Annotated in this window: 51 protein-coding genes and 1 other RNA gene (2 of these 52 only partly in view); 26 read left to right on the top strand and 26 right to left on the bottom strand. The window is 51.5% G+C overall.

What is annotated here, in order from left to right:
• The 3 genes in view from xdhA to xdhC are tightly spaced (at most 10 nt apart) and all read left to right on the top strand, a layout consistent with a single transcriptional unit that may run on beyond the window.
• Positions 1-2136: the 3' portion of a xanthine dehydrogenase molybdenum-binding subunit XdhA gene (xdhA, locus tag ACJHW7_RS17515; protein WP_021557175.1), read on the top strand. It extends 162 nt beyond the left edge of the window; 2136 of the gene's 2298 nt are visible here — the last part of the coding sequence; its start codon lies beyond the left edge, outside the window; its stop codon occupies positions 2134-2136.
• Between the two features lie 10 nt (positions 2137-2146).
• The gene (gene xdhB / locus ACJHW7_RS17510) at positions 2147-3025 is read left to right on the top strand and encodes a xanthine dehydrogenase FAD-binding subunit XdhB (protein ID WP_000459172.1); all 879 of its coding nucleotides are present in this window, start codon (positions 2147-2149) and stop codon (positions 3023-3025) included.
• Positions 3022-3501, top strand: coding sequence for a xanthine dehydrogenase iron sulfur-binding subunit XdhC (xdhC, locus tag ACJHW7_RS17505; RefSeq protein ID WP_001016605.1), 480 nt, complete (start codon positions 3022-3024; stop codon positions 3499-3501). The genes xdhB and xdhC overlap by 4 nt, the downstream gene beginning before the upstream one ends.
• 39 nt (positions 3502-3540) lie before the next feature.
• Here the strand turns inward: xdhC and ACJHW7_RS17500 are convergent, their stop codons facing one another.
• A complete protein-coding gene (locus ACJHW7_RS17500) occupies positions 3541-5319 on the bottom strand; it encodes a sigma-54 interaction domain-containing protein (RefSeq protein ID WP_000417792.1) in 1779 nt (592 codons plus the stop codon).
• 478 nt (positions 5320-5797) lie between these two features.
• Here ACJHW7_RS17500 and ygeW point away from each other — a divergent pair, with 478 nt between their 5' ends.
• The 5 genes from ygeW to arcC are packed head-to-tail and all read left to right on the top strand — an operon-like array spanning position 5798 to position 11926.
• Positions 5798-6985 carry a knotted carbamoyltransferase YgeW gene (gene ygeW / locus ACJHW7_RS17495; protein ID WP_000859787.1) on the top strand — a complete coding sequence of 396 codons (1188 nt, stop codon included), beginning with the start codon at positions 5798-5800 and terminating at the stop codon, positions 6983-6985.
• Between the two features lie 57 nt (positions 6986-7042).
• Positions 7043-8239 (top strand): diaminopropionate ammonia-lyase, encoded by a 1197-nt coding sequence (dpaL, locus tag ACJHW7_RS17490; RefSeq protein ID WP_000110493.1) that lies wholly within the window; start codon positions 7043-7045, stop codon positions 8237-8239.
• 57 nt (positions 8240-8296) lie between these two features.
• Complete coding sequence (locus ACJHW7_RS17485; RefSeq protein ID WP_001107125.1) at positions 8297-9508, top strand: YgeY family selenium metabolism-linked hydrolase; 1212 nt, start codon at positions 8297-8299, stop codon at positions 9506-9508.
• Positions 9509-9560: 52 nt separating this feature from the next.
• Positions 9561-10946, top strand: coding sequence for a D-phenylhydantoinase (gene hyuA, locus ACJHW7_RS17480; protein WP_021557176.1), 1386 nt, complete (start codon positions 9561-9563; stop codon positions 10944-10946).
• Between the two features lie 47 nt (positions 10947-10993).
• Positions 10994-11926 carry a carbamate kinase gene (gene arcC / locus ACJHW7_RS17475; RefSeq protein WP_000037995.1) on the top strand — a complete coding sequence of 311 codons (933 nt, stop codon included), beginning with the start codon at positions 10994-10996 and terminating at the stop codon, positions 11924-11926.
• A gap of 220 nt (positions 11927-12146) precedes the next feature.
• Here the strand turns inward: arcC and yqeB are convergent, their stop codons facing one another.
• On the bottom strand, positions 12147-13772 hold the full coding sequence (yqeB, locus tag ACJHW7_RS17470; protein WP_001020381.1) for a selenium-dependent molybdenum cofactor biosynthesis protein YqeB: 1626 nt from the start codon (positions 13770-13772) through the stop codon (positions 12147-12149).
• A gap of 47 nt (positions 13773-13819) precedes the next feature.
• A complete protein-coding gene (gene yqeC, locus ACJHW7_RS17465) occupies positions 13820-14590 on the bottom strand; it encodes a selenium cofactor biosynthesis protein YqeC (protein ID WP_001307989.1) in 771 nt (256 codons plus the stop codon).
• Positions 14591-14692: 102 nt separating this feature from the next.
• Between yqeC and mocA the strand changes: the two genes are divergently transcribed.
• The 8 genes from mocA (at position 14693) to ghxQ (ending at position 28021) form a co-directional block, all read left to right on the top strand.
• Entirely contained in the window at positions 14693-15271 is a 579-nt protein-coding gene (mocA, locus tag ACJHW7_RS17460; RefSeq protein ID WP_001272850.1) for a molybdenum cofactor cytidylyltransferase, read from the top strand.
• A 321-nt stretch (positions 15272-15592) separates the two neighbouring features.
• Positions 15593-18691 (top strand): putative selenate reductase subunit YgfK, encoded by a 3099-nt coding sequence (gene ygfK, locus ACJHW7_RS17455; protein ID WP_021557177.1) that lies wholly within the window; start codon positions 15593-15595, stop codon positions 18689-18691.
• 2 nt (positions 18692-18693) lie between these two features.
• Positions 18694-20022 (top strand): putative aminohydrolase SsnA, encoded by a 1329-nt coding sequence (ssnA, locus tag ACJHW7_RS17450; protein ID WP_021557178.1) that lies wholly within the window; start codon positions 18694-18696, stop codon positions 20020-20022.
• 50 nt (positions 20023-20072) lie between these two features.
• Positions 20073-20852, top strand: coding sequence for a molybdopterin-dependent oxidoreductase FAD-binding subunit (ygfM, locus tag ACJHW7_RS17445; protein ID WP_000572462.1), 780 nt, complete (start codon positions 20073-20075; stop codon positions 20850-20852).
• Positions 20849-23719: a molybdopterin-dependent oxidoreductase Mo/Fe-S-binding subunit gene (locus ACJHW7_RS17440; RefSeq protein WP_001625874.1), complete on the top strand. Its 2871-nt coding sequence runs from the start codon at positions 20849-20851 to the stop codon at positions 23717-23719. Before ygfM ends, ACJHW7_RS17440 begins: the two co-directional genes overlap by 4 nt.
• 164 nt (positions 23720-23883) lie before the next feature.
• The gene (gene xanQ / locus ACJHW7_RS17435) at positions 23884-25284 is read left to right on the top strand and encodes a xanthine/proton symporter XanQ (RefSeq protein WP_021557179.1); all 1401 of its coding nucleotides are present in this window, start codon (positions 23884-23886) and stop codon (positions 25282-25284) included.
• Positions 25285-25301: 17 nt separating this feature from the next.
• A complete protein-coding gene (gene guaD, locus ACJHW7_RS17430) occupies positions 25302-26618 on the top strand; it encodes a guanine deaminase (RefSeq protein WP_001299798.1) in 1317 nt (438 codons plus the stop codon).
• Positions 26619-26653: 35 nt separating this feature from the next.
• A complete protein-coding gene (gene ghxQ, locus ACJHW7_RS17425) occupies positions 26654-28021 on the top strand; it encodes a guanine/hypoxanthine transporter GhxQ (RefSeq protein WP_000012163.1) in 1368 nt (455 codons plus the stop codon).
• A 35-nt stretch (positions 28022-28056) separates the two neighbouring features.
• Here the strand turns inward: ghxQ and ACJHW7_RS17420 are convergent, their stop codons facing one another.
• Together ACJHW7_RS17420 and ygfT are read right to left on the bottom strand one after the other, a co-directional pair.
• The gene (locus tag ACJHW7_RS17420) at positions 28057-28545 is read right to left on the bottom strand and encodes a 4Fe-4S dicluster domain-containing protein (RefSeq protein WP_021557180.1); all 489 of its coding nucleotides are present in this window, start codon (positions 28543-28545) and stop codon (positions 28057-28059) included.
• Entirely contained in the window at positions 28545-30464 is a 1920-nt protein-coding gene (ygfT, locus tag ACJHW7_RS17415; RefSeq protein ID WP_021557181.1) for a formate-dependent uric acid utilization protein YgfT, read from the bottom strand. The genes ACJHW7_RS17420 and ygfT overlap by 1 nt, the downstream gene beginning before the upstream one ends.
• A 435-nt stretch (positions 30465-30899) precedes the next feature.
• Between ygfT and uacT the strand changes: the two genes are divergently transcribed.
• On the top strand, positions 30900-32348 hold the full coding sequence (uacT, locus tag ACJHW7_RS17410) for a urate/proton symporter UacT (RefSeq protein ID WP_001295374.1): 1449 nt from the start codon (positions 30900-30902) through the stop codon (positions 32346-32348).
• A gap of 1 nt (position 32349) precedes the next feature.
• Positions 32350-32475 carry a protein YqfG gene (gene yqfG / locus ACJHW7_RS17405; protein WP_001010156.1) on the top strand — a complete coding sequence of 42 codons (126 nt, stop codon included), beginning with the start codon at positions 32350-32352 and terminating at the stop codon, positions 32473-32475.
• Here yqfG and ACJHW7_RS17400 read toward each other — a convergent pair.
• Positions 32472-32543 (bottom strand): protein YqfH, encoded by a 72-nt coding sequence (locus ACJHW7_RS17400; protein WP_120795390.1) that lies wholly within the window; start codon positions 32541-32543, stop codon positions 32472-32474. The two genes, yqfG and ACJHW7_RS17400, sit on opposite strands and share 4 nt — an antisense overlap.
• A 54-nt stretch (positions 32544-32597) precedes the next feature.
• Here ACJHW7_RS17400 and idi point away from each other — a divergent pair, with 54 nt between their 5' ends.
• Complete coding sequence (gene idi, locus ACJHW7_RS17395) at positions 32598-33146, top strand: isopentenyl-diphosphate Delta-isomerase (RefSeq protein ID WP_001192818.1); 549 nt, start codon at positions 32598-32600, stop codon at positions 33144-33146.
• A gap of 42 nt (positions 33147-33188) precedes the next feature.
• Here idi and lysS read toward each other — a convergent pair whose 3' ends face one another.
• The 5 genes from lysS to xerD all read right to left on the bottom strand — a co-directional run bounded on the left by lysS (position 33189) and on the right by xerD (position 39275).
• Positions 33189-34706: a lysine--tRNA ligase gene (gene lysS / locus ACJHW7_RS17390; protein WP_000003071.1), complete on the bottom strand. Its 1518-nt coding sequence runs from the start codon at positions 34704-34706 to the stop codon at positions 33189-33191.
• 9 nt (positions 34707-34715) lie between these two features.
• Positions 34716-35814, bottom strand: a protein-coding gene (gene prfB, locus ACJHW7_RS17385) for a peptide chain release factor 2 (RefSeq protein ID WP_001701073.1) whose coding sequence is annotated in 2 segments (ribosomal slippage) — positions 34716-35738 and positions 35740-35814 — 1098 coding nt in all. Because the reading frame shifts where the segments join, the coding sequence is not laid out codon by codon here.
• A gap of 90 nt (positions 35815-35904) precedes the next feature.
• Positions 35905-37638: a single-stranded-DNA-specific exonuclease RecJ gene (gene recJ, locus ACJHW7_RS17380; RefSeq protein WP_000813200.1), complete on the bottom strand. Its 1734-nt coding sequence runs from the start codon at positions 37636-37638 to the stop codon at positions 35905-35907.
• A gap of 5 nt (positions 37639-37643) precedes the next feature.
• Entirely contained in the window at positions 37644-38354 is a 711-nt protein-coding gene (dsbC, locus tag ACJHW7_RS17375; RefSeq protein ID WP_000715213.1) for a bifunctional protein-disulfide isomerase/oxidoreductase DsbC, read from the bottom strand.
• A gap of 24 nt (positions 38355-38378) precedes the next feature.
• A complete protein-coding gene (xerD, locus tag ACJHW7_RS17370) occupies positions 38379-39275 on the bottom strand; it encodes a site-specific tyrosine recombinase XerD (protein WP_000806638.1) in 897 nt (298 codons plus the stop codon).
• Between the two features lie 111 nt (positions 39276-39386).
• Between xerD and fldB the strand changes: the two genes are divergently transcribed.
• Entirely contained in the window at positions 39387-39908 is a 522-nt protein-coding gene (gene fldB / locus ACJHW7_RS17365; RefSeq protein ID WP_001055874.1) for a flavodoxin FldB, read from the top strand.
• A 39-nt stretch (positions 39909-39947) separates the two neighbouring features.
• On the opposite strand, the gene ACJHW7_RS17360 is transcribed toward fldB, so the two are convergent.
• Both ACJHW7_RS17360 and sdhE read right to left on the bottom strand, forming a co-directional pair.
• Positions 39948-40355, bottom strand: coding sequence for a protein YgfX (locus tag ACJHW7_RS17360; protein WP_000244777.1), 408 nt, complete (start codon positions 40353-40355; stop codon positions 39948-39950).
• On the bottom strand, positions 40336-40602 hold the full coding sequence (gene sdhE / locus ACJHW7_RS17355; protein ID WP_000354046.1) for an FAD assembly factor SdhE: 267 nt from the start codon (positions 40600-40602) through the stop codon (positions 40336-40338). Before sdhE ends, ACJHW7_RS17360 begins: the two co-directional genes overlap by 20 nt.
• A 242-nt stretch (positions 40603-40844) precedes the next feature.
• On the opposite strand from sdhE, the gene ygfZ reads away from it, so the two are divergent.
• A complete protein-coding gene (ygfZ, locus tag ACJHW7_RS17350) occupies positions 40845-41825 on the top strand; it encodes a tRNA-modifying protein YgfZ (RefSeq protein ID WP_001625883.1) in 981 nt (326 codons plus the stop codon).
• 76 nt (positions 41826-41901) lie between these two features.
• On the opposite strand, the gene trhA is transcribed toward ygfZ, so the two are convergent.
• Both trhA and yqfB read right to left on the bottom strand, forming a co-directional pair.
• On the bottom strand, positions 41902-42561 hold the full coding sequence (gene trhA / locus ACJHW7_RS17345; protein ID WP_000250274.1) for a PAQR family membrane homeostasis protein TrhA: 660 nt from the start codon (positions 42559-42561) through the stop codon (positions 41902-41904).
• 163 nt (positions 42562-42724) lie between these two features.
• Positions 42725-43036 (bottom strand): N(4)-acetylcytidine aminohydrolase, encoded by a 312-nt coding sequence (gene yqfB / locus ACJHW7_RS17340; protein WP_001182957.1) that lies wholly within the window; start codon positions 43034-43036, stop codon positions 42725-42727.
• A 44-nt stretch (positions 43037-43080) separates the two neighbouring features.
• On the opposite strand from yqfB, the gene bglA reads away from it, so the two are divergent.
• Positions 43081-44514, top strand: coding sequence for a 6-phospho-beta-glucosidase BglA (gene bglA, locus ACJHW7_RS17335; protein WP_139251631.1), 1434 nt, complete (start codon positions 43081-43083; stop codon positions 44512-44514).
• 165 nt (positions 44515-44679) lie between these two features.
• Here the strand turns inward: bglA and gcvP are convergent, their stop codons facing one another.
• The 3 genes from gcvP to gcvT all read right to left on the bottom strand — a co-directional run bounded on the left by gcvP (position 44680) and on the right by gcvT (position 49178).
• The gene (gene gcvP / locus ACJHW7_RS17330) at positions 44680-47553 is read right to left on the bottom strand and encodes an aminomethyl-transferring glycine dehydrogenase (protein WP_000195016.1); all 2874 of its coding nucleotides are present in this window, start codon (positions 47551-47553) and stop codon (positions 44680-44682) included.
• A gap of 117 nt (positions 47554-47670) precedes the next feature.
• Entirely contained in the window at positions 47671-48060 is a 390-nt protein-coding gene (gcvH, locus tag ACJHW7_RS17325) for a glycine cleavage system protein GcvH (protein WP_001307993.1), read from the bottom strand.
• A gap of 23 nt (positions 48061-48083) precedes the next feature.
• Positions 48084-49178 (bottom strand): glycine cleavage system aminomethyltransferase GcvT, encoded by a 1095-nt coding sequence (gene gcvT / locus ACJHW7_RS17320; protein WP_000068709.1) that lies wholly within the window; start codon positions 49176-49178, stop codon positions 48084-48086.
• Between the two features lie 290 nt (positions 49179-49468).
• Between gcvT and ACJHW7_RS17315 the strand changes: the two genes are divergently transcribed.
• Positions 49469-49552 carry a hypothetical protein gene (locus ACJHW7_RS17315; RefSeq protein ID WP_122985416.1) on the top strand — a complete coding sequence of 28 codons (84 nt, stop codon included), beginning with the start codon at positions 49469-49471 and terminating at the stop codon, positions 49550-49552.
• 73 nt (positions 49553-49625) lie between these two features.
• Here ACJHW7_RS17315 and ubiI read toward each other — a convergent pair whose 3' ends face one another.
• Genes ubiI through ygfB form a run of 4 tightly spaced genes read right to left on the bottom strand, consistent with a single transcriptional unit; the run spans position 49626 to position 53955 of the window.
• Positions 49626-50828 (bottom strand): FAD-dependent 2-octaprenylphenol hydroxylase, encoded by a 1203-nt coding sequence (gene ubiI, locus ACJHW7_RS17310; protein WP_021557184.1) that lies wholly within the window; start codon positions 50826-50828, stop codon positions 49626-49628.
• A 22-nt stretch (positions 50829-50850) separates the two neighbouring features.
• The gene (gene ubiH / locus ACJHW7_RS17305; protein WP_021557185.1) at positions 50851-52029 is read right to left on the bottom strand and encodes a 2-octaprenyl-6-methoxyphenyl hydroxylase; all 1179 of its coding nucleotides are present in this window, start codon (positions 52027-52029) and stop codon (positions 50851-50853) included.
• On the bottom strand, positions 52026-53351 hold the full coding sequence (gene pepP / locus ACJHW7_RS17300) for a Xaa-Pro aminopeptidase (RefSeq protein ID WP_001290104.1): 1326 nt from the start codon (positions 53349-53351) through the stop codon (positions 52026-52028). Before pepP ends, ubiH begins: the two co-directional genes overlap by 4 nt.
• A 25-nt stretch (positions 53352-53376) precedes the next feature.
• Positions 53377-53955: a UPF0149 family protein YgfB gene (ygfB, locus tag ACJHW7_RS17295; protein ID WP_001295378.1), complete on the bottom strand. Its 579-nt coding sequence runs from the start codon at positions 53953-53955 to the stop codon at positions 53377-53379.
• A 167-nt stretch (positions 53956-54122) separates the two neighbouring features.
• Here ygfB and zapA point away from each other — a divergent pair, with 167 nt between their 5' ends.
• From zapA to ACJHW7_RS17280, 3 genes are all read left to right on the top strand, one after another.
• Positions 54123-54452 (top strand): cell division protein ZapA, encoded by a 330-nt coding sequence (gene zapA / locus ACJHW7_RS17290; protein WP_001276008.1) that lies wholly within the window; start codon positions 54123-54125, stop codon positions 54450-54452.
• Between the two features lie 41 nt (positions 54453-54493).
• A non-coding RNA gene (gene ssrS, locus ACJHW7_RS17285) (6S RNA) lies at positions 54494-54677 on the top strand.
• Positions 54678-54697: 20 nt separating this feature from the next.
• Positions 54698-55300, top strand: a complete 603-nt coding sequence (locus ACJHW7_RS17280; protein WP_000192751.1) for a 5-formyltetrahydrofolate cyclo-ligase — start codon at positions 54698-54700, stop codon at positions 55298-55300.
• A 100-nt stretch (positions 55301-55400) separates the two neighbouring features.
• Here the strand turns inward: ACJHW7_RS17280 and ibsC (ACJHW7_RS17275) are convergent, their stop codons facing one another.
• The 4 genes from ibsC (ACJHW7_RS17275) to rpiA form a co-directional block, all read right to left on the bottom strand.
• Complete coding sequence (ibsC, locus tag ACJHW7_RS17275) at positions 55401-55460, bottom strand: type I toxin-antitoxin system toxin IbsC (protein ID WP_010723220.1); 60 nt, start codon at positions 55458-55460, stop codon at positions 55401-55403.
• Positions 55461-55792: 332 nt separating this feature from the next.
• On the bottom strand, positions 55793-55852 hold the full coding sequence (gene ibsC / locus ACJHW7_RS17270; protein ID WP_071525914.1) for a type I toxin-antitoxin system toxin IbsC: 60 nt from the start codon (positions 55850-55852) through the stop codon (positions 55793-55795).
• A gap of 228 nt (positions 55853-56080) precedes the next feature.
• Positions 56081-57313, bottom strand: a complete 1233-nt coding sequence (serA, locus tag ACJHW7_RS17265; protein ID WP_001151604.1) for a phosphoglycerate dehydrogenase — start codon at positions 57311-57313, stop codon at positions 56081-56083.
• Between the two features lie 255 nt (positions 57314-57568).
• Positions 57569-57671: the final stretch of a ribose-5-phosphate isomerase RpiA gene (gene rpiA, locus ACJHW7_RS17260; RefSeq protein WP_000189743.1), read on the bottom strand. The gene runs 557 nt beyond the window's last position; the window shows 103 of its 660 coding nt (coding positions 558-660); the start codon falls outside the window, past its right edge — the gene reads right to left on this strand; its stop codon occupies positions 57569-57571.

Raw genomic sequence — 57671 nt, 5'->3', positions numbered from 1 at the left:
ATTAATGATGAACAAGCCAGAAGTTTACCAGGCGTACTGGCGATTTTTACCTGGGAAGATGTGCCTGATATCCCATTCGCTACAGCTGGGCATGCATGGACACTTGACGAAAACAAGCGCGATACCGCCGATCGCGCACTGCTAACTCGCCATGTTCGTCATCATGGTGACGCCGTTGCCATCGTCGTGGCCCGCGATGAACTCACGGCAGAAAAAGCGGCGCAATTGGTCAGCATTGAGTGGCAAGAATTACCCGTTATCACCACGCCAGAAGCGGCGCTGGCAGAGGACGCTGCACCAATCCATAACGGCGGCAATTTACTGAAACAAAGCACGATGTCGACGGGCAATGTCCAACAAACAATCGATGCCGCCGACTACCAGGTACAGGGGCACTATCAGACTCCCGTTATTCAACATTGTCACATGGAAAGCGTAACATCGCTGGCGTGGATGGAGGATGACTCGCGAATTACCATCGTTTCCAGCACCCAGATCCCGCACATTGTTCGCCGCGTGGTTGGTCAGGCGCTGGATATTCCCTGGTCATGCGTACGAGTCATCAAACCATTTGTCGGTGGCGGTTTTGGTAATAAACAGGATGTACTGGAAGAGCCAATGGCGGCATTCCTGACCAGCAAGCTTGGCGGCATTCCGGTGAAAGTTTCCCTTAGCCGTGAAGAGTGTTTCCTCGCAACCCGTACCCGCCACGCTTTTACTATTGACGGGCAAATGGGCGTGAACCGCGACGGAACATTGAAAGGTTATAGTCTGGATGTTCTGTCTAACACCGGCGCTTATGCATCTCACGGGCACTCCATCGCTTCTGCGGGGGGGAATAAAGTCGCTTACCTTTATCCTCGTTGTGCCTACGCTTACAGTTCAAAGACCTGCTATACCAACCTCCCCTCGGCTGGTGCGATGCGTGGTTATGGCGCGCCACAAGTCGTATTTGCCGTTGAGTCTATGCTTGATGACGCCGCGACAGCGTTAGGTATTGATCCTGTTGAAATTCGTTTACGCAACGCCGCCCGCGAAGGAGATGCTAATCCGCTCACGGGCAAACGTATTTACAGCGCAGGGTTGCCGGAGTGTCTTGAAAAAGGCCGGAAAATCTTTGAATGGGAAAAACGCCGTGCAGAATGCCAGAACCAGCAAGGCAATTTACGCCGCGGCGTTGGCGTCGCCTGTTTTAGCTACACCTCTAATACCTGGCCTGTCGGCGTAGAAATAGCAGGCGCGCGCCTTCTGATGAATCAGGATGGAACCATCAACGTGCAAAGCGGCGCGACGGAAATCGGTCAGGGTGCCGACACCGTCTTCTCGCAAATGGTGGCAGAAACCGTGGGGGTTCCGGTCAGCGACGTTCGCGTTATTTCAACACAAGATACCGACGTTACGCCATTCGATCCCGGCGCATTTGCCTCACGTCAGAGCTATGTTGCTGCGCCTGCGCTGCGCAGTGCGGCACTGTTATTAAAAGAGAAAATCATCGCTCACGCCGCAGTCATGCTACATCAGTCAGAGATGAATCTGACCCTGATAAAAGGCCATATCGTGCTGGTTGAACGACCGGAAGAGCCGTTAATGTCGTTAAAAGATTTGGCGATGGACGCTTTCTACCACCCTGAACGCGGCGGGCAGCTCTCTGCTGAAAGCTCCATCAAAACCACCACTAACCCACCGGCGTTCGGCTGTACCTTTGTTGATCTGACGGTCGATATTGCGCTGTGCAAAGTCACCATCAACCGCATCCTCAACGTTCATGATTCGGGGCATATTCTAAATCCGCTGCTGGCAGAAGGTCAGGTACACGGCGGAATGGGAATGGGCATTGGCTGGGCGCTATTTGAAGAGATGATCATCGATGCGAAAAGCGGCGTGGTCCGTAACCCCAATCTGCTGGATTACAAAATGCCGACCATGCCGGATCTGCCACAACTGGAAAGCGCGTTCGTCGAAATCAATGAGCCGCAATCCGCATACGGACATAAGTCACTGGGTGAGCCACCAATAATTCCTGTTGCCGCAGCTATTCGTAACGCGGTGAAGATGGCTACCGGTGTTGCAATCAATACACTGCCGCTGACGCCAAAACGGTTATATGAAGAGTTTCATCTGGCAGGATTGATTTGAGGATAACATCATGTTTGATTTTGCTTCTTACCATCGCGCAGCAACCCTTGCCGATGCCATCAACCTGCTGGCTGACAACCCGCAGGCCAAACTGCTCGCCGGTGGCACTGACGTACTGATTCAGCTCCACCATCACAATGACCGTTATCGCCATATTGTTGATATTCATAATCTGGCGGAGCTGCGGGGAATTACGCTGGCGGAAGATGGCTCGCTACGTATCGGCTCTGCAACGACATTTACCCAGCTAATAGAAGATCCTATAACTCAACGTCATCTCCCGGCGTTATGTGCTGCGGCCTCGTCCATTGCTGGACCGCAGATCCGTAACGTCGCTACCTACGGTGGAAATATTTGCAACGGTGCCACCAGCGCAGATTCTGCCACGCCAACGCTCATTTATGACGCGAAACTGGAGATCCACTCCCCACGCAGTGTTCGTTTCGTCCCGATTAATGGCTTTCACACCGGGCCGGGCAAAGTGTCTCTTGAGCATGACGAAATCCTTGTCGCCTTTCATTTTCCGCCCCAGCCGAAAGAACACGTGGGCAGCGCGCATTTTAAATATGCCATGCGCGACGCAATGGATATTTCAACGATTGGCTGTGCCGCACATTGCCGACTGGATAACGGCAATTTCAGCGAATTACGCCTGGCATTTGGTGTTGCCGCGCCAACGCCGATTCGCTGCCAACATGCCGAACATACTGCACAAAATGCGCCATTAAACCTGCAAACGCTGGAAGCTATCAGCGAATCTGTCCTGCAAGATGTCGCCCCGCGTTCTTCATGGCGGGCCAGTAAAGAGTTTCGTCTGCATCTCATCCAGACGATGACCAAAAAAGTGATTAGCGAAGCCGTCGCCGCGGCGGGGGGAAAATTGCAATGAATCACAGCGAAACAATTACCATCGAATGCACCATTAACGGGATGCCTTTTCAGCTTCATGCCGCACCAGGCACGCCGCTCTCGGAATTACTCCGCGAACAAGGACTGCTAAGTGTCAAACAAGGGTGCTGCGTGGGTGAATGTGGTGCCTGTACGGTGCTGGTCGACGGCACAGCAATAGACAGTTGCTTATACCTTGCCGCCTGGGCTGAAGGAAAAGAGATCCGCACGCTGGAAGGTGAAGCGAAAGGCGGAAAACTTTCTCATGTTCAGCAGGCTTATGCGAAATCCGGCGCAGTGCAGTGCGGGTTTTGTACGCCTGGCCTGATTATGGCTACCACGGCAATGCTGGCGAAACCACGCGAGAAGCCATTAACCATTACGGAAATTCGTCGCGGACTGGCGGGAAATCTTTGTCGCTGCACGGGGTATCAGATGATTGTAAATACAGTTCTGGATTGCGAGAAAACGAAGTAAAAGGATATCCGGCCTGAATTCAGGCCGGATTCACTGAGGTTATGTGTTTAACAACTCATATTTCTTAATCTTGCGATAGAGCGTAGCAATGCCGATGCCCAGTTCATCAGCAACTTGCTTCTTGCTGTTATGACGTGAAAGCGCCTCGCGGATCATTTGCTTTTCCATCTCCTCCAGCGCCGTGCCGCCCGCATCATCGAGTGACAGGTGTGCCTCAGTGACCTCTGTTACATCACTTTGCTCCGTTGTGCCATTATTCAGCAGATTTGGCGGCAAGAGCGTGCTGTCGATAACTTCACCTGAAGGAACAACGTTAACCAGATATTCCATCAAATTGCTTAACTCGCGCAGGTTTCCGGGCCAACGATGCTTACGCAATATTTCGACGACATCGGGAGCAATGCCAGGATAAACCGATCCCAGACGACGGGTATGCAGATGTAAAAAGTAATGCACCAGTAGTTCAATATCTTCCTGACGTTCACGCAGCGGTGGCAGAGTTATCGGGATAACATTAAGTCGGTAGAAGAGATCTTCGCGGAATTTACCTTCGGCAATGAACTGGGCCAAATTCTGGTTAGTTGCAGAAATGATGCGAATGTCGACTTGTATTGGGCTACTGGCACCAATCGGCAGAATTTCACGTGCCTCAATAGCGCGCAGTAATTTAGCCTGCAACATTAATGGCATATCACCTATTTCATCGAGAAACAGCGTGCCCGTATTCGCCGCCTGAATCAACCCTGTTTTACCGTTGGCAGAAGCGCCAGTAAATGCGCCTTTAACATAACCGAACAGTTCGCTCTCCAGAAGCTGCTCCGGAATCGCGGCACAGTTGATAGCAATAAAGGGTTTATTCCGTCTTCCGCTCAACTTATGGATTGCACGGGCGACAACTTCTTTACCCGTGCCGCTTTCACCAACCACCATAACGCTGGATGGGCTGGGTGCAATACGGCTAATGAGTCGTTTTAATTGCCGCATAACACGGCACTCGCCAACCAATTGTTCAATATGCGGTTCATCAGGTGCATTTGCTACAGAAAAACTGGTATGCGATTGGTGAAACGCCATTAAAAATAATTGTCGGCCCTGAATGTTATGCAATTGACCAATGATTAATTCACTTTTATCGTCCCACGAAACAATATGCTGCATATGTCCATGGGTAAAATTACTCTCAAATGTTAATGGTCTGAAACGGATAGGTTTCCCAATAATATTATTTTGCACAACACCAAGTGTTTTTAAGGCAGTCTGATTAACAAACTGAACCCGATTTTCGTCATCTACAACTAATACGCCCTGATCCATATTATCGATCATGGTCGCGAATATTTTACTGATGTTATCTCCTGGCCCCTGATCCTCCAGAAGTTTCGAAACAAAAATGGTGGATATATGACGAACATAATCAGAAAATTCGCGTAAATTATCACTGATATGCTCTTGTTGCTCGTGGGTAACGGCAATCAAACTTATCACCCCAACACAACGATCCTGTAAAATGACAGGCGTACCCAGAAATGCTTTTTCGCGGCAATTTTCTTTACTATCGCAACCTTCGCAAAGGGGATCGAAGCGAGACTGTGTCACAACTTTTTCAGTTTTCGTTTCCAGGACGTGGCGGAGCAGGCGTGAGTTGCCGCTCAACTGGCGACCAAGAAACTTCCCATACGCGCCAGTTCCGGCGACGCGACACAAGTTTTCATCAACGATCTCAACCTCAAGCTGCAAAACGCTGGCAAGCATTCTGGCAAAACGCTGAATTGTCGGTTGAATTTGCATCAATACTGACTGCGTAGTAGCAAGCTCCATAGCTTTACCTTCCAGACTTACTTAAAAGTCGATCATTGAAGACGTTGATGGTTCACAGATCATGATGATATTAACTCAGGCGAAATTGGCTTTGATAAAAACATAAGATTTTTATCACTTTCTAATAAAATTATGGAAGAGATATCACATTTCTATATCAATATGAGAATTACGGCGGTGAGTTTATCAAACTGAAGAGAGATCGCCTGTCCCTTTATCTTATTTCTGATACTTAGCAGCAAATAAATAACGCGATAAAAAAAGCCAAACGTTTTCGTATTTTACAAACAACCGGAAGCTGGCATCAATTTGTGATCAACCCCACACATTATCCGTCAAATTAGTCTTTTGCAGCCCCGTGGATAATTCTGGCACACTTATTGTTAGTCCCAGGTATAGCTGTGAAAACACCAATCACTTTGGCAAGTCACAGTGAAATAAACCACTTTGCCTGTCATTCCACTACCGGGACTTTATGATGAAAACTGTTAATGAGCTGATTAAGGATATCAATTCGCTGACTTCTCACCTTCACGAGAAAGATTTTTTGTTAACGTGGGAACAGACGCCAGATGAACTGAAACAAGTACTGGACGTTGCCGCAGCATTAAAAGCACTGCGTGCTGAAAACATCTCAACCAAAGTCTTTAATAGTGGATTAGGTATTTCCGTATTCCGCGACAACTCCACCCGTACCCGCTTCTCTTATGCTTCCGCGCTTAACCTGCTCGGCCTTGCACAGCAAGATCTCGACGAAGGCAAATCACAAATCGCTCACGGCGAAACCGTGCGTGAAACCGCCAATATGATCTCCTTCTGCGCCGACGCTATTGGTATTCGCGACGATATGTATCTGGGCGCAGGCAACGCCTATATGCGTGAAGTTGGCGCTGCACTTGATGACGGTTACAAGCAGGGTGTGCTGCCGCAACGTCCGGCTTTAGTGAACCTGCAATGCGATATTGACCACCCGACTCAGTCAATGGCTGACCTGGCATGGTTACGTGAACACTTTGGTTCACTGGAAAACCTGAAAGGTAAAAAAATCGCCATGACCTGGGCCTACTCCCCAAGCTATGGCAAACCGCTCTCTGTACCACAAGGCATCATCGGTCTGATGACTCGCTTCGGTATGGATGTCACCCTGGCCCATCCGGAAGGCTACGACCTGATCCCGGATGTCGTTGAAGTCGCTAAAAACAATGCTAAAGCCTCCGGCGGTAGCTTCCGTCAGGTCACCAGCATGGAAGAAGCCTTCAAAGACGCAGACATCGTTTATCCGAAGTCATGGGCACCTTACAAAGTGATGGAAGAGCGTACTGAATTGCTGCGTGCGAACGATCACGAAGGCTTAAAAGCACTGGAAAAACAGTGTCTGGCACAGAACGCGCAACACAAAGACTGGCATTGTACTGAAGAGATGATGGAACTGACCCGTGATGGCGAAGCCCTGTACATGCACTGCCTGCCAGCTGATATCAGCGGCGTATCCTGTAAAGAAGGTGAAGTGACTGAAGGCGTATTCGAAAAATACCGTATCGCTACCTACAAAGAAGCCAGCTGGAAGCCTTATATCATCGCCGCGATGATCCTGTCCCGTAAATACGCCAAACCAGGTGCACTGCTCGAGCAACTGCTGAAAGAAGCGCAAGAACGCGTGAAATAACCCCTCGGGCCGATCAGCTGGTCGGCCCTCTATTTCCAGAGGCCAAAAGGATAGGATATGTCCGTTTTCTCATTGAAGATTGATATCGCCGATAACAAATTTTTCAACGGCGAAACATCACCGCTCTTTTCGCAAAGCCAGGCCAAACTGGCGCGCCAGTTCCACCAGAAAATAGCTGGTTATCGCCCAACACCGCTTTGTGCGCTGGACGATCTCGCAAACCTTTTTGGTGTGAAGAAAATTCTTGTCAAAGACGAATCAAAACGATTCGGTCTGAACGCCTTCAAAATGCTCGGCGGTGCGTACGCTATCGCTCAATTATTGTGTGAAAAATATCATCTTGATATCGAAACGCTGTCATTTGAGCACCTGAAAAATGCCATCGGCGAAAAAATGACTTTCGCGACCACCACCGACGGCAACCACGGGCGCGGTGTGGCGTGGGCAGCGCAGCAACTCGGACAGAATGCGGTGATTTACATGCCGAAAGGTTCTGCTCAGGAACGCGTTGACGCCATTCTGAACCTCGGTGCCGAGTGCATCGTCACGGATATGAACTATGACGATACCGTTCGCCTGACCATGCAACACGCGCAGCAGCACGGCTGGGAAGTGGTACAGGACACGGCATGGGAAGGTTACACCAAAATCCCAACCTGGATCATGCAAGGCTACGCAACCCTGGCAGATGAAGCCGTCGAGCAAATGCGTGAAATGGGCGTAACCCCGACGCACGTTCTGCTGCAAGCCGGTGTCGGAGCAATGGCCGGTGGTGTGCTGGGTTATCTGGTCGACGTCTATAGCCCGCAAAATCTGCACAGCATTATTGTTGAACCTGACAAAGCTGACTGTATTTATCGCTCCGGCGTCAAAGGCGACATCGTCAACGTTGGCGGTGATATGGCCACCATCATGGCGGGCCTGGCCTGTGGCGAACCTAACCCGCTGGGCTGGGAAATCCTACGTAACTGCGCCACCCAATTCATCTCCTGCCAGGACAGCGTTGCCGCATTAGGTATGCGCGTGCTGGGTAATCCGTACGGCAACGACCCGCGCATTATCTCCGGTGAATCCGGCGCTGTCGGTTTGGGCGTTCTCGCGGCGGTTCATTATCACCCGCAACGTCAAAGCCTGATGGAAAAACTGGCGCTGAACAAAGATGCCGTGGTGCTGGTTATCAGCACCGAAGGCGACACCGACGTGAAGCACTACCGCGAAGTTGTCTGGGAAGGCAAACACGCTGTAGCACCTTAATCACCCTATTGGAACTGCTCCCTGCAAAACGGGGAGTAAAAAATCTGGAGAAAAATAATGGCTAAGAATATTCCATTCAAACTGATTCTTGAAAAAGCAAAAGATTACCAGGCGGATATGACTCGCTTCCTGCGCGACATGGTTGCTATTCCCAGTGAAAGCTGCGACGAGAAACGCGTAGTACATCGTATTAAAGAAGAGATGGAAAAAGTCGGCTTCGATAAAGTTGAAATCGACCCGATGGGCAACGTTCTCGGTTATATCGGCCACGGCCCGCGTCTGGTGGCAATGGACGCTCATATCGATACCGTCGGCATTGGCAACATCAAAAACTGGGACTTCGATCCGTACGAAGGCATGGAAACTGATGAGCTGATCGGTGGTCGCGGTACTTCCGACCAGGAAGGCGGCATGGCATCTATGGTTTATGCCGGTAAAATCATTAAAGACCTCGGTCTGGAAGATGAATATACCCTGCTGGTTACCGGTACTGTGCAGGAAGAAGACTGCGACGGTCTGTGCTGGCAGTACATTATTGAACAATCCGGCATTCGCCCGGAATTTGTGGTCAGTACCGAACCAACCGACTGCCAGGTATACCGTGGTCAGCGCGGTCGTATGGAAATTCGTATTGATGTTCAGGGTGTTAGCTGCCACGGTTCTGCGCCAGAACGCGGTGACAACGCCATTTTCAAAATGGGTCCGATTCTTGGCGAATTACAAGAACTCTCCCAACGTCTGGGTTATGACGAATTCCTCGGCAAAGGCACCCTCACCGTTTCTGAAATCTTCTTCACATCCCCAAGCCGTTGCGCTGTAGCAGATAGCTGCGCCGTCTCTATTGACCGCCGTCTGACCTGGGGCGAAACCTGGGAAGGCGCGCTGGACGAAATCCGCGCCCTGCCTGCAGTACAGAAAGCTAACGCGGTTGTTTCTATGTACAACTACGACCGTCCGTCCTGGACTGGCCTGGTTTACCCAACCGAATGCTACTTCCCGACCTGGAAAGTGGAAGAAGATCACTTCACCGTTAAAGCACTGGTGAATGCCTACGAAGGGCTGTTTGGCAAAGCGCCGGTTGTTGATAAGTGGACCTTCTCAACTAACGGCGTATCTATCATGGGCCGTCACGGCATTCCGGTGATCGGCTTTGGCCCGGGTAAAGAACCTGAAGCGCATGCACCTAACGAAAAAACCTGGAAATCTCACCTGGTGACCTGTGCCGCGATGTACGCTGCAATCCCGTTAAGCTGGCTGGCAACCGAATAATTACTCTTCACTTATTCCCCTCCGGTTCGCCGGAGGGTTTTTGGAGTTTGCTATGCGCGTATTGATCAAAAACGGCACTGTCGTTAACGCAGATGGACAAGCCAAACAGGATTTGCTGATTGAAAGCGGGATTGTTCGCCAGTTGGGCAACAATATTTCGCCGCAGCTCCCGTATGAAGAAATTGATGCCACTGGCTGTTACGTTTTCCCTGGCGGCGTGGATGTCCATACGCATTTCAATATTGATGTCGGCATCGCGCGCAGTTGTGATGATTTTTTTACCGGTACCCGCGCAGCTGCGTGTGGCGGTACAACAACCATTATTGACCATATGGGATTTGGCCCAAACGGCTGTCGGTTACGCCATCAACTGGAGGTTTATCGTGGCTATGCCGCCCATAAGGCGGTCATCGACTACAGCTTTCATGGTGTGATCCAGCACATTAATCACGCCATCCTCGACGAAATCCCTATGATGGTCGAGGAAGGGTTGAGCAGTTTTAAACTCTATTTAACCTATCAATACAAACTCAACGATGACGAGGTTTTGCAGGCATTACGCCGTCTGCATGAATCCGGCGCGCTGACCACCGTGCACCCGGAAAATGATGCGGCTATCGCCAGCAAGCGGGCGGAGTTTATCGCCGCAGGGTTAACCGCGCCGCGCTATCACGCCTTGAGTCGCCCTCTGGAATGCGAAGCGGAAGCCATCGCCCGCATGATTAACCTGGCACAAATTGCCGGTAACGCCCCGCTCTATATCGTGCACCTGTCTAACGGCTTAGGTCTGGATTATCTGCGGCTTGCCCGTGCGAATCACCAGCCAGTCTGGGTTGAAACCTGCCCACAATATCTCCTGTTGGACGAACGCAGTTACGATACAGAAGATGGCATAAAGTTCATTCTTAGCCCACCGCTGCGTAACGTACGCGAGCAGGACAAACTGTGGTGTGGCATCAGCGATGGTGCGATTGACGTGGTGGCAACCGATCACTGCACCTTCTCGATGGCTCAACGCCTGCAAATTTCTAAAGGCGATTTCAGTCGCTGCCCAAATGGCTTACCCGGTGTGGAAAACCGCATGCAGTTACTGTTTTCCAGTGGCGTGATGACGGGACGTATAACACCGGAACGCTTTGTTGAATTAACCAGCGCAATGCCCGCCAGGCTGTTTGGCCTGTGGCCGCAAAAAGGATTATTAGCGCACGGTTCCGACGGCGACGTGGTGATTATCGACCCACGTCAGAGCCAACAAATTCAGCATCGCCATCTCCACGACAACGCCGACTACTCGCCATGGGAGGGTTTTACCTGTCAGGGCGCGATTGTCAGAACCTTATCCCGTGGTGAAACGATTTTCTGTGACGGCACCTTTACAGGCAAAGCCGGGCGAGGTCGTTTCCTGCGACGCAAACCGTTTGTCCCTCCCGTGCTCTAACCACTGCCAGGGATCTATACACAATCAAGAATGATGAGTGAGGAAAAATGAGTAAGAAAATTGTTCTCGCCCTGGGCGGGAATGCGCTGGGCGATGATCTGGCCGGGCAAATGAAAGCGGTAAAAATTACTTCTCAGGCAATTGTTGATTTAATTGCCCAGGGACATGAGGTCATCGTCACTCACGGTAACGGGCCACAGGTGGGCATGATTAACCAGGCCTTTGAAGCTGCCGCAAAAACTGAAGCACACTCGCCAATGCTGCCGATGTCTGTCTGTGTTGCCTTAAGCCAGGGTTATATTGGTTACGATCTACAAAACGCATTAAGAGAAGAACTGCTTTCTCGTGGCATTAATAAACCTGTAGCAACGCTGGTTACCCAGGTCGAAGTCGATGCTAACGACCCGGCATTCCTCAACCCGACCAAGCCGATCGGTTCGTTCTTTACCGAGCAAGAAGCAGAGCAACTGACAAAACAGGGTTACACTCTGAAAGAAGATGCTGGTCGCGGCTATCGCCGTGTTGTTGCCTCGCCAAAACCGGTTGATATCATTGAAAAAGAAACGGTCAAAGCGTTGGTAGAAGCAGGCCAGGTAGTGATTACCGTTGGCGGTGGTGGTATCCCTGTTATTCGTGAAGGTAACCACCTGCGTGGTGCCAGTGCGGTTATCGATAAAGACTGGGCCAGCGCCCGTTTAGCAGAAATGATTGATGCCGATATGCTGATCATTCTGACTGCGGTAGAAAAAGTGGCCATTAACTTCGGTAAAGAGAATGAACAGTGGCTCGATCGCCTGTCATTAAGTGATGCTGAACGCTTTATCGAAGAAGGTCATTTTGCGAAAGGTTCTATGCTGCCTAAAGTGGAAGCTGCCGCCTCGTTTGCTCGCTCTCGTGCAGGTCGTGAAGCACTAATTACCGTATTGAGCAAAGCGAAAGAAGGGATTGAAGGCAAAACAGGAACGGTGATTTGTCAGTAATTTAAAGGCCGGGTGGGTAATACCATCCGGCCAAAGATTGTCAAGTAAGTGCGCTTTGTTGATGCCGGATGCGGCGCGAGCGCCTTATCCGCCCTACAAAACATCGCAAATTCAATAGATTGCAATGCACTTGTAGGCCTGATAAGCGTAGCGCATCAGGCAATTTGGCGTTTGTCATCAGTCTCAGGCCGGGTGGGTAATACCATCCGGCCATTTTCATTTAAGCCACTTCCAGCACTTCTTTTGTCGCTTTCACGCCCTGATGCATCAACATCATTAACGCTTCAAGTACGCCGCCGCCAATCGCCCGGGCTTTATCAGAAACGCTGGTGAAATCAGCCGTTTCACCACGAGGATCGATATCACCAATTTTAAAACCACCGACCACTGCCAGTCCGTCGTTCAACAAGCCACGCACCATCCCCGTCAACGGTGCTTTAATTTCATGCTCACCAATCCAGGCAATCACATCGCCCTCTTTCACCAGATCGCCTAATTTCACGTTGGATCGCATAATGCCTGCAGCAGGAGCACGGATCACCCGTCGGGTGGTATGCCCCATAATATTGCCAGGAACACCGGTATTCTCCTGCGCACAACCAGAGTAAATCACCTGACCGAGCCAGTGCCCGCGATTTGTTTCAATTACCGCATGACAATCCTTCCCAGCAGTAAAGCCCGGCCCAAGCGCGATTGTTACTGGTGCCATATCTGCCCGCGTTCCCAAATTCTGTTTCGCCAGAATAGCGTCCACCACGCAAAGCGGTTTCAGTTCATCAAGCAATGAACAGGCGGGATCTACCATCACAGGGATGAATCCGCGTTCGGTAAGTTTCATCGCTTCCGCAGAGCTGGTTGCCAGGCGAGCAGTGACGCCTTCGACCGTCATTTCGCCATCGAACACGGCCTGGGCAAACGCCACGGTACAACGAATCACTGTCGGTTTTTCCACTTCCAGCATGATCACTTTAAAACCCGCATGATACAGACGTAGCGCCACACCACTGGCGATATCTCCCGCCCCGCGAATCACCACCAGCTGGTGTCCGGAAGGATGAGAAGGTTTCATCATCAGCCCACCCGGCGCGTTATTTTTCACCTGTAATATTTCTGCCAGCACGCTGATGGCGATCTCCTGCGGCGTTTCCGCACCTATGTTGTAACCAACGGGCGCATGTAAACGGGCAATATGTTCTTCAGCCACGCCTTTCTCACGCAATTGACGCAGGAAAAGCTGAACCTTGCGACGACTTGCCAGCAACCCCAACCATGCAATGGGCTGTTCAATGAGTTTGTCGAGGGCTTCACGATCCTGATTATTCGTGGCAATCAGGACAAAATTATCAGGGCGAATATCCAGTGCTTCCACTGCCGCACCAAACGACTCAGCATGGAGAAGCGTGGTTGATGGTGGGAATAGTTCAGGATTGAGGCTTTCGCGATAAATATCGGCAACGGCAATATCAAATCCTAATAGCGCCGCACTCTGGGCTATCGCCCGGTTGACATGCCCCGCGCCAATCAACACCAGACGTGGACGCATACCATGGACGCTGATAAATACTGACATTGCACCTCCACAATCTGACCCGACAGCATCCGCACCGTTACGAGCCATACGTCCATGGAATAATCGCGGCTTACGTTCCTGCAATGCCTGAAGCGACTCTTCAATCACCTTCCGCTCAACCATTCCGCCACCAATTGTACCGACGATAGAACCATCGGCGCGCACTAACATTTGTGCAGAATGGCGGGGAGTCGAGCCTCGGCTATCAACAATTTGCGCCATCGCAAACGGACAATTTTGCTCTTCGAGTTTTGCAGCCTCTGTGAAAATATTCATACCAACCTCAATGGATATCCTTTCAGTAACCCGGAATACCCGGGCCGCTAATTCACAAATCTGCGCGCGATTGCAGGATGTTCTTGTATATCGCCCAGCCAGATTGCCTCTACGTCATGTTGTTGCAGCGGTTGAAGGAGCTCGCTTTGTGCAATCGCATTCTCACATTGAGAAAAACGGTTAATGAACCAGACTCGCCGACAACCTTGCGGTACGTTTTTAAACGCCCCCTGAGGGTGGCGAACCAGCGCAACGAGATCGCTCAGTTGCAAGGTTGCATCAGGTGTTAACCCGGTAATATCAGCAAACTGCGACCAGCGATGGACATTTTCTGTGCTCACTTTCGCGCCCAAAGTATGTCCTCCCATCACAGCAATCACGCAGCAACTGCTTTTGGGTATGCAAGGTTCGTGCTCATCAGGCGCTTTTAACGGCATTCCACGCGAGCCATCTGCTTCAATGAGAATTACGTCACACTCTGGTCGTTGCACCAGTGCATCAATCGCTTCTGGCGTAAATCCCTGCACTTTTCCCTGGTTCGCTTTCCAGCTGTGAAAACAAAATGAAATGGGGGATGTAAGAGACGCATGAGGAAGCATGGCGGGATCACGACAGAAAACCACGGGCCAGTGTGACTTTGGCATAAACATATGTGTCGTCGTAGTGATTAACACACGCCTGCCGCGAGTCTGGAGCAGTTCTGCCAGCCAAAAAAGCAAGCTGGTTTTCCCCCCAGCACCAACAACAGAAATCACAGTGGGACGTTTCTGCGCACCTAAATCAATGAATAATGCCGATGGGTCAACTATACTTTTCACGAGTCTTTATGACCTCTCTGGGATAAATTACCCCCAACTTAATCCATCAGGAAGTAACGCAATTATCAGGCGTCATTAGCCCCTATAAATAATGGAGCCACTATGTCAGCCATCGACTGTATAATTACCGCTGCCGGATTATCATCAAGAATGGGGCAATGGAAAATGATGTTACCCTGGCAACAGGGAACAATTCTTGATACAAGTATCAAAAATGCGTTGCAGTTTTGTAGCCGAATTATTTTAGTCACCGGCTATCGTGGTAATGAACTGCACGAACGTTATGCGAACCAGAGTAATATCACTATTATTCACAACCCAGATTATGCCCAGGGTTTACTAACATCAGTCAAGGCCGCAGTACCCGCAGTGCAAACAGAACATTGTTTTCTCACCCACGGTGACATGCCAACCCTCACCATTGATATTTTTAGAAAAATCTGGTCGTTACGAAATGATGGCGCAATACTGCCACTCCATAATGGCATCCCCGGCCATCCGATTTTAGTGTCAAAACCATGCTTGATGCAGGCATTCCAGCGACCCAATGTCACCAATATGCGTCAGGCACTCCTTATGGGAGATCATTATTCCGTCGAAATAGAAAATGCAGAAATAATTTTAGATATTGATACTCCGGACGACTTTATTACAGCGAAGAAAAGGTATACTGAAATTTAGAAAACGTAGTTAAACGATTGCGTTCAAATATTTAACCCCTCCAGCACTCTTTATCATAATGATAAGGAATCACTGATTTTGAGAAAAGAGAAAAAGTGATAAATGGGCTGGCAATAATAATTTTCAGGAGTGATTTTAATTCTCATTTGGCACCTGTGAGTTCATTCACAAAAAGCCCTTAAGTTTCGAGCCGCCTCACATTTTTTTATATTTCCCGCCAAACCTGGCAAGAGTGGTGCGATTGTTGCTCTATCCCCCTAAACCACCGGATTTCTCAACACCGGTCACTCAATGATATCTGTATAAGCTAAGGAGAGGGTTATGGGGGATATTATGCGTCCCATTCCGTTTGAGGAACTTTTGACGCGCATATTTGATGAATACCAACAACAACGCTCAATCTTTGGTATTCCCGAGCAACAGTTTTACTCACCCGTAAAAGGTAAAACTGTTAGCGTCTTCGGTGAAACCTGTGCCACTCCCGTCGGCCCTGCCGCTGGCCCGCACACGCAGCTCGCGCAAAATATTGTCACTTCCTGGCTGACTGGCGGACGCTTCATCGAACTAAAAACCGTCCAAATTCTTGACCGCCTGGAGCTGGAAAAGCCTTGTATCGATGCCGAAGACGAGTGTTTTAACACCGAATGGTCTACCGAATTTACCCTGCTTAAAGCCTGGGATGAATACCTCAAAGCCTGGTTTGCCCTGCACCTTCTCGAAGCGATGTTCCAGCCTTCTGATTCCGGTAAATCGTTCATCTTTAATATGAGCGTCGGTTACAACCTTGAAGGTATTAAGCAACCGCCGATGCAACAGTTCATCGACAATATGATGGACGCATCTGACCATCCGAAATTCGCGCAATATCGCGATACGCTGAATAAATTACTCCAGGATGACGCATTTTTAGCCCGCCACGGATTGCAGGAAAAACGCGAAAGCTTGCAAGCTTTACCCGCTCGCATCCCCACCAGTATGGTGCAGGGCGTCACCCTCTCCACCATGCACGGCTGTCCTCCGCATGAAATCGAAGCCATTTGCCGCTACATGCTGGAAGAAAAAGGGCTCAACACCTTTGTCAAACTTAACCCGACCTTACTCGGGTACGCGCGTGTTCGTGAGATCCTCGATGTCTGCGGTTTCGGTTACATAGGCTTAAAAGAAGAGTCATTTGATCACGACCTCAAGCTGACGCAAGCGCTGGAAATGCTGGAACGCCTGATGGCACTGGCAAAAGAAAAATCACTCGGCTTTGGCGTAAAACTGACTAACACTCTCGGCACCATCAACAATAAAGGCGCACTGCCCGGTGAAGAGATGTATATGTCAGGCCGTGCACTGTTCCCGCTCTCCATCAATGTTGCAGCAGTTCTCTCTCGCGCCTTTGACGGCAAACTGCCCATTTCTTATTCCGGTGGTGCCAGTCAGCTGACTATCCGCGATATTTTTGATACTGGTATTCGCCCTATCACGATGGCAACCGATCTGCTGAAACCTGGCGGCTATCTGCGCTTAAGTGCCTGCATGCGCGAGCTGGAAGGCTCCGACGCCTGGGGACTTGACCATGTTGACGTCGAACGACTGAACAGACTGGCAGCAGACGCGTTAACCATGGAATACACCCAGAAACACTGGAAGCCAGAAGAGCGTATTGAAGTGGCAGAAGACCTGCCGCTGACCGACTGCTACGTTGCCCCCTGTGTTACTGCCTGCGCTATCAAGCAAGATATTCCGGAATACATCCGTCTGCTTGGCGAACACCGCTATGCCGACGCGCTGGAACTCATCTACCAACGCAACGCCCTACCTGCCATTACCGGTCATATTTGCGATCACCAGTGCCAATACAACTGTACCCGCCTGGATTACGACAGTGCGCTGAATATCCGCGAACTGAAAAAAGTCGCGCTGGAAAAAGGTTGGGATGAATATAAGCAACGCTGGCACAAACCAGCCGGTTCTGGTTCACGCCATCCGGTTGCCGTGATTGGTGCAGGTCCGGCGGGTCTGGCTGCAGGTTACTTCCTTGCCAGAGCGGGCCATCCGGTTACGCTGTTTGAACGCGAAGCCAATGCGGGCGGCGTAGTGAAAAATATCATTCCTCAGTTCCGTATTCCTGCAGAGTTAATTCAGCACGATATCGATTTTGTTGCCGATCACGGCGTGAAATTTGAGTATGGCTGCTCACCCGATTTAACCGTTGAACAGTTAAAAAATCAGGGCTTCCACTATGTTCTGATTGCCACCGGCACTGATAAAAATAGCGGTGTGAAACTGGCGGGCGACAACCAAAATGTCTGGAAATCACTCCCCTTCCTGCGTGAATACAACAAGGGTACAGCGCTCAAGCTGGGCAAACATGTGGTCGTTGTCGGGGCGGGTAACACCGCAATGGACTGCGCTCGTGCGGCGTTACGCGTTCCAGGCGTAGAAAAAGCAACGATCGTTTACCGTCGTTCACTGCAAGAGATGCCCGCATGGCGCGAAGAGTATGAAGAAGCGTTGCACGACGGCGTGGAGTTCCGTTTCCTGAACAATCCGGAACGTTTCGATGCTGATGGCACCTTAACCTTGCGCGTTATGTCGCTTGGCGAACCGGATGAGAAAGGTCGTCGTCGTCCGGTTGAAACCAACGAAACAGTAACACTGCTTGTAGACAGCCTGATCACCGCCATTGGTGAACAGCAGGATACTGAAGCCCTGAATGCGATGGGCGTGCCGCTGGACAAAAACGGCTGGCCAGACGTCGACCATAATGGCGAAACTCGTCTGACTGACGTCTTTATGATCGGCGACGTACAGCGCGGACCATCCTCCATTGTCGCTGCTGTCGGAACCGCGCGTCGGGCGACCGATGCCATCCTTAGTCGGGAAAATATCCGTTCCCACCAGAACGATAAATACTGGAACAACGTCAATCCAGCGGAAATCTATCAACGTAAAGGCGATATCTCTATCACGCTGGTGAACAGTGACGATCGTGACGCGTTTGTCGCCCAGGAAGCCGCTCGCTGCCTCGAATGTAACTACGTTTGCAGCAAGTGTGTGGATGTCTGCCCGAACCGCGCCAACGTCTCCATTGCGGTCCCAGGCTTCCAGAACCGTTTCCAGACGCTGCACCTCGACGCTTACTGTAACGAATGCGGCAACTGCGCTCAGTTCTGTCCGTGGAACGGTAAACCGTACAAAGACAAAATCACCGTCTTCAGCCTGGCGCAAGACTTTGATAACAGCAGCAACCCAGGCTTCCTTGTGGAAGATTGCCGGGTACGAGTACGTCTGAATAACCAAAGCTGGGTGTTAAACATCGACAGCAAAGGTCAGTTTAACAACGTACCACCGGAGCTGAACGATATGTGCCGCATCATCAGCCATGTCCACCAGCATCATCATTATCTGCTGGGCCGCGTGGAGGTGTAATCATGTTGATTCTGAAGAATGTCACTGCGGTACAGCTACACCCGGCAAAAGTGCAGGAAGGCGTTGATATCGCCATCGAAAACGATGTGATTGTCGCTATCGGCGATGCCCTGACGCAACGCTACCCCGACGCCAGCTTCAAAGAGATGCATGGCCGGATTGTGATGCCAGGGATTGTCTGCTCGCACAACCATTTTTACTCGGGGCTTTCCCGCGGAATTATGGCAAACATCGCCCCTTGCCCGGATTTCATCTCAACGCTGAAAAATCTCTGGTGGCGGCTCGATCGCGCCCTTGATGAAGAGTCGCTCTATTACAGCGGACTGATTTGTTCCCTGGAAGCGATTAAGAGCGGATGTACATCGGTTATCGATCACCATGCCTCTCCGGCGTATATCGGCGGGTCGCTCTCCACATTGCGCGACGCATTTTTAAAAGTTGGCCTGCGCGCGATGACCTGTTTTGAAACTACTGACCGTAACAACGGCATCAAAGAGTTGCAGGAAGGTGTAGAAGAAAACATCCGCTTCGCCCGTCAGATTGATGAGGCGAAGAAAGCAGCAACCGAGCCGTATCTGGTGGAAGCACATATCGGTGCTCACGCGCCGTTTACCGTGCCAGATGCCGGTCTGGAGATGCTGCGTGAAGCCGTGAAAGCCACAGGCCGTGGTTTGCATATTCACGCTGCGGAAGACCTTTACGACGTTTCCTACAGTCACCACTGGTACGGCAAAGACCTGCTGGCACGACTGGCGCAATTCGATCTCATCGACAGCAAAACACTGGTCGCTCATGGGCTGTACTTGTCGAAAGATGACATCACCCTACTCAATCAGCGCGATGCGTTCCTGGTGCATAACGCCCGTTCAAACATGAACAACCATGTCGGCTACAACCATCACCTTAGCGACATCCGCAATCTGGCGTTGGGAACGGACGGCATTGGTTCGGACATGTTTGAAGAGATGAAATTTGCCTTCTTTAAACATCGCGATGCGGGTGGTCCGCTGTGGCCTGACAGTTTTGCCAAAGCCCTGACTAACGGTAACGAACTGATGAGCCGCAACTTTGGCGCGAAATTTGGGCTTCTGGAAGCCGGTTACAAAGCTGATTTAACCATTTGCGATTACAACTCGCCGACGCCGCTGCTGGCAGACAATATCGCCGGGCATATCGCTTTCGGTATGGGCTCAGGCAGCGTTCACAGCGTGATGGTCAATGGTGTGATGGTCTATGAAGACCGTCAGTTTAACTTCGATTGCGATTCCATTTATGCACAAGCCAGAAAAGCCGCTGCCAGTATGTGGCGTCGGATGGATGCGCTGGCATAAATGACAGATGCCCTCTTCCCGCAGGGAAGAGGGTTAAATAAGGAAAGAAGATGATTGAACAATTTTTCAGGCCCGACTCTGTCGAACAGGCGCTGGAACTGAAGCGCCGCTACCAGGATGAAGCCGTCTGGTTCGCCGGGGGCAGCAAACTCAATGCTACACCAACCCGTACCGATAAAAAGATTGCCATTTCCTTACAGGATCTGGAGCTAGACTGGGTTGACTGGGATAACGGTGCACTGCGGATTGGCGCAATGTCTCGCTTGCAGCCACTGCGTGATGCGCGATTTATTCCTGCAGCGCTGCGTGAAGCCCTCGGTTTTGTTTACTCACGCCATGTTCGTAATCAGTCGACCATTGGTGGTGAAATCGCCGCCCGCCAGGAAGAGTCGGTGCTGCTTCCCGTCCTGCTGGCACTGGATGCTGAACTGGTTTTTGGCAACGGCGAAACGCTGTCAATCGAGGACTACCTGGCCTGCCCATGCGATCGCCTGCTAACCGAAATTATCATTAAAGATCCGTATCGCACCTGTGCGACCCGGAAAATTAGCCGTTCTCAGGCAGGTTTAACCGTCGTGACGGCAGCCGTTGCAATGACAGACCACGACGGTATGCGAATTGCGCTGGATGGCGTCGCCAGTAAAGCACTGCGTCTGCACGATGTCGAAAAACAAAATCTGGAAGGCAATGCACTTGAACAGGCTGTCGCCAACGCCATTTTCCCGCAGGAAGATTTGCGGGGCAGCGTGGCCTATAAACGCTATATCACGGGAGTTCTGGTAGCCGACCTGTATGCCGACTGCCAACAGGCTGGGGAGGAAGCCGTATGATCATCCACTTTACTTTAAATGGCGCGCCTCAGGAGCTAACCGTTAATCCAGGCGAAAACGTGCAAAAGCTGTTGTTTAACATGGGAATGCACTCTGTACGCAACAGTGATGATGGCTTCGGGTTTGCCGGTTCTGACGCAATTATCTTTAACGGTAATATCGTTAACGCGTCCTTGCTTATTGCCGCACAGTTAGAGAAGGCAGATATTCGTACCGCAGAATCTCTGGGCAAATGGAACGAGTTAAGTCTGGTTCAACAGGCAATGGTTGATGTTGGCGTGGTGCAGTCTGGTTATAACGATCCAGCTGCGGCTCTGATTATCACCGATCTTCTCGATCGCATCGCCGCACCTACCCGCGAAGAGATCGACGACTCGCTCTCAGGTCTGTTTAGCCGCGATGCTGGCTGGCAGCAATACTATCAGGTCATTGAACTGGCGGTTGCACGTAAAAATAATCCGCAGGCCACCATTGATATCGCTCCGACTTTCCGTGACGACCTTGAAGTCATTGGTAAGCATTATCCTAAAACTGATGCCGCAAAAATGGTGCAGGCGAAGCCCTGCTATGTTGAAGACCGCGTAACGGCTGACGCCTGCGTCATTAAAATGTTACGTAGCCCACACGCTCACGCACTGATTACTCATCTGGATGTCAGCAAAGCTGAAGCCTTACCGGGCGTCGTTCACGTTATTACTCACCTGAATTGCCCGGATATCTACTATACCCCGGGTGGTCAGAGCGCACCGGAACCGTCACCGCTTGACCGCCGTATGTTCGGCAAGAAAATGCGTCACGTCGGCGATCGTGTTGCTGCAGTCGTCGCTGAAAGTGAAGAAATTGCGCTCGAAGCACTGAAGCTCATCGACGTTGAATATGAAGTGCTTAAGCCGGTAATGTCGATCGACGAAGCAATGGCGGAAGATGCGCCTGTCGTGCACGATGAACCGGTGGTGTATGTTGCTGGTGCGCCAGATACTCTGGAAGACGATAACAGCCATGCAGCCCAGCGCGGCGAGCATATGATCATTAACTTCCCGATCGGTTCTCGCCCCCGCAAAAATATCGCCGCCAGTATTCATGGTCATATTGGCGATATGGACAAAGGCTTTGCCGATGCCGATGTGATCATTGAGCGAACCTATAACTCAACGCAGGCGCAGCAGTGCCCGACTGAAACACATATCTGCTTTACCCGCATGGATGGCGATCGTCTGGTTATCCACGCCTCCACCCAGGTACCATGGCACTTACGCCGCCAGGTCGCGCGCCTCGTGGGCATGAAACAGCATAAAGTTCATGTCATTAAAGAGCGAGTTGGCGGCGGTTTTGGTTCCAAACAGGACATCCTGCTGGAAGAAGTGTGCGCATGGGCAACCTGCGTGACCGGGCGTCCGGTACTGTTCCGCTACACCCGTGAAGAAGAGTTTATTGCTAACACCTCTCGTCACGTCGCGAAAGTCACCGTCAAACTGGGAGCGAAAAAAGATGGTCGCCTGACGGCAGTGAAGATGGATTTCCGCGCCAACACTGGCCCTTACGGCAACCACTCACTCACCGTACCGTGTAACGGACCGGCGCTGTCGCTGCCCTTATATCCGTGCGATAACGTCGATTTCCAGGTCACCACCTACTACAGCAACATTTGCCCAAATGGTGCTTATCAGGGTTATGGCGCACCGAAAGGTAACTTCGCTATCACCATGGCATTAGCGGAACTTGCTGAACAGTTACAGATCGACCAACTGGAAATTATCGAACGTAACCGGGTACACGAAGGGCAAGAGCTGAAAATTCTCGGTGCAATTGGTGAAGGTAAAGCGCCAACCTCCGTTCCTTCCGCCGCCAGCTGCGCACTGGAAGAGATCCTGCGTCAGGGTCGCGAGATGATCCAATGGTCTTCACCGAAACCGCAAAATGGTGACTGGCACATCGGTCGCGGCGTCGCCATTATCATGCAGAAATCGGGTATCCCGGATATCGATCAGGCTAACTGCATGATCAAACTGGAATCGGACGGCACCTTTATCGTTCATTCTGGCGGTGCGGATATTGGTACTGGTCTGGATACTGTAGTGACGAAACTGGCAGCAGAAGTGCTGCACTGCCCACCGCAGGACGTGCATGTTATCTCCGGTGATACCGATCATGCGTTGTTTGATAAAGGCGCATATGCCTCGTCCGGTACTTGCTTCTCGGGTAACGCGGCGCGTTTGGCAGCGGAAAATCTGCGGGAGAAAATTCTGTTCCACGGCGCGCAAATGTTGGGTGAGCCAGTGGCAGATGTTCAACTAGCAACGCCGGGCGTCGTGCGCGGCAAGAAAGGCGAAGTTAGTTTCGGGGATATTGCCCATAAAGGCGAAACCGGCACCGGCTTTGGTTCACTGGTGGGAACTGGCAGTTATATCACGCCTGATTTCGCTTTCCCGTATGGCGCAAACTTCGCTGAAGTTGCCGTCAACACGCGTACGGGTGAAATCCGCCTGGATAAATTCTACGCCCTGCTGGACTGCGGTACACCGGTCAATCCAGAGTTAGCGTTGGGACAAATCTACGGTGCCACCCTGCGTGCTATCGGCCACAGTATGAGCGAAGAGATCATTTATGACGCCGAAGGTCACCCGTTAACGCGTGATTTACGCAGTTACGGCGCACCGAAAATTGGTGACATTCCGCGTGATTTCCGCGCTGTGTTGGTGCCGAGCGACGATAAAGTCGGCCCGTTCGGGGCGAAATCGATCTCGGAAATTGGTGTAAATGGCGCAGCTCCGGCGATTGCTACCGCAATTCACGATGCCTGCGGCATCTGGTTACGCGAATGGCATTTCACACCGGAGAAAATACTCACCGCGCTGGAAAAAATATAAGTAATAAATGGCCGCTTCGGCGGCCTGTTTCTCTGTTTGAACGATGACTAAATAGTGACTGCGAAAATGAGATAAGCCGTTCTCAAGGCGTCCTGCGCCCCAAATTCGTGGGAATTTATTTTACTAATTCAGATGATCAAATTTACTTTAAAAGGAGTGAAGGGATGTCTGATATAAACCATGCAGGTTCTGACCTTATATTTGAACTGGAGGATCGCCCTCCCTTTCATCAGGCTCTCGTTGGTGCCATTACCCATCTGTTGGCAATTTTCGTTCCGATGGTAACCCCCGCGTTAATCGTGGGTGCGGCCTTACAGCTTTCCGCTGAAACAACCGCCTATCTTGTTTCTATGGCGATGATCGCCTCTGGTATTGGTACCTGGTTACAAGTAAACCGCTACGGCATCGTCGGTTCTGGCCTACTCTCAATTCAGTCAGTCAATTTTTCATTTGTTACGGTCATGATTGCGCTGGGCAGCAGCATGAAAAGCGACGGTTTTCACGAAGAGTTAATCATGTCGTCGCTTCTCGGCGTCTCCTTCGTTGGCGCATTTCTGGTTGTCGGCTCTTCTTTTATCCTGCCCTATTTACGTCGGGTTATTACGCCTACTGTCAGCGGTATTGTGGTACTGATGATCGGCTTAAGCCTGATTAAAGTCGGCATTATCGATTTTGGTGGAGGATTTGCAGCCAAAAGCAGCGGTACGTTCGGCAATTACGAACATCTCGGCGTTGGTTTATTGGTTTTGATTGTGGTGATCGGCTTTAACTGCTGTCGCAGTCCGTTGCTACGCATGGGAGGGATCGCCATTGGGCTATGTGTCGGCTATATCGCATCGTTATGCCTGGGCATGGTGGATTTCAGCAGTATGCGCAATTTGCCGTTAATCACCATCCCACATCCGTTCAAATACGGCTTTAGTTTTAGCTTCCATCAGTTCCTGGTGGTTGGCACGATTTATCTGCTTAGCGTGCTGGAAGCAGTCGGCGATATCACCGCCACGGCAATGGTTTCCCGCCGCCCCATTCAGGGGGAAGAGTATCAGTCCCGACTGAAAGGCGGCGTGCTGGCAGATGGTCTGGTTTCTGTTATCGCCTCCGCTGTTGGTTCATTACCATTAACCACGTTTGCGCAAAATAATGGGGTTATTCAGATGACTGGCGTCGCTTCACGTTATGTCGGGCGAACCATCGCGGTAATGCTGGTTATCCTCGGCTTATTTCCGATGATTGGCGGCTTCTTCACGACCATTCCCTCGGCAGTTCTGGGAGGCGCAATGACGTTGATGTTTTCCATGATTGCCATCGCTGGGATTCGCATCATCATCACCAACGGATTAAAGCGGCGTGAAACACTTATTGTCGCCACTTCTTTAGGTTTAGGGCTTGGCGTCTCCTACGATCCCGAAATTTTTAAAATATTGCCAGCCTCTATTTATGTATTAGTTGAAAACCCTATTTGTGCTGGCGGGTTAACTGCGATTTTATTAAATATTATCCTCCCTGGTGGCTACCGACAGGAAAACGTTCTGCCTGGTATTACCTCAGCGGAAGATATGGATTAACAGTAAAGGAGTCAATGATGTCAGGAGAACACACGTTAAAAGCGGTACGAGGCAGTTTTATTGATGTCACCCGTACGGTCGATAACCCGGAAGAGATTGCCTCTGCGCTGCGGTTTATTGAGGATGGTTTATTACTCATTAAACAGGGAAAAGTGGAATGGTTTGGCGAATGGGAAAACGGAAAGCATCAAATTCCTGACACCATTCGCGTGCGCGACTATCGCGGCAAACTGATAGTACCGGGCTTTGTCGATACACATATCCATTATCCGCAAAGTGAAATGGTGGGGGCCTATGGTGAGCAATTGCTGGAGTGGTTGAATAAACACACCTTCCCTACTGAACGTCGTTATGAGGATTTAGAGTACGCCCGCGAAATGTCGGCGTTCTTCATCAAGCAGCTTTTACGTAACGGAACCACCACGGCGCTGGTGTTTGGCACTGTTCATCCGCAATCCGTTGATGCGCTGTTTGAAGCCGCCAGTCATATCAATATGCGTATGATTGCCGGTAAGGTGATGATGGACCGTAACGCACCGGATTATCTGCTCGACACTGCCGAAAGCAGCTATCACCAAAGCAAAGAACTGATTGAACGCTGGCACAAAAATGGTCGTCTGCTATATGCGATTACGCCACGCTTCGCCCCTACTTCTTCTCCTGAACAGATGGCGATGGCGCAACGCCTGAAAGAGGAATATCCGGATACGTGGGTACATACCCATCTCTGTGAAAACAAAGATGAAATTGCCTGGGTGAAATCGCTTTATCCTGACCATGATGGTTATCTGGATGTTTACCATCAGTACGGCCTGACCGGTAAAAACTGTGTCTTTGCTCACTGCGTCCATCTCGAAGAAAAAGAGTGGGATCGTCTCAGCGAAACCAAATCCAGCATTGCTTTCTGTCCGACCTCCAACCTTTACCTCGGCAGCGGCTTATTCAACTTGAAAAAAGCATGGCAGAAGAAAGTCAAAGTGGGCATGGGAACGGATATCGGTGCCGGAACCACTTTCAACATGCTGCAAACGCTGAACGAAGCCTACAAAGTGTTGCAATTACAAGGCTATCGCCTCTCGGCATATGAAGCGTTTTACCTGGCAACGCTCGGCGGAGCGAAATCTCTGGGCCTTGACGATTTGATTGGCAACTTTTTACCTGGCAAAGAGGCTGATTTCGTGGTGATGGAACCCACCGCCACTCCGCTACAGCAGCTGCGCTATGACAACTCTGTTTCTTTAGTCGACAAATTGTTCGTGATGATGACGTTGGGCGATGACCGTTCGATCTACCGCACCTACGTTGATGGTCGTCTGGTGTACGAACGCAACTAATAATAAAACTTTTACATCCTCGTGAGGACATCATTATGTCTGGAGACATCCTACAAACACCGGACGCACCAAAGCCACAGGGCGCGCTGGATAATTATTTTAAAATTACCGCTCGTGGCAGTACCGTTCGTCAGGAAGTACTGGCTGGCTTAACGACCTTTCTGGCCATGGTTTATTCCGTTATCGTCGTTCCGGGAATGCTGGGCAAAGCAGGTTTTCCTCCCGCAGCTGTGTTTGTTGCCACCTGTCTGGTCGCGGGCTTCGGCTCGTTGCTGATGGGATTATGGGCCAATTTGCCAATGGCGATTGGTTGCGCGATTTCCTTGACGGCGTTTACCGCATTCAGTCTGGTACTCGGGCAACAAATTAGCGTTCCTGTCGCACTGGGCGCGGTATTTCTGATGGGCGTCATCTTCACCGCCATTTCCGTAACCGGTGTGCGTACCTGGATCTTACGTAATTTACCGATGGGGATCGCTCACGGTACAGGTATCGGTATCGGGCTGTTTCTGCTGCTGATTGCTGCTAACGGTGTGGGAATGGTTATCAAAAACCCGATTGAAGGCTTGCCAGTGGCGCTCGGTGCGTTTACCTCCTTCCCGGTGATGATGAGCTTGCTGGGGCTGGCGGTCATCTTCGGTCTGGAGAAGTGTCGCGTACCCGGCGGGATCTTGTTGGTGATTATTGCAATTTCGATCATCGGCTTAATCTTTGACCCAGCGGTGAAATACCACGGTCTGGTGGCGATGCCAAGCCTGACTGGCGAAGATGGTAAGTCTCTGATTTTCAGCCTCGATATTATGGGCGCACTCCAGCCAACTGTACTTCCGAGTGTACTGGCATTGGTGATGACCGCAGTGTTCGACGCTACTGGCACCATCCGTGCCGTCGCCGGTCAGGCGAATTTGTTGGATAAAGACAACCAGATCATCAACGGCGGCAAAGCCCTGACCAGTGACTCAGTAAGTTCAATATTCTCCGGCCTGGTGGGCGCAGCGCCCGCAGCGGTTTATATCGAATCAGCGGCAGGAACCGCCGCCGGGGGTAAAACAGGGTTAACCGCAACCGTAGTGGGGGCGTTATTCCTGCTGATTCTGTTCTTATCACCGCTGTCATTTTTGATCCCTGGTTACGCCACTGCACCCGCTCTGATGTACGTAGGTTTGCTGATGTTAAGTAACGTCTCGAAGCTGGATTTCAATGATTTTATTGACGCTATGGCTGGCCTGGTGTGTGCCGTGTTCATCGTTCTGACTTGTAATATCGTTACCGGTATTATGCTGGGCTTTGTGACACTGGTCGTAGGCCGCGTCTTTGCACGCGAATGGCAAAAGCTGAATATTGGTACGGTGATCATTACTGCCGCACTGGTCGCATTTTACGCGGGTGGTTGGGCAATCTAATAGATTCTCCGCGCCTTTCAGCGCGGAGATTTCTTTCACAGAGGATTCTCACCGCTGGCAACAATACGCTGCTGGCGGACTCGCCTGAGTTCTCTTTCAGTAAGCAACTGCAGCGCCTGTGTTGGGCAAGATTCAACGCAGGCAGGCCCCTCTTCCCGCTGTTCACAGAGATCGCATTTCACGATTTGTTGCCGGGTATCCCCCGGCAACGACTGAATGGTGATCATTCCAAACGGGCACGCACTGACGCAACTCTGACAGCCAATACAACGGGCAGAATTGGTCTGCACCACCTGCTCGCCCATCGTCAGCGCCCCCACGGGGCAAGCGCCAACACAAGGGGCGTTTTCACACTGATGGCACATCACCGGCGCACTGATGCAGTCCAGTCGCTGTACCTTCAGCCGGGGTAAAAAGACATCGGCATTCAACTCTTGTTCTGAAGGGTGAGCGACCACACAGGCCACTTCACAAGTACGGCAGCCAATACAGTCAGCCGGATTAACGATAATTAACGATTTCATCACGATGCCTTCGTATCAAACAGAGTTAACATATCGCGCGCCGCCTGCCTTCCTGCGGCCATGGCAGTGACAACCAGATCCGCGCCATGAACTGCATCCCCACCAGCAAATACTTTTTTCAGATGCGTCTGGGTAGGTAAATACCCAACGTCGCCGGTTTGAATCAGGCCCCATTTATCGAGTTTAATTCCGCTGCCCTGCAACCACGGCATGGCATGCGCCTGGAAACCAAAGGCCATAATGAGAACATCGGCGGGCAATTCAAACTCTGAACCCGCAACCGGACGAGGACGACGGCGACCATCCGGCCCCGGCTCACCCATGGCGGTACGAATCAGGCCCACCGCAGTTAAACGCCCATCTTCGTCACAAGCGATATATTGCGGCTGAACATTGAATTGAAACTCGACACCTTCCTCGCGCGCATTGACCACCTCTTTGCGCGAGCCCGGCATACTGACTTCATCACGACGATACGCGCAGGTCACGCTGGCGGCATTGAGGCGGATGGAAGTCCGCAAACAATCCATTGTCGTATCGCCACCGCCCAATACCACGACTCGCTTACCTTCCACGTCCGTCAGCGGATACTCTTCAGACTCCGGCAACCCCATGAGCTGGCGGGTATGGGCAGTCAAGAACGGTAGAGCCTGAATGACACCGGGCGCATCTTCATGCGGCAGATCAGCTCGCATCATCCCGTAAGTCCCCACGCCGATGAAAACTGCATCATATTCAGAAGTTAAATCGCTAAAGGTAATATCGCGGCCAATTTCACAGTTAAGATGAAAGTCGATTCCCATTGCGGTGAATATCTCTCGCCGCTGGCTTAATACCGTTTTATCGAGTTTGAAAGGAGGAATGCCAAAAGTCAGCATACCGCCAATTTCTGGATGGCGATCAAAGACATCGACCTGAACTCCTGCGCGCGCCAGAATATCAGCACACCCTAACCCTGCAGGCCCAGCGCCAATCACCGCCACTTTCTCGATACGGGGAACAACTTTGCTGACATCGGGACGCCAGCCCATCGCCAGCGCGGTATCGGTGATGTAGCGTTCCAGATTACCGATAGAGACTGCGCCAGAGTGATCTTTCAAAGTACATGCGCCTTCACAAAGACGGTCCTGTGGGCATACCCTGCCGCAGATTTCTGGTAAGGAACTGGTCTGGTGGCAAAGTTCTGCCGCTTCAATAATCTTTCCTTCCTGTACCAGACGGATGTAATCCGGAATAGCGTTATGCAGCGGGCAATGCCAGTTGCAGTTAGCTTTTTCGGCACAATAAACACAGCGGTCACTCTCATAAGTCGCTTGTTGTGGATCCAGCCCGCAATAGATTTCGCCAAAGTGGGTTTTCCGTTCACTCGCTGAAATTTTATCTGCGCCTTTACGCGAGTTAACGGGGAGCAACGCTGCACTGCGAGATGGCTGAGCGTCTGATGACGCTTTTCCTGCTGCCGTTTTGCGCTGGCGGGCCACCTTTATCTGCTGTAACCCTTTATCGTCCATCAGCCGTAACGCCTGTGTTGGGCAGACTTCAATACAGGCTTGCGTGCCGGAACTGCGCTGGTTACAAAGGTCGCATTTCAGCGCAATCGTATCGACCATCTCAACGACGCCAAAGGGGCAAGCGATTGCGCATCTTTTACAACCAATACATTTTTGCTCGTCCAGTTGTACGCTATCGGACTGGAAAGTCAGAGCATTAACCGGACAAGCCGTAACGCAAGGGGCATTGTTGCAGTGATGGCAGGCCACCGGATTCGCAGCCAGGCCTTTCCCTACAACGTGGATACGCGGTCGAAAGTCACTGTGACTCAGCGGCCAGTTTTCTTGATTGTGTGCCACCGCACAGGCAATTTCACAAGCATGACAGCCTATACATTCCGCAGCTTCAGCAGCGATAAACTTATTCATTTGCATCCCTTTCATTTAATGAGTTATGTCTTCTCAAATTTCGCGATGCAATAAACGGGCATATATTAGGTAGCATGACCGTTTTAATTATAATTTTGCGACTGAGTTCAAATTATTGCCCCTCAAACTATGCCGCTTTCATTATTTCAACATTGCCGATCAAAAGAGCGCTATCCAGATAAAAACGATTAAATGCGAGAGTGCGACATGCCAGAATGATTAATGAAATATCAATATGAGAAAATTACAGATAATTCCATTGTCAGGTTCTCTTCTCATTTTCGTGGTTTAACCACAATTATGTGATTGCCTCCGCAATTCCTGTCTCTAACTCCCCTTCCTCGCAAAAACTGGCACTCCACGAGCATGTGTTTAGACAGTTTCATTAACGTAAACGGTTGCTTTTTACTCTGGCGGGCGAAAGGAGAAACACTGATGAGCGCCATAGATTCCCAACTTCCCTCATCTTCTGGGCAAGACCGCCCAACTGATGAGGTTGACCGCATATTATCACCAGGAAAGCTGATCATACTCGGTCTGCAACACGTCCTTGTCATGTACGCAGGTGCAGTCGCTGTTCCTCTTATGATTGGTGACCGACTGGGCCTCTCAAAAGAAGCTATTGCGATGCTCATTAGCTCGGATCTCTTTTGCTGCGGGATCGTCACATTATTGCAATGTATCGGTATCGGCCGCTTTATGGGGATCCGCCTGCCGGTGATTATGTCGGTGACGTTTGCTGCTGTAACACCAATGATAGCCATTGGGATGAACCCGGATATCGGCCTGCTGGGGATATTTGGTGCCACTATCGCCGCGGGTTTTATCACCACATTATTAGCGCCACTTATCGGTCGCTTGATGCCTTTATTCCCGCCACTGGTTACCGGTGTGGTTATTACTTCTATCGGGCTTAGCATCATTCAGGTGGGTATTGACTGGGCCGCCGGAGGTAAAGGGAATCCGCAATATGGTAATCCCGTTTATTTAGGTATCTCCTTTGCCGTCTTAATTTTTATCTTGCTCATTACTCGCTATGCGAAAGGATTTATGTCCAACGTCGCCGTATTACTGGGGATTGTATTTGGCTTTTTACTTTCGTGGATGATGAATGAAGTCAATTTATCCGGGCTACATGATGCCTCGTGGTTTGCGATTGTCACCCCGATGTCGTTTGGTATGCCGATTTTCGATCCCGTTTCCATTCTGACCATGACTGCCGTGTTAATCATCGTGTTTATCGAGTCGATGGGGATGTTCCTGGCACTGGGTGAAATAGTCGGTCGTAAACTCTCTTCGCACGATATTATTCGCGGGCTGCGTGTCGATGGCGTAGGGACAATGATTGGTGGCACGTTTAACAGCTTCCCCCACACGTCATTTTCTCAAAACGTTGGCCTGGTTAGCGTGACGCGCGTTCATAGCCGCTGGGTGTGTATTTCTTCGGGAATTATATTAATCCTGTTTGGCATGGTGCCAAAAATGGCGGTGCTGGTAGCCTCCATTCCGCAATTTGTGCTGGGCGGCGCTGGTCTGGTGATGTTCGGCATGGTACTGGCGACAGGGATTCGAATTCTGTCGCGCTGTAACTACACCACCAACCGTTACAACCTCTATATTGTGGCGATCAGTCTCGGCGTTGGCATGACTCCAACGCTCTCTCACGATTTCTTTTCTAAGTTACCGGCCGTACTGCAACCGTTGCTGCATAGCGGCATTATGCTCGCAACCCTTAGCGCCGTTGTGCTGAATGTCTTCTTTAATGGCTACCAGCATCATGCTGACCTGGTGAAGGAATCCGTCTCTGATAAAGATTTAAAAGTCAGGACAGTACGTATGTGGCTTCTGATGCGCAAGCTGAAGAAAAATGAGCATGGAGAATAATATGAATTTTTTAATGCGCGCTATATTCAGTCTGTTGTTGCTTTTTACTCTCTCTATTCCTGTCATTTCTGACTGTGTTGCAATGGCCATTGAAAGTCGCTTCAAATATATGATGCTACTTTTTTAAATGGTTTTTACCTGTCGACATCCGCTCAAAACGGGCGGTTGTCGATAAACGCTCACTTGGTTAATCATTTCACTCTTCAATTATCTATAATGATGAGTGATCAGAATTACATGTGAGAAATTATGCAAACGGAACACGTCATTTTATTGAATGCACAGGGAGTTCCCACGGGTACGCTGGAAAAGTATGCCGCACACACGGCAGACACCCGCTTACATCTCGCGTTCTCCAGTTGGCTGTTTAATGCCAAAGGACAATTATTAGTTACCCGTCGCGCTCTGAGCAAAAAAGCATGGCCTGGCGTGTGGACTAACTCGGTTTGTGGGCACCCACAACTGGGAGAAAGCAACGAAGACGCGGTGATCCGCCGTTGCCGTTATGAGCTTGGCGTGGAAATTACGCCTCCTGAATCTATCTATCCTGACTTTCGCTATCGCGCCACCGATCCGAATGGCATTGTGGAAAATGAAGTGTGTCCGGTATTTGCCGCACGCACCACCAGTGCGTTACAGATCAACGATGATGAAGTGATGGATTATCAATGGTGTGATTTAGCAGATGTATTACGCGGTATTGATGCCACGCCGTGGGCATTCAGTCCGTGGATGGTGATGCAGGCGACAAATCGCGAAGCCAGAATACGATTATCTGCATTTACCCAGCTTAAATAAAAAACCCCGACATTTGCCGGGGTTATGAGCATAACGTAATGCTTATTTCACCGGACGCATCGCCGGGAACAGAATAACGTCGCGGATGGTATGGCTGTTGGTGAACAGCATTACCATACGGTCGATACCAATCCCCAGACCTGCTGTCGGCGGTAAGCCATGTTCCAGTGCGGTGACGTAATCTTCATCGTAGAACATCGCTTCGTCGTCACCTGCATCTTTCGCGGCAACCTGATCCAGGAAGCGCTGCGCCTGATCTTCCGCGTCATTCAGCTCGCTAAAGCCGTTACCGATTTCACGACCACCGATGAAGAACTCAAAGCGGTCTGTGATTTCCGGGTTAACGTCGTTACGACGCGCCAGCGGAGAAACTTCTGCCGGATATTCAGTAATGAAGGTTGGCTGAATCAGATGTGCTTCTGCCACTTCTTCGAAGATCTCGGTAACGATACGGCCCAGACCCCAGCTCTTCTCAACGTGGATACCGATAGATTCAGCAATCGCTTTTGCAGAGTCGAAGTTGTCCAGATCCGCCATGTCGGTTTCCGGGCGATATTTCTTAATCGCTTCACGCATGGTTAGTTTTTCGAACGGTTTACCGAAATCCAGCGTCACGTCGCCGTAGGTCACTTCCGTCTTACCGAGAATATCCTGTGCCAGAGTACGGAACAGCGATTCGGTCAGCTCGATCAGATCTTTGTAATCTGCGTAAGCCATATAGAGTTCCATCATGGTGAACTCTGGGTTATGACGTACGGAAATACCTTCGTTACGGAAGTTACGGTTGATTTCGAATACACGCTCGAAGCCACCAACCACCAGACGCTTGAGGTACAGTTCCGGCGCGATACGCAGGTACATGTCGAGATCCAGCGCGTTATGGTGGGTGATAAACGGACGCGCAGCGGCACCGCCAGGGATCACCTGCATCATCGGCGTTTCAACTTCCATAAAGCCGCGGTTCACCATGAACTGGCGAATACCAGAGAGGATCTGCGAGCGCACTTTAAAGGTGTTGCGGGATTCATCGTTGGAGATGAGATCGAGATAACGCTGACGATAGCGCGCTTCCTGATCCTGCAAGCCGTGGAATTTATCCGGCAGCGGACGCAGTGCTTTGGTCAGCAGACGCAACTCGGTACAGTGGATAGACAGTTCGCCGGTTTTGGTTTTGAACAGTTTACCTTTCGCGCCGAGGATGTCGCCGAGGTCCCATTTTTTGAACTGCTCGTTGTAAACGCCTTCCGGCAGATCGTCACGGGCAACGTACAGCTGAATGCGGCCACCCACATCCTGCAGGGTAACGAAAGACGCTTTACCCATAATACGGCGGGTCATCATGCGGCCAGCAACAGCGACTTCGATGTTCAGCGCTTCCAGTTCTTCGTTCTCTTTACCGTCGAATTCTGCGTGCAATTGGTCAGAGGTATGATCGCGACGGAAATCATTCGGGAAGGCAATCCCCTGCTCGCGCAGGTTCGCCAGCTTCTCACGACGCGTTTTCAGTTCATTGTTAAGATCGACTACCGCGTCAGCGCCCTGTGCGTGTTGTTCAGACATGTTGGTTCCTCATAACCCTGCTTTCAAACTTGCTTCGATAAATTGATCCAGGCTGCCGTCCAGCACGGCCTGCGTGTTGCGGGTTTCTACCCCGGTGCGCAGATCTTTAATGCGGGAGTCATCAAGGACATAAGAACGAATCTGGCTGCCCCAGCCGATGTCGGATTTGTTATCTTCCATCGCCTGTTTCTCGGCATTTTTCTTCTGCATCTCCAGTTCATAAAGCTTCGCTTTCATCTGCTTCATGGCCTGGTCTTTGTTCTTGTGCTGGGAACGGTCGTTCTGGCACTGGGTCACGATCCCGGTTGGGATGTGAGTAATACGCACCGCAGATTCGGTACGGTTAACGTGCTGACCGCCCGCGCCGGACGCGCGATAAACGTCAATGCGCAGATCCGCCGGGTTGATTTCGATATCAATATCGTCATCGACTTCCGGGTAAACAAACGCGGAGCTGAACGACGTATGGCGACGACCGCCGGAGTCAAACGGGCTTTTACGCACCAGGCGGTGAACGCCGGTTTCTGTACGCAGCCAGCCGTAAGCGTAATCGCCGGAGATTTTGATAGTCACGGATTTAATACCCGCCACTTCACCTTCCGACTCTTCGATGATTTCAGTTTTGAAACCACGCGATTCTGCCCAGCGCAGATACATACGCTCAAGCATGCTCGCCCAGTCCTGTGCTTCCGTACCGCCAGACCCCGCCTGAATATCGAGGTAGCAGTCGGCGCTGTCATATTCGCCAGAGAACATACGGCGGAACTCAAGCTGCGCCAGTTTTTCTTCCAGGGCGTCGAGTTCAGCAACGGCTTCGTTAAAGGTTTCTTCGTCGTCAGCTTCTACAGCCAGTTCCAGCAGACCAGAAACATCTTCCAGCCCCTGTTTCATTTGGTCGAGGGTGTCGACAACGGCTTCGAGGGAGGAACGCTCTTTACCCAGCGCCTGTGCGCGTTCGGGTTCGTTCCAGACATCCGGCTGTTCCAGCTCGGCGTTTACTTCTTCCAGACGCTCTTTCTTGGCGTCGTAGTCAAAGATACCCCCTAAGAACGTCGGAGCGTTCCGTGAGGTCCTGAATGCGATTATTTACCGGATTAATTTCAAACATGGTCTGATTTCTTTTATTGAGCTAGTCAAAATGCGGTGATAAGAGCGGGATTGTACCCAATCCACGCTCTTTTTTATAGAGAAGATGACGCTAAATTGGCCAGATATTGTCGATGATAATTTGCAGGCTGCGGTTGCCGCGAAACTCGTTGATATCGAGCTTATAAGCCAGTTGCACTTCACGCACGCCGTTATCCGGCCAGAGGGCGGTATCGACATTAAAAGCAATACCATCCAGCAGTGGACCGCCGCCGACCGGTTCGACCATCACCTTCAAATGACGTTCGCCCACCAGCCGCTGTTGCAGCAGACGGAAATGACCGTCAAACAGCGGCTCCGGGAACATCTGCCCCCACGGGCCAGCATCGCGCAGCAGCTGCGCCACTTCCATGGTCATTTCGGCCGGGCTTAACGGACCGTCTGATACCACTTCGCCTTGCAATAGCGAAGGGTCCAGCCACTCAGTAACCAGTTCGCCAAACCGTTGTTGAAAGAGTTTGAATTTATCCTCTTCCAGCGACAAACCCGCCGCCATCGCATGACCGCCAAACTTCAGCATCATGCCAGGGTAGAGTGTGTCTAATCGCTCCAGCGCATCACGCATATGCAGCCCCTGAATGGAGCGACCGGAACCTTTCAGCGTACCGTCACCTGCTGGCGCAAACGCGATAACCGGACGGTGAAAACGCTCTTTGATGCGCGAAGCCAGAATACCGACAACGCCCTGATGCCATTCGGGGTGATACATTGCCAGCCCGCCGGGTAGCGTGTCACGGCTGCGCTCCAGTTTCTCGCACAGGGTCAGGGCTTCAATTTGCATTCCTTGTTCGATCTCTTTTCGCGTCTGGTTTAGCGCATCGAGTTCATTTGCCAGCACGCGCGCTTCGCCGATGTTGTCGCACAACAACAGCGCCACACCGACGGACATATCGTCCAGTCGTCCGGCAGCATTGAGACGTGGCCCCAGCGCAAAACCTAAATCGCTGGCGGCGAGTTTTTGTGCATCACGGTTTGCCACTTCAAGCAGCGCTTTAATCCCCGGACGGCACTTTCCGGCTCGGATGCGACTCATCCCCTGCCAGGTCAGAATGCGATTATTAGCGTCCAGCGGCACGACGTCCGCCACTGTCCCCAGCGCGACCAGATCCAGCAGTTCTGCCAGGTTAGGAATTGCGATGTTACGCTCATCAAACCAGCCCTGATCGCGCAAAAAGGTACGCAGCGCCAGCATCAGATAAAACGCCACACCCACGCCTGCCAGTGATTTCGACGGGAAATTACAGTCGCGCAAGTTAGGGTTAATGATCGCTTCCGCTGCGGGTAATGTGTCGCCTGGCAAATGGTGATCGGTAACAATAACCGGGATGCCCAACGAGCGAGCGTGCTCAACCCCCGCATGGGAGGAAATACCGTTATCCACCGTGACAATTAACTGCGCGCCACGGGCATGGGCCTGATCGACCACTTCCGGGCTTAAGCCGTAACCGTCTTCGAAACGGTTTGGTACCAGGTAGTCGATATTGCTGCAACCAAGCGAGCGCATCGCCAGCACGCTTAGAGCCGTGCTGGTGGCACCGTCGGCGTCGAAATCACCGACCACAATAATCCGCGTTCCTTCGCGAAAGGCGTTGTAAAGGATCTCAACGGCCTTTTCGACACCGCTCAGTTGCTGCCAGGGCAGCATACCTTTAACACTGCGTTCCAGTTCTTGCGCACTGCGTACTCCTCGGCTGGCGTATAAACGGCGCAGCAAGGGAGGCAATTCAGCGGGCAAGTCTGCCGTTTCATCGACTTCACGGCGACGAAGTTGTATCTGTTGTTTCACGCGAATTATTTACCGCTGGTCATTTTTTGGTGTTCGTCGAGGAATTCTTTCATGTCTTTCGGCGGCTGGTAACCCGGAACAAGTGTGCCATTGCTCAGCACAACTGCCGGAGTACCGCTAACGCCAAGCTGGACGCCAAGTGCGTAATGGTCGGCAATATCCACGTCGCAGCTGGCTGGTGCGACGCTTTTACCTGCCATCACATCATCAAACGCTTTGTTTTTGTCTTTCGCACACCAGATAGCTTTCATTTCTTTCTCAGCATCGCTATCCAGCCCCTGGCGCGGGAAAGCAAGATAACGCACGGTGATCCCCAGCGCGTTGTAGTCTGCCATTTGCTCATGCAGTTTGTGGCAGTAACCACAGGTAATATCAGTAAACACGGTGATGACGTGTTTTTCCTGCGGCGCTTTATAAACGATCATCTCTTTTTCAAGCGCATTCAACTGCTTTAACAGCATCTTATTGGTGACATTGACCGGAGCCGTGCCGCTAACGTCATACATTGGCCCCTGAATGATATGTTTACCATCATCGGTGATGTACAACACACCGCTGTTAGTCAGAACTGTCTTCATGCCAGCTACGGGCGCGGGCTGAATATCGCTGCTTTTGATGCCCATTTTGGCTAACGTTTGTTGAATTGCCGCGTCATCAGCCTGAGCAAAGCCTGAAAACGCCGCTAACAAAGTAAACAACATAAAACCTTTCTTCATAAATCTTCCCGTTCTTTTCAGACATCACGCCCGCGGGTGATGCTGTTGATGAAGTTGCCGCAGACGCTCGGTAGCGACATGCGTATAAATTTGCGTGGTGGAAAGATCGCTGTGGCCCAGTAGCATCTGCACCACGCGTAAATCCGCACCATGATTTAATAAATGAGTGGCAAAAGCGTGACGCAACACATGCGGTGACAGCTTTTCGCTGTCGATACCCGCCAGCACGGCATAATGTTTAATGCGGTGCCAGAAGGTCTGTCGCGTCATCTGCTGCGCACGCTGACTGGGAAATAACACGTCAATTGACACACCATTCAGCAGCCACGGACGCCCATGTTCCAGATAGGTTTCCAGCCAGTAAACCGCCTCTTCACCTAACGGCACCAGGCGCTCTTTGTTGCCTTTACCAATGACCCGCACTACGCCCTGACGCAGGCTGATATCACTCATTGTCAGTCCGACCAGTTCAGAGACACGCAGCCCGGTAGCATACAACACTTCAAGCATGGCTTTATCGCGTAGCTCCAGTGGCTGATCAATTAATGGTGCCTGTAATAAACGTTCGACCTGCGCTTCGCTTAAATCTTTTGGCAAACGCTGGGGCAATTTCGGTGAAGCGAGATGCGCACTGGGATCGTCTTCACGAAACTTTTCGCGATAAAGATACTGGAACAATCGGCGCACTGCACTCAGCAAACGCGCTGAGCTGGTGGCTTTATACCCGCCCTCCAGCCGTTCTGCCAGTAATGCCTGCAAATCGTCACTTTGCGCCGTCGCCAACGTCAACCCGCGGTGATGCAACCACTCCACCATCATTGACAGATCGCGACGGTAAGCGTTCAACGTATTTTCAGCCAGATTTTTTTCCAGCCACAGAGCATCAAGAAACTGCTCGATGCGTGCCAGATCCTGTTTCACTTGCGCCCCTTATGGTCACTCATTTGATCCATTATGCCTTATTGTGCCGTGACTAAAGCGATTCTGATACACTAGCCGCAAAAGCCACAGCAGAATCGAGAAGCTTACGTTATGAATATGGGTCTTTTTTACGGTTCCAGCACCTGTTACACCGAAATGGCGGCAGAAAAAATCCGCGATATTATCGGCCCAGAACTGGTGACCTTACATAACCTCAAGGACGACTCCCCGAAATTAATGGAGCAGTACGATGTGCTCATTCTGGGTATCCCGACCTGGGATTTTGGCGAAATCCAGGAAGACTGGGAAGCCGTCTGGGATCAGCTCGACGACCTGAACCTCGAAGGTAAAATTGTTGCGCTGTATGGGCTTGGCGATCAACTCGGGTACGGTGAATGGTTCCTCGATGCGCTAGGGATGCTGCATGACAAACTTTCTACCAAAGGCGTGAAGTTCGTCGGCTACTGGCCAACGGAAGGATATGAATTTACCAGCCCGAAACCGGTGATTGCTGACGGGCAACTGTTCGTGGGTCTGGCGCTGGATGAAACTAACCAGTATGACCTTAGCGACGAGCGTATTCAGAGCTGGTGCGAGCAAATCCTCAACGAAATGGCAGAGCATTACGCCTGATGTCACTGACGGCTTAGCGCATATGCTTTGCCGTCATCTTTATCTTTGCGTCTCTTGTTGCAACAAAATCCGCCGTAAATCCCGCCATTCGGCTTCGTCCATGCTGTCGGCTGCCAGCCATAAATGTTGCCGTTTACCGCCATCAGAACGTAAACGCAGCATCATGCCGCTCTTAATCATCCACGGTGCTTTGACGATGCTCCACTCCTGCCCTTGCCAACGCAAACGCCCGTCCATCAACAAGCGAATTTCCCCCTGGCGAGCATTAATACGCCGCTGGCTGCGAACGCAATCAAACACCACCAGCGAAAGTAACACCATCCATAACGGGGTGTAACTGAGCGGCCAGGGCATGAGTAAAATAACAGCGGCAACCAGCCCATGAATCAGCAAGGAAAGCCACTGCGCGCGCCAGGAGACGCGCAAATCAGATTGCCACAGGACCACGTTCCCGGTTCCGTGTCTGGATGAGTCGGACCATCATTTCCAGTTCTGCATCGGCCGGTTTACCGTGATTCATCAGCCAGTTAAACAGGTCTGGATCGTCACATTCCAGCAGACGAATAAAGATGCGTTTTTCGTCATCGCTTAAGCTGTCGTACTCATGTTCGAAAAACGGCATGATTGAAATATCGAGTTCGCGCATACCACGGCGGCATGCCCAATGAATGCGGGCTTTGTTGTTAATGTCCATCGTCTTCCTGTCTCACGAAAATCCAGTACCCCGCTATTGTAACGTGTTTTTCGACTTCTTTTACGGGAATATCAGTAAACACAATCGCGATCGCGAAATTAATTCACAACAATTCAAGGGCTTCATTTTTTTGGAAGTCGCCTCGCAGAAGGCACAGATCGCGTAGTGAAAGCACTTGCATTGCCTCATAGCTCTTTTACCATTAGTTATTAATACGCCGTTAAGCAACTCAGGACTCTATTATGGCTTTTACACCTTTTCCTCCACGTCAGCCTACGGCTTCTGCCCGTTTACCGCTGACGCTGATGACGCTTGATGACTGGGCGCTTGCCACCATTACTGGCGCGGACAGCGAAAAATATATGCAGGGCCAGGTGACAGCAGATGTCAGCCAGATGACAGAAAATCAGCACCTGCTCGCCGCCCATTGCGACGCCAAAGGTAAAATGTGGAGCAATTTACGTCTGTTCCGCGACGGCGATGGCTTTGCGTGGATTGAACGGCGCAGCGTGCGTGAACCGCAGCTGACTGAACTGAAAAAATATGCGGTGTTCTCTAAAGTGACCATCGCGCCAGACGACGAGCGTGTGCTGCTTGGTGTTGCCGGTTTTCAGGCGCGCGCCGCGCTGGCCAATCTCTTTAGTGAACTACCTTCGAGAGAAAAACAGGTAGTTAAAGAAGGCGCGACCACTTTGCTATGGTTTGAACACCCGGCAGAACGTTTCCTGATCGTAACCGATGAAGCTACTGCCAATATGCTGACCGATAAACTGCGCGGTGAAGCGGAACTGAACAATAGCCAACAGTGGCTGGCATTAAACATTGAAGCGGGTTTCCCGGTGATTGATGCCGCGAACAGCGGGCAGTTTATCCCACAGGCGACCAATCTCCAGGCGCTGGGCGGTATCAGCTTTAAGAAAGGCTGTTATACCGGACAAGAGATGGTGGCGCGAGCAAAATTCCGTGGTGCCAATAAACGTGCGCTCTGGTTGCTGACAGGTAGTGCCAGCCGACTGCCGGAAGCTGGTGAAGACTTAGAGCTGAAAATGGGCGAGAACTGGCGTCGTACCGGTACAGTGCTGGCTGCGGTAAAACTGGAAGATGGTCAGGTCGTGGTACAGGTAGTGATGAATAACGATATGGAACCGGACAGCATCTTCCGCGTACGTGACGATGCGAATACATTGCATATCGAGCCGCTGCCGTATTCGCTCGAAGAGTAAATCTCTGTGTCGCATCAGGCATTTATCGCCTGATGCGACGCTGGCGCGTCTTATCAGGCCTACAAAGGCATACCCATTACGCCTGCCCAATATACAAATAGATCGCCAGAAAGTGGCACACACTACCGCCGAGCACGAAGCCGTGCCAGATGGCATGGTTGTATGGAATGCGTTTGCAGACGTAGAAAATCACCCCGAGCGAATAAACCACGCCGCCTACCGCCAGTAAGGTAACGCTGCCCGCCGCGAGCTTAACTGCCATTTCATAAATTACCACCAGCGACAGCCAGCCCATCGCCAGATAAGTCACCAGAGATAAAATTTTGAATCGGTGCGCGATGGTCAGTTTGAACAGAATCCCCAGCAATGCCAGGCTCCAGATAACAATCATCAACCCGCGCGCTAACGGAGAATCCAGCCCCACCAGCAAAAACGGCGTGTAGGTTCCGGCAATCAACAGGTAAATAGCGCAATGGTCAAATTTCTTCAGCCACATTTTTGCCCGTTGATGAGGAATGGCGTGATAGAGCGTCGAAGCGAGGAACAGCAGGATCATACTGCCGCCATAGAGGCTGTAGCTGGTTATCGCTGTGGCGCTGGCATTGAGATCCACCGCCTGAACCAGTAGCAACACCAGCCCAACGATACCAAACACCAACCCAATGCCGTGACTGACGCTGTTGGCAATTTCCTCTGCCAGCGAATATCCCTGCTTAATGAGGGGCTTCTGAACCATAACTTACTCCGGAGAAACGTACACGCACATGTATACCTCTCCAGCGTAACTGAGAATAGTTCCAGTGAACACCTGTTAGCTAAAATAAATTCTGATTTGAGACTAATCTCCTAAAAATCATGAAATTAAATGCGAAATTTCAACTAACAGGCGTGAGTTCAATTTAAAGACATTTAAATTCAATCACATAAAACTGTGTCTGACCGGGATAGATGTCGGCAATGACCTTTTTCAGTTCAGTCAGGGTCATATTTTCCTGCTCTGCATGTTTTTCCGTCAGCGTATCCAGCGTTACGGTTGAGGTTGCGGTGACTTCAATCGTGCAAAAATAACCGTCATCTTCAAAACGCCCGACACGAAGCACATCACCCGTTTTGAAGTGCGATTCAGACTCGTCGCGGATGGTGATGGTTTTACGCCCAGCCAGAATGTCATCCTGGAAACGTTGAAAAAAAGTGATGTCGTTTGGCTGCATGGTACTATTTCCTGTAAGAATTGACTCATCTGGAGCCTATGATAGTGAAAAAACTCACCTTACCGAAAGATTTCTTATGGGGCGGCGCAGTTGCCGCTCATCAGGTCGAAGGCGGCTGGAACAAAGGCGGCAAAGGGCCGAGCATTTGTGACGTTCTGACCGGTGGCGCACACGGCGTGCCGCGCGAAATCACCAAAGAAGTCTTGCCAGGAAAATACTATCCAAACCATGAAGCCGTTGATTTTTATGGTCACTACAAGGAAGACATCAAGCTATTTGCCGAAATGGGCTTCAAATGTTTTCGTACATCCATCGCCTGGACGCGCATTTTTCCAAAAGGCGATGAAGCTCAGCCAAACGAAGAAGGGCTGAAGTTTTACGACTCTCTGTTCGATGAATTGCTGAAATACAACATCGAACCAGTGATCACCCTCTCCCACTTTGAAATGCCGCTGCATCTGGTGCAGCAATACGGTAGCTGGACCAACCGTAAAGTGGTTGATTTCTTTGTCCGTTTCGCGGAAGTGGTATTTGAACGCTATAAGCATAAAGTCAAATACTGGATGACCTTCAACGAAATTAACAACCAGCGTAACTGGCGTGCACCGCTGTTCGGTTACTGCTGCTCCGGCGTGGTTTATACCGAGCATGAGAACCCGGAAGAGACGATGTATCAGGTGCTGCATCACCAGTTTGTCGCCAGCGCCCTGGCGGTGAAAGCTGTGCGTCGCATTAACCCGGAGATGAAAGTCGGCTGTATGCTGGCGATGGTGCCGCTCTATCCTTACTCCTGTAACCCGGACGATGTGATGTTCGCTCAGGAGTCGATGCGCGAACGCTACGTCTTTACCGATGTGCAGCTACGCGGCTATTACCCGTCCTATGTGTTGAACGAGTGGGAGCGTCGCGGATTTAACATCAAAATGGAAGATGGCGATCTCGATATACTGCGCGAAGGCACCTGCGATTATCTTGGTTTCAGCTATTACATGACCAACGCAGTGAAGGCCGAAGGCGGCACCGGCGATGCTATCTCTGGTTTTGAAGGCAGCGTACCAAACCCGTATGTTAAAGCGTCTGACTGGGGCTGGCAGATTGACCCTGTGGGTCTGCGTTACGCGCTTTGCGAACTGTATGAGCGTTACCAGAAGCCGCTGTTTATTGTCGAAAACGGTTTTGGCGCTTACGACAAAGTGGAAGAAGATGGCAGCATCAACGACGACTACCGCATTGACTACCTGCGCGCCCATATCGAAGAGATGAAAAAAGCGGTGACTTACGATGGCGTGGATCTGATGGGCTACACACCGTGGGGCTGCATCGACTGCGTGTCGTTCACCACCGGGCAGTACAGCAAACGCTACGGCTTTATCTATGTGAATAAACATGACGACGGTACTGGCGATATGTCGCGTTCACGTAAGAAGAGCTTTAACTGGTACAAAGAGGTGATTGCCAGCAACGGCGAGAATCTGTAATTAGCCGATGTGCCTGATGCGATACGCTCATCAGGCCTGGCACTCTTTTAATATATTGAGCTCGCAAGATTTTATATTACGCCTCAGCCGAAACACACAAAGCGCACTTTATTAACAAGCTAAAAAGGCGCCGAAGCGCCTTTAGAAGATAGTCGAATCAGTGAATTACTGGTATTCGCTAATCGGTACGCAGGAGCAGAACAGGTTACGGTCGCCGTAAACATCATCCAGACGTTTCACCGTCGGCCAGTATTTGTCTGCCACGCCTGCCGGGAATACCGCAACTTCACGGCTGTACGGATGCGCCCACTCGGCGACCAGTTCGCTCTGAATGTGCGGCGCGTTCACCAGCGGGTTATCTTCCAGCGGCCAGACACCGGCTTTCACCTGGTCAATTTCTGCGCGGATAGCCAGCATCGCGTCGATAAAGCGATCCAGTTCCACTTTGCTTTCAGATTCAGTCGGTTCAACCATCAGCGTACCCGCCACCGGGAACGACATCGTCGGCGCGTGGAAACCGTAGTCGATCAGGCGCTTGGCAATATCCAGCTCGCTGATGCCGGTTTCTTCTTTCAGCGGGCGAATATCGAGAATACATTCGTGCGCCACGCGACCGTCGCGACCGGTATACAGCACTGGGAAGGCATCCTGCAGGCGGCTGGCAATATAGTTGGCGTTGAGGATTGCCACCTGGCTTGCTTTTTTCAGCCCTTCTGCGCCCATCATGCGGATGTACATCCAGCTGATTGGCAGGATAGAGGCGCTACCGAACGGTGCCGCAGAAACCGCGCCCTGACGGGTTAACATGCCTTCGATTTGCACCACGCTATGACCCGGTACAAACGGAGCCAGATGCGCTTTCACGCCGATCGGTCCCATACCCGGACCACCACCGCCGTGCGGAATGCAGAAAGTTTTATGCAGGTTAAGGTGTGAAACGTCTGCGCCAATAAAGCCCGGCGAGGTGATGCCAACCTGGGCGTTCATGTTCGCGCCATCAAGGTAAACCTGACCGCCGAACTGATGCACGACTTCACACACTTCACGGATCGTTTCTTCATACACGCCGTGGGTGGAAGGATAGGTCACCATGATACAGGAGAGGTTATCGCCCGCCTGTTCCGCTTTCGCGCGCAGATCAGCCAGATCGATGTTGCCGTTTTTATCACATGCCACAACCACCACCTGCATTCCTGCCATATGTGCAGAAGCAGGGTTAGTGCCGTGCGCAGAAGCCGGGATCAGGCAGATATCGCGATGCCCTTCGTTGCGGCTTTCATGATAATGACGAATCGCCAACAGGCCCGCGTATTCGCCCTGTGCGCCAGAGTTCGGCTGCATACAAACGGCGTCGTAACCGGTCAGTTTCACCAGCCAGTCAGCCAGCTGCGCAATCATCTGCTGATAACCTTCGGCCTGCTCCGGCGGGCAGAACGGATGCAGTTCGGCAAATTCCGGCCAGGTGATTGGGATCATCTCGGCGGCGGCGTTCAGTTTCATGGTGCAGGAACCCAGCGGGATCATCGCCTGATTCAGCGCCAGATCTTTACGCTCCAGCGAGTGCATATAGCGCATCATTTCGGTTTCGCTGTGGTAGCGATTAAACACCGGATGGGTGAGGATTTCGTCGTCGCGCAGCATCGCAGGCTGGATAGAGCGGCTGTCGTGAGCCACGTCTTTGTCCAGCGTGTCGATGTCCAGCCCGTGATTATCCCCCAATAGTACGCTGAAAAGCTGCATCACGTTTTCGCGCGTGGTGGTTTCATCAAGGGTGATCCCCACCGCGTTCAGGATATCGCTACGCAGGTTGATTTCAGCCGCTTCGGCACGCGCCAGTACGCCCGCCTTGTCGGCCACTTCCACACACAGAGTGTCGAAATAGTGCGCATGGCGCAGCTTCAGACCTTTTTGTTGCAGGCCTGCCGCCAGGATATCGGTCAGACGGTGAATGCGGTTAGCGATACGTTTCAGGCCAATCGGGCCGTGATAAACGGCATACAGGCTGGCGATGTTTGCCAGCAGCACCTGGGAAGTACAAATGTTGGAGTTCGCTTTCTCACGACGAATATGTTGCTCGCGAGTCTGCATCGCCATGCGCAGCGCGGTATTGCCAGCTGCATCTTTCGATACACCGATAATACGGCCTGGCATTGAGCGTTTGTATTCGTCTTTCGCCGCAAAGAATGCCGCGTGTGGGCCACCGTAACCCATCGGTACGCCAAAGCGTTGCGCCGAACCAAAAACAATATCCGCGCCCTGTTTACCCGGCGCAGTTAACAGCACCAGCGCCATAATATCAGCGGCAACGCTGACCACAATTTTGCGTGATTTCAGTTCGCTGATAAGCGCAGTGTAGTCGTGAATTTCACCGGTAGTGCCAACCTGCTGTAACAGCACGCCGAAGACGTCCTGATGGTCGAGCACTTTTTGCGCATCATCGACAATCACTTCAAAACCAAAGGTTTCGGCACGAGTACGGACCACATCCAGCGTTTGCGGATGCACATCGGAAGCCACGAAGAAGCGGTTGGCATTTTTCAGTTTGCTGACGCGTTTCGCCATCGCCATTGCTTCGGCGGCAGCGGTGGCTTCGTCAAGAAGAGAAGCAGAGGCCATATCCAGCCCGGTTAAATCCAGCGTTACCTGCTGGAAATTGAGCAGTGCCTCAAGGCGGCCCTGCGAGACTTCAGGTTGATACGGAGTATACGCGGTATACCAGCCCGGATTTTCCAGCATGTTACGCAGGATAACCGGCGGTAACTGCACGGCGGTGTAACCCATGCCGATGTAAGACGTGAAGCGTTTATTGCGACTGGCAATAGCCTTGAGTTCCGCCAGCGCGGCGTATTCGGTCGCCGGTGCGCCAACCTGCGGCGGGGTCGCAAGCTGAATATCTTTCGGTACAATCTGGCCGGTCAGCGCGTTTAACGATTGTGCGCCAACGGCATTCAGCATTTCTTGCTGTTGCGCGGCGTCCGGTCCGATATGGCGTTCAATAAAAGCGCCGCTATTTTCAAGCTGGCTTAACGTCTGTGTCATGAGCGATGGTTCCTGAAACGTGCAGTGAATTGTGAACCTCTCTCCTTACGAAGAGAGTGAGGGTGAGGCGTAAATTTCCTCACCCTGATCCTCTCCCGCAGAAGAGGAATAAAGCCGTTACTCGTCTTCTAACAATGCTTCGTATGCGGTCGCATCCAGCAGTGATTCCAGTTCGCTTTCATCGCTGGCTTTGATTTTGAAAATCCAGCCGCCTGCATACGGTTCGCTGTTCACCAGTTCCGGGGAATCGCTCAGTACGTCGTTTACCGCCACGATTTCACCGCTTACTGGCGCATAAATGTCTGACGCCGCTTTTACCGATTCGGCAACCGCGCAGTCATCGCCCGCGCTAACCGTCGCGCCCACTTCCGGCAGGTCAACAAACACCATATCGCCTAACAGCTCCTGAGCGTGTTCAGTGATGCCAACGGTGTAAGTGCCGTCGGCTTCTTTACGCAGCCATTCGTGTTCTTTGCTGTATTTCAGTTCTGCTGGTACGTTGCTCATCAATCAATCTCCAAAAAAGTAAATCACGCGACGGCTTTGCCGTTACGCACAAAAACAGGTTTCGTCACTTTAACCGGCATTTCACGGTTGCGAATTTGCACAATCGCTGTTTCACCAATACCTTCCGGCACGCGCGCCAGCGCAATGCTGTAACCCAGCGTCGGGGAGAAAGTCCCGCTGGTGATAATGCCTTCATGCTGGTTGCCCTGCGCATCGGTAAAACGTACCGGCAGTTCATTACGCAGCACGCCTTTTTCGGTCATCACCAGACCAACCAGTTTTTCTGTACCATGCTCACGCTGCACTTCCAGGGCTTCACGACCGATGAAGTCACGATCTGCCGGTTCCCAGGCGATAGTCCAGCCCATATTGGCGGCTAAAGGAGAGATGGTTTCGTCCATCTCCTGACTATAAAGATTCATACCCGCTTCCAGACGCAGCGTGTCACGCGCGCCCAGGCCGCATGGCTTAACGCCCGCTTCCACCAGCGCGCGCCAGAAATCCGCCGCTTTTTCATTGGGCAGCGCAATTTCGTAGCCCGCTTCACCGGTATAACCAGTGGTGGCAATAAACAGATCGCCCGCCTGCACGCCAAAGAACGGTTTCATCCCTTCCACCGCCTGACGCTGGGCGTCATTAAACAGTGTGGCAGCTTTAGCCTGCGCATTCGGCCCTTGTACGGCGATCATGGAAAGGTCATCACGAACGGTAATTTCGATGCCGAAAGGTTCAGCGTGTTGGGTAATCCAGGAGAGGTCTTTTTCGCGGGTGGCGGAGTTAACAACGAGGCGGAAGAAATCTTCAGTAAAGTAGTAGACGATGAGGTCATCTATCACACCGCCAGAGGCATTCAACATCCCCGAGTAAAGGGCTTTGCCGCTTTTGGTGAGCTTCGCCACATCGTTCGCCAGCAGATAACGCAGAAACTCCCGGGTGCGGCTGCCGCGGAGATCGACGATGGTCATATGCGACACATCAAACATTCCGGCATCGGTACGTACCGCATGATGTTCGTCGATTTGCGAACCGTAATGCAGCGGCATCATCCAGCCGTGGAAATCCACCATGCGAGCGCCGCAAAGCGTGTGTTGTTCGTACAAAGGAGTCTGTTGTGCCATCTTGTCCTCATTGAATAAGCGGGGCTGACAACTTTTTCATGGTGAAATTATCACCACAAAACCCAGCATCGGAGCCACTCCCGGTCCCCAACGCAATCGTTCTCTTTTGCCTGAACTTACCACCGAAACAGACTGTTAACCATAAGGTAAAATTGATCATCACATTAGCTTATGGTTAAAAAATGCAAAAATCGCGACAGAATAAAAAACCAAAAAACACACCAGTTTCTATACAAAGATGATGTGATGAGAAAGTCAATTTGAATAAGACAATATTAAGAGCTAAAAAAATGTCAAAAAACACTAAATCAAAAAATCATGGCATTAGAAAATATAATGCGAAAACGGAGGTGAAATTAGTTTATTTCAAATGAGGAAAATCTCCCGGCGAAAAAACCGGGAGATGAAAGTGTGATGCGTATCAAATAAACAGCAGAAGAGAAATTTTTAACGCAGCCATTCAGGCAAATCGTTTAATCCCATTGCCTGACGGATAAGTTGTGGCTTAACGCCAGGAAGCGTGTCGGCCAGTTTCAAACCAATATCACGCAGCAGTTTTTTCGCCGGATTGGTACCGGAAAACAGATCGCGGAATCCCTGCATACCAGCCAGCATCAGCGCCGCGCTGTGCTTGCGGCTACGTTCATAGCGGCGCAGGTAAATGTACTGCCCGATGTCTTTACCCTGACGATGCAACCGTTTCAGTTCAGCAATCAGCTCTGCGGCGTCCATAAAGCCGAGATTAACGCCCTGCCCCGCCAGCGGGTGAATGGTATGCGCGGCGTCGCCCACCAGCGCCAGACGGTGTGCGGCAAACTGGCGCGCATAACGCCCCGTCAGCGGGAACACCTGACGCTCGCTCTCAACCTTGCATAAGCCAAGGCGATTATCAAAAGCGATATTTAACGCGCGATTAAATTCGTCTTCCCCTGCCTGCTGCATCCGCTGCGCTTCCTCTGGCGATAGGGACCAGACAATCGAGCAAAGATGCGGATCGCTAAGCGGCAAAAAGGCCAGAATGCCTTCGCCGTGGAAAACCTGCCGCGCCACAGCTTCATGCGGTTCTTCCGTGCGTATGGTCGCTACCAGCGCGTGATGCTGATAATCCCAGAAAGTCAGCGGAATATCGGCTTTGTTGCGCAACCAGGAATTAGCGCCGTCCGCGCCAATCACCAGACGCGCCGTTAACATACTGCCATCTTTCAGCGTCAGGAAGGTTTCGTTTTCTCCCCAGGCGACCTGCTGTAATTCTGCGGGGGCCAACAGAGTGATATCTGACGACTGATGCGCTTTGTTCCACAGCGCGTAGTGAATCACTGAGTTTTCAACGATATGCCCAAGATGGCTATAGCCCATGCTTTGATCGTCAAACGAAATGTGACCAAAACTGTCTTTGTCCCACACTTCCATACCGTGATAGCAACTGGCTCTACGGGAGATAATGTCCTGCCAGACACCAAGACGGGTGAGTAATTTTTCGCTGGCGGCATTGATAGCCGAAACGCGCAGTTGTGGTGGAGCATCCGCCGCCAGAGGTTCCGGTACGCGCTGCTCCAGTACGGCAACGCGTAAGCCGCTACCCTGTAAGCCGCAGGCAACCGCCAGCCCCACCATGCCGCCGCCAACAATGGCTACATCAACACTTTGCATTGTTTATTCCTTAAAACCGCCTTCAACGCGCCACCCAACCGAGGGTGCGCTGCGCCAGCACATCGCGTGCCGGGGTGAATAATTCCATCGTCATCAGCCCGATGTTGCGCCCGACAACCAGCGGCGTCCAACGGTTGGCAAAAAGATGTACAAGGCTGTCCGTGACGCCAATGGTTGCTTCGCGATCGCTCTGTCGACGCTGCTGATAACGGCACAAGACGCCGTAATCACCCATGTCTTCTCGGCGCTCCTGCGCCTGAGTCAGGGTTTCCGCAAGACTCATGACATCTCGCATACCGAGGTTGAACCCTTGCCCGGCAATCGGGTGCAGGGTTTGCGCCGCATTGCCCACCAGCACGGTACGATGGGTAATAGATCTGGCGGCGTGGGTTAACGCCAGCGGATAAGCACTGCGTTTACCAGCGTGGGTAATTTTCCCAAGTCGCCAGCCAAAGGCCGACTGGAGTTCACGGCAAAACTTCTCGTCGCTCCACGACAGCACCTCTTCGCGCCGTTCCAGTGGATGACACCAGACCAGCGAACAGCGTCCGTCAGACATCGGCAACATCGCCAGCGGGCCATGTTGCGTAAAGCGTTCAAAAGCGCGCCCTTCATGCGCAACGGAAGTCGCAACGTTGGCAATCACAGCCAGTTGTTCGTAAGGCTCCTGCTGCCAGTCAACGCCGCACACAGTGGCTAACGCTGAATGGGTGCCATCAGCGGCTACCAGCACGCGGCCCGTCAGCGTCTCGCCACACTCCAGCGTCACTTCAACATGACTCTGAGTACGGGCAACGTTAGCCACGCGATCCGGGCAATGCAGCGTTACGCCAGGTGCTTTGCGCAGCAATGCAAACAGCCGTTGCCCGACATTGTGCAATTCGACAACCTGCCCCAGCGCCGCCAGTTGGTAATCTTCTGCGGCGAGGGTGACGAATCCGGCATGACCACGATCGCTGACATGCACGGTAGTGATGGCGGTTGCGCAATCCGCCAGAGATTGCCAGACGCCAATGCGCGCCAGTTGCTGACAGGTACCCGCCGCCAGCGCAATCGCTCGCCCATCAAAGCCCGGATGAGCATGTGACTCTGGCGCGGTCGCTTCAATCAAATGTACCGGCAGCGCCCCGTGACTTAACCGGGAAATAGCCAGCGCCAGCGTCGCGCCCGCCATGCCGCCACCGACGATGATTACGCTCATTGCTTTCTCGCAGCTGCCATCAACGCTTCGATTTCTTCCGGCTTTTTCACCACGCTGGCGGTGAGGTTTTCGTTACCGGTTTCGGTAATCACAATGTCGTCTTCAATACGAATGCCGATACCGCGATATTGTTCTGGCACTTCTGCATCCGGCGCAATATACAGCCCTGGCTCTACGGTCAGTACCATGCCCGGTTCCAGAATGCGCGAGCGATCCTGGCCATAAACGCCAACGTCATGGACATCCAGTCCTAACCAGTGGCTAAGGCCATGCATAAAGAAAGGACGATGGGCGTTCTGAGCGATCAGTTCATCAACATCACCTTTCAGGATGCCGAGTTTTACCAGGCCGCTAACCATGATGCGCACCACTTCACCGGTGACTTCCTGAATGGAAGTTCCCGGACGATACAGGCGCAGGCTGGTTTCGAGAGACTCAAGCACAATGTCGTAGATTTCACGCTGAGCCTGGGTGAATTTGCCGTTGACCGGGAAGGTGCGGGTAATATCGCCAGCGTAACCTTTGTATTCGCAACCCGCGTCAATCAACACCAGATCGCCGTCGTGCAGTTCACACTCGTTTTCGGTGTAATGCAGAATGCAGCCGTTTTCACCGCTGCCGACAATGGTGTTATAGGAAGGATAGCGCGCGCCGTGGCGGTTAAATTCGTGGTGAATTTCGCCTTCCAGGTGGTACTCGAACATTCCCGGACGGCATTTTTCCATCGCCCGGGTATGCGCCAGGGCGGTGATTTCACCCGCGCGGCGAAGTACGGCAATCTCTTCCGGCGATTTGAACAGGCGCATTTCATGAACAATGGGACGCCAGTCGATCATCGTTGCCGGCGCGGTGAGATTTTGCCGCGAACCTTTACGCAGTTTCTCAAGCGCGCTGTTCACGATTTCATCAGCATATGCATATTCGCCCTGGGCGTGGTAAACCACATCCAGACCATTAAGTAGTTGATAAAGTTGCTGATTAATTTCGCTGAATGCCAGTGCGCGGTCAACGCCCAGTTTCTCTGGCGCGGCATCCTGACCTAAACGACGGCCAAACCAGATCTCCGCCGTCAGGTCGCGAACGCGGTTAAACAGAACGCTGTGGTTATGAGTGTCATCGCTTTTAATCAGCACCAGCACCGCTTCCGGTTCGTTAAAGCCGGTGAAGTACCAGAAGTCACTGTTCTGACGATAGGGGTATTCGCTGTCGGCGCTACGTGTTACTTCTGGTGCAGCAAAAATCAGCGCGGCGCTGCCGGGTTGCATTTGCTCCACCAGGGCCTGACGGCGACGCTGAAACTCTTGCCGGGATATCTCACTCATAACACTCTCCTTACGTTTTTTGTTTTTAGTGTAGAGTCGGTTTTTGTACTTCTGGCGCGGTCGGTTGCGGATGAGTAAAGGTGTCGTGGCATAACAGCGCGGCAACACGGACGTACTCGATGATCTCTTCAAGCGACATTTCAAGCTCTTCCTGATCTTCGTCTTCGTCGTAGCCCAACTGCGCGATGTTACGCAGATCGTCGATGGCTTCACCGGTTTCGCCGGTCACTTTGTCCAGCTTCGGTTGCGTAACGCCAAGACCAAGCAGGAAGTGATTGACCCAACCTGCCAGTGCATCAGCCCGATCGAAAACGCTGACATCATCGCCATCAGGCAGATAAAGCTGAAAAAGGAAGCCGTCATCCTGCAGGGCATCGCTGGTGGCAGAGTGCATTTTACGCAGTGCCTGTGCCAGCTCATGACCGAAAGCCATGCCTTCGTTCGTCAGGTCGTGAAGTAGCGGCAGCCATGAGCTGTCATCGTTACCGCCACATATCATCCCACTGATTAAACCATGCATCTCAGCAGGGGTCAGACCCGTCCCTTGTTGGTTCAGATACTGGTTCATTTCGTTGTAACCAGGCATTTCGTTCTGTATAGACATAAGCATTCGTCGTCAAAGGGAGGAATATTCATGATATGCTACCACTTTGGGCCCTGGTGGACCAGAAAAGGGCTTGTCTCTTCTCATCAGGGTAGCTATAGTGTCGCCCCTTCGCAGACCATGGGTCTAAAGACGAAGGCAGCGCAGTCAATCAGCAGGAAGGTGGCATGTCTGCACAACCCGTCGATATCCAAATTTTTGGCCGTTCACTGCGTGTGAACTGCCCGCCTGACCAAAGGGATGCGTTGAATCAGGCAGCGGACGATCTGAACCAACGGTTGCAAGATCTGAAAGAACGCACTAGAGTCACAAATACTGAACAGTTGGTCTTCATTGCCGCATTGAATATCAGCTATGAGTTAGCGCAAGAAAAAGCAAAGACTCGTGACTACGCGGCAAGTATGGAACAGCGTATTCGGATGCTGCAGCAGACCATAGAACAAGCGTTACTTGAACAAGGTCGCATCACCGAAAAAACTAACCAAAACTTTGAATGACACTTTTCGGTTTACTGTGGTAGAGTAACCGTGAAGACAAAATTTCTCTGAGATGTTCGCAAGCGGGCCAGTCCCCTGAGCCGATATTTCATACCACAAGAATGTGGCGCTCCGCGGTTGGTGAGCATGCTCGGTCCGTCCGAGAAGCCTTAAAACTGCGACGACACATTCACCTTGAACCAAGGGTTCAAGGGTTACAGCCTGCGGCGGCATCTCGGAGATTCCCTTCTTATCTGGCACCAGCCATGACGCAACTACCAGAACTCCCACTGACATTATCCCGACAAGAAATCCGCAAAATGATTCGGCAACGTCGTCGTACGTTAACGCCGGAACAACAGCAGGAAATGGGTCAACAAGCCGCTACCCGGATGATGACTTATCCCCCGGTGGTGATGGCACATACGGTCGCTGTATTCCTCTCTTTTGATGGAGAACTCGACACCCAGCCGCTTATAGAACAACTCTGGCGCGCCGGTAAGCGCGTATATCTTCCAGTTTTGCATCCCTTTAGTGCCGGTAATTTGCTGTTCCTGAATTACCATCCGCAAAGTGAACTGGTGATGAACAGGTTGAAGATCCATGAGCCAAAACTGGATGTGCGTGACGTGCTACCCCTTTCCCGATTAGACGTGTTGATCACACCGCTGGTCGCCTTTGATGAGTACGGTCAGCGCCTGGGAATGGGCGGAGGTTTTTACGATCGGACCTTACAAAACTGGCAGCACTATAAAATGCAACCGGTGGGTTATGCGCATGATTGTCAGTTGGTGGAAAAACTCCCCGTTGAAGAGTGGGATATCCCTCTTCCTGCGGTGGTTACACCGTCGAAAGTCTGGGAGTGGTGAGGGCGACACACCTGCATCGCCCTGATTGACATCGTTGATTCTTTAACCTAATTTAGTGAGTAAGGGTAAGGGAGGATTGCTCCTCCCCTGTGACTGACTGTTAATAAGCGCTGAAACTTATGAGTAACAGTACAATCAGTATGATGACAAGTCGCATCATAACCCTTCTCCTTCAAGCCCTCGCTTCGGTGAGGGCTTTACCGTTACAGCCCCATGCTGCCCTGCCATCGTAAACTCTCTTTAAATAAGCACAACGCATTGATCTACCTTTAAATTTTTTCTTCGAGCGCACTCGTAAAACGTCATGTAAGACAGACACACATTGCAGGGATAAGGGATTAATTACGGCAGTAAACGTGGGCGATGAAGTGTCTATCAAATGATCGGTTCAGGGCGATACATCCCGCATCGCCCTGATTGACATCGTTGATTCTTTAACCTAATTTAGTGAGTAAGGGTAAGGGAGGATTACTCCTCCCCTGAGACTGACTGTTAATAAGCTGGGAAACTTATGAGTAACAGTACAATCAGTATGATGACAAGTCGCATCATAACCCTTCTCCTTCAAGCCCTCGCTTCGGTGAGGGCTTTACCGTTACAGCCCTGTGCTGTCCCGCCATCGTAAATCCCCATTAAATAAACACAACGCATTGATCTGACTTTGATTTATTTTCTGGAGCAGACTCGCAAAGTAGAATGCGCAACGCGGCAACGGTGTGGAGAAGGGATAAAAAAACGGGCAAGTCAGTGACCTGCCCGTTGATTGTCAGAGAAGGGGAATTAGTACAGCAGACGGGCGCGAATGGTACCCGGAATAGCTTTCATTGCCTGCAGCGCTTTTTCGGCAACGTCTTCGTCGGCTTCAATATCAATAACCACATAACCCATCTGGGCGGAAGTTTGTAGATATTGCGCGGCGATGTTGACGCCCTGCTCGGCGAAGATTTTGTTCAGCGCAGTTAGCACGCCCGGACGGTTTTCGTGGATGTGCATCAGACGACGCCCACCGTGCAGTGGCAGCGAGACTTCTGGGAAGTTCACCGCAGAGAGCGTTGAGCCATTGTCAGAATACTTGATCAATTTACCCGCAACTTCCAGGCCAATATTCTCCTGCGCTTCCTGAGTCGAACCGCCAATGTGTGGCGTCAGAAGGACGTTGTCGAATTCACACAGCGGAGAGGTAAATGGATCGCTATTGGTCGCCGGTTCCGTCGGGAATACGTCGATTGCCGCCCCCGCCAGATGTTTGCTCGCCAGCGCATCACACAGCGCCGGAATATCCACCACAGTACCGCGCGAAGCATTAATCAGCAGCGAGCCGGGCTTCATTAGTGAAATTTCTTTCGCGCCCATCATATTTTTGGTGGACGGATTCTCTGGTACATGCAGACTCACCACATCGCTCATATTCAGCAGGTCAGAAAGATGCTGTACCTGAGTGGCGTTGCCCAGCGGCAGTTTATTTTCAATATCATAAAAGTAAACATACATTCCCAGCGATTCAGCCAGAATGCCCAATTGCGTACCAATATGACCGTAGCCGATGATACCCAGCTTTTTGCCGCGCGCTTCAAAAGAACCCGCCGCCAGTTTGTTCCACACGCCACGGTGCGCTTTAGCATTGGCTTCCGGCACGCCGCGCAATAGCAGCAGCAGTTCGCCAATCACCAGCTCCGCAACAGAGCGCGTATTTGAGAACGGTGCGTTAAATACCGGGATCCCGCGCTTTGCCGCCGCATCCAGATCAACCTGGTTTGTTCCTATACAGAAACAGCCAATAGCGACCAGCTTTTCTGCGGCGTTGATCACGTCTTCAGTCAGATGGGTACGGGATCGCAGGCCGATGAAGTGGGCATCGCGGATGGATTCTTTTAATTGTTCATCATCCAGCGCGCCTTTGTGAAATTCGATGTTGGTGTAACCAGCTGCACGAAGGCTTTCCAGCGCCTTTTGGTGCACTCCTTCTACCAGCAGAAACTTAATCTTGTCTTTCTCCAGCGATACCTTTGCCATTTACCCAATCCTGTCTTTTGAAATGTTGTGTGCGGATTTGCGTCCGCCTTTCAACATATCAAAAAATAATATTGCGGCAATATGAACGTTTGCGTCGCGATGTTGAGGAAATATCACGCAAAGGTAATTCTTGGATGAATATGCTGGTTTAGAGGATTTATTTAGAGCAATCGACAATAGCCAGATAAAAACGTGACACATGTCACCAAATTTAATGAAGAGAATTTTTTTAACGGGGGAGGTTCCCCCGTCAGATCATTTCACAATGGTTTTGACACCGTCAGGTGTGCCAATCAGCGCAACGTCCGCGCCACGGTTAGCAAACAAGCCAACAGTCACCACGCCAGGAATCGCATTT

Origin of the sequence: Escherichia sp. WS1152 (genome assembly GCF_046487665.1) — a bacterium.
In the GTDB taxonomy this organism is placed as follows: domain Bacteria; phylum Pseudomonadota; class Gammaproteobacteria; order Enterobacterales; family Enterobacteriaceae; genus Escherichia; species Escherichia coli.
This window is presented reverse-complemented; position numbering and strand designations above follow the sequence as displayed.

Coding starts and splice junctions, on each gene's coding strand:
- yqfG (WP_001010156.1), top strand. CDS start 32,350: ATGAATTTTTTAATGCGCGCTATATTCAGTCTGTTGTTGCTTTTTACT.
- ygfB (WP_001295378.1), bottom strand. CDS start 53,955: ATGTCTATACAGAACGAAATGCCTGGTTACAACGAAATGAACCAGTAT.
- ssnA (WP_021557178.1), top strand. CDS start 18,694: ATGTTGATTCTGAAGAATGTCACTGCGGTACAGCTACACCCGGCAAAA.
- uacT (WP_001295374.1), top strand. CDS start 30,900: ATGAGCGCCATAGATTCCCAACTTCCCTCATCTTCTGGGCAAGACCGC.
- gcvH (WP_001307993.1), bottom strand. CDS start 48,060: ATGAGCAACGTACCAGCAGAACTGAAATACAGCAAAGAACACGAATGG.
- ACJHW7_RS17315 (WP_122985416.1), top strand. CDS start 49,469: ATGTCAAAAAACACTAAATCAAAAAATCATGGCATTAGAAAATATAAT.
- ygfZ (WP_001625883.1), top strand. CDS start 40,845: ATGGCTTTTACACCTTTTCCTCCACGTCAGCCTACGGCTTCTGCCCGT.
- sdhE (WP_000354046.1), bottom strand. CDS start 40,602: ATGGACATTAACAACAAAGCCCGCATTCATTGGGCATGCCGCCGTGGT.
- xdhB (WP_000459172.1), top strand. CDS start 2,147: ATGTTTGATTTTGCTTCTTACCATCGCGCAGCAACCCTTGCCGATGCC.
- guaD (WP_001299798.1), top strand. CDS start 25,302: ATGTCAGGAGAACACACGTTAAAAGCGGTACGAGGCAGTTTTATTGAT.
- xanQ (WP_021557179.1), top strand. CDS start 23,884: ATGTCTGATATAAACCATGCAGGTTCTGACCTTATATTTGAACTGGAG.
- ygfK (WP_021557177.1), top strand. CDS start 15,593: ATGGGGGATATTATGCGTCCCATTCCGTTTGAGGAACTTTTGACGCGC.
- ACJHW7_RS17280 (WP_000192751.1), top strand. CDS start 54,698: ATGACGCAACTACCAGAACTCCCACTGACATTATCCCGACAAGAAATC.
- serA (WP_001151604.1), bottom strand. CDS start 57,313: ATGGCAAAGGTATCGCTGGAGAAAGACAAGATTAAGTTTCTGCTGGTA.
- ACJHW7_RS17485 (WP_001107125.1), top strand. CDS start 8,297: ATGGCTAAGAATATTCCATTCAAACTGATTCTTGAAAAAGCAAAAGAT.
- xdhC (WP_001016605.1), top strand. CDS start 3,022: ATGAATCACAGCGAAACAATTACCATCGAATGCACCATTAACGGGATG.
- mocA (WP_001272850.1), top strand. CDS start 14,693: ATGTCAGCCATCGACTGTATAATTACCGCTGCCGGATTATCATCAAGA.
- gcvT (WP_000068709.1), bottom strand. CDS start 49,178: ATGGCACAACAGACTCCTTTGTACGAACAACACACGCTTTGCGGCGCT.
- dsbC (WP_000715213.1), bottom strand. CDS start 38,354: ATGAAGAAAGGTTTTATGTTGTTTACTTTGTTAGCGGCGTTTTCAGGC.
- ACJHW7_RS17440 (WP_001625874.1), top strand. CDS start 20,849: ATGATCATCCACTTTACTTTAAATGGCGCGCCTCAGGAGCTAACCGTT.
- dpaL (WP_000110493.1), top strand. CDS start 7,043: ATGTCCGTTTTCTCATTGAAGATTGATATCGCCGATAACAAATTTTTC.
- ubiI (WP_021557184.1), bottom strand. CDS start 50,828: ATGCAAAGTGTTGATGTAGCCATTGTTGGCGGCGGCATGGTGGGGCTG.
- hyuA (WP_021557176.1), top strand. CDS start 9,561: ATGCGCGTATTGATCAAAAACGGCACTGTCGTTAACGCAGATGGACAA.
- ghxQ (WP_000012163.1), top strand. CDS start 26,654: ATGTCTGGAGACATCCTACAAACACCGGACGCACCAAAGCCACAGGGC.
- zapA (WP_001276008.1), top strand. CDS start 54,123: ATGTCTGCACAACCCGTCGATATCCAAATTTTTGGCCGTTCACTGCGT.
- lysS (WP_000003071.1), bottom strand. CDS start 34,706: ATGTCTGAACAACACGCACAGGGCGCTGACGCGGTAGTCGATCTTAAC.
- yqeB (WP_001020381.1), bottom strand. CDS start 13,772: ATGAATATTTTCACAGAGGCTGCAAAACTCGAAGAGCAAAATTGTCCG.
- arcC (WP_000037995.1), top strand. CDS start 10,994: ATGAGTAAGAAAATTGTTCTCGCCCTGGGCGGGAATGCGCTGGGCGAT.
- yqfB (WP_001182957.1), bottom strand. CDS start 43,036: ATGCAGCCAAACGACATCACTTTTTTTCAACGTTTCCAGGATGACATT.
- ygeW (WP_000859787.1), top strand. CDS start 5,798: ATGAAAACTGTTAATGAGCTGATTAAGGATATCAATTCGCTGACTTCT.
- trhA (WP_000250274.1), bottom strand. CDS start 42,561: ATGGTTCAGAAGCCCCTCATTAAGCAGGGATATTCGCTGGCAGAGGAA.
- idi (WP_001192818.1), top strand. CDS start 32,598: ATGCAAACGGAACACGTCATTTTATTGAATGCACAGGGAGTTCCCACG.
- pepP (WP_001290104.1), bottom strand. CDS start 53,351: ATGAGTGAGATATCCCGGCAAGAGTTTCAGCGTCGCCGTCAGGCCCTG.
- ubiH (WP_021557185.1), bottom strand. CDS start 52,029: ATGAGCGTAATCATCGTCGGTGGCGGCATGGCGGGCGCGACGCTGGCG.
- ACJHW7_RS17420 (WP_021557180.1), bottom strand. CDS start 28,545: ATGAAATCGTTAATTATCGTTAATCCGGCTGACTGTATTGGCTGCCGT.
- ygfT (WP_021557181.1), bottom strand. CDS start 30,464: ATGAATAAGTTTATCGCTGCTGAAGCTGCGGAATGTATAGGCTGTCAT.
- ACJHW7_RS17500 (WP_000417792.1), bottom strand. CDS start 5,319: ATGGAGCTTGCTACTACGCAGTCAGTATTGATGCAAATTCAACCGACA.
- ygfM (WP_000572462.1), top strand. CDS start 20,073: ATGATTGAACAATTTTTCAGGCCCGACTCTGTCGAACAGGCGCTGGAA.
- fldB (WP_001055874.1), top strand. CDS start 39,387: ATGAATATGGGTCTTTTTTACGGTTCCAGCACCTGTTACACCGAAATG.
- gcvP (WP_000195016.1), bottom strand. CDS start 47,553: ATGACACAGACGTTAAGCCAGCTTGAAAATAGCGGCGCTTTTATTGAA.